Source organism: Paenibacillus sp. H1-7 (genome assembly GCF_022354825.1).
Lineage (GTDB): Bacteria > Bacillota > Bacilli > Paenibacillales > NBRC-103111 > Paenibacillus_S.
Map to the genome: position 1 here is coordinate 4,494,196 of NZ_CP031168.1, position 57,671 is coordinate 4,551,866.

General features: G+C 44.9%; 53 protein-coding genes (1 of these 53 running past the window's edge). 11 read left to right on the forward strand and 42 right to left on the reverse strand.

Going from position 1 to position 57,671, the window contains the following annotated elements:
• Positions 1-555: 555 nt before the first annotated feature.
• From DVH26_RS19935 to DVH26_RS19955, 5 genes are all read right to left on the reverse strand, one after another.
• Entirely contained in the window at positions 556-948 is a 393-nt protein-coding gene (locus tag DVH26_RS19935; protein WP_239624487.1) for a DUF7674 family protein, read from the reverse strand.
• Between the two features lie 832 nt (positions 949-1,780).
• Positions 1,781-2,173: a hypothetical protein gene (locus DVH26_RS19940; RefSeq protein WP_239624500.1), complete on the reverse strand. Its 393-nt coding sequence runs from the start codon at positions 2,171-2,173 to the stop codon at positions 1,781-1,783.
• A gap of 183 nt (positions 2,174-2,356) precedes the next feature.
• The gene (locus DVH26_RS19945) at positions 2,357-2,605 is read right to left on the reverse strand and encodes a hypothetical protein (protein WP_239624502.1); all 249 of its coding nucleotides are present in this window, start codon (positions 2,603-2,605) and stop codon (positions 2,357-2,359) included.
• Between the two features lie 76 nt (positions 2,606-2,681).
• Positions 2,682-3,221, reverse strand: a complete 540-nt coding sequence (locus tag DVH26_RS19950) for an SMI1/KNR4 family protein (protein ID WP_239624505.1) — start codon at positions 3,219-3,221, stop codon at positions 2,682-2,684.
• Between the two features lie 591 nt (positions 3,222-3,812).
• Positions 3,813-4,142: a hypothetical protein gene (locus DVH26_RS19955; protein ID WP_239624508.1), complete on the reverse strand. Its 330-nt coding sequence runs from the start codon at positions 4,140-4,142 to the stop codon at positions 3,813-3,815.
• A gap of 1,056 nt (positions 4,143-5,198) precedes the next feature.
• Between DVH26_RS19955 and DVH26_RS19960 the strand changes: the two genes are divergently transcribed.
• Positions 5,199-5,600 (forward strand): VOC family protein, encoded by a 402-nt coding sequence (locus DVH26_RS19960; RefSeq protein ID WP_239624510.1) that lies wholly within the window; start codon positions 5,199-5,201, stop codon positions 5,598-5,600.
• A 479-nt stretch (positions 5,601-6,079) separates the two neighbouring features.
• On the opposite strand, the gene DVH26_RS19965 is transcribed toward DVH26_RS19960, so the two are convergent.
• The 3 genes from DVH26_RS19965 to DVH26_RS37345 form a co-directional block, all read right to left on the reverse strand.
• Complete coding sequence (locus tag DVH26_RS19965) at positions 6,080-6,664, reverse strand: YdeI/OmpD-associated family protein (RefSeq protein ID WP_239624513.1); 585 nt, start codon at positions 6,662-6,664, stop codon at positions 6,080-6,082.
• 464 nt (positions 6,665-7,128) lie between these two features.
• Positions 7,129-8,007, reverse strand: a complete 879-nt coding sequence (locus DVH26_RS19970) for an SDR family NAD(P)-dependent oxidoreductase (protein WP_239624516.1) — start codon at positions 8,005-8,007, stop codon at positions 7,129-7,131.
• A 282-nt stretch (positions 8,008-8,289) separates the two neighbouring features.
• A complete protein-coding gene (locus DVH26_RS37345) occupies positions 8,290-8,853 on the reverse strand; it encodes a hypothetical protein (protein WP_481857525.1) in 564 nt (187 codons plus the stop codon).
• A 133-nt stretch (positions 8,854-8,986) separates the two neighbouring features.
• Here DVH26_RS37345 and DVH26_RS19985 point away from each other — a divergent pair, with 133 nt between their 5' ends.
• The 3 genes from DVH26_RS19985 (at position 8,987) to DVH26_RS19995 (ending at position 11,002) form a co-directional block, all read left to right on the forward strand.
• A complete protein-coding gene (locus DVH26_RS19985; protein ID WP_239624521.1) occupies positions 8,987-9,535 on the forward strand; it encodes a TetR/AcrR family transcriptional regulator in 549 nt (182 codons plus the stop codon).
• 211 nt (positions 9,536-9,746) lie between these two features.
• Positions 9,747-10,031, forward strand: a complete 285-nt coding sequence (locus DVH26_RS19990) for a helix-turn-helix transcriptional regulator (RefSeq protein WP_239624523.1) — start codon at positions 9,747-9,749, stop codon at positions 10,029-10,031.
• 566 nt (positions 10,032-10,597) lie between these two features.
• On the forward strand, positions 10,598-11,002 hold the full coding sequence (locus tag DVH26_RS19995; protein ID WP_239624526.1) for a VOC family protein: 405 nt from the start codon (positions 10,598-10,600) through the stop codon (positions 11,000-11,002).
• Between the two features lie 508 nt (positions 11,003-11,510).
• Here the strand turns inward: DVH26_RS19995 and DVH26_RS20000 are convergent.
• From DVH26_RS20000 to DVH26_RS20020, 5 genes are all read right to left on the reverse strand, one after another.
• Positions 11,511-12,074 (reverse strand): SF0329 family protein, encoded by a 564-nt coding sequence (locus DVH26_RS20000; protein ID WP_239624528.1) that lies wholly within the window; start codon positions 12,072-12,074, stop codon positions 11,511-11,513.
• An 828-nt stretch (positions 12,075-12,902) separates the two neighbouring features.
• Entirely contained in the window at positions 12,903-13,259 is a 357-nt protein-coding gene (locus DVH26_RS20005) for a nucleotide excision repair endonuclease (RefSeq protein WP_239624530.1), read from the reverse strand.
• 159 nt (positions 13,260-13,418) lie between these two features.
• Entirely contained in the window at positions 13,419-14,987 is a 1,569-nt protein-coding gene (locus DVH26_RS20010) for a tetratricopeptide repeat protein (protein ID WP_239624532.1), read from the reverse strand.
• Positions 14,988-15,616: 629 nt separating this feature from the next.
• Entirely contained in the window at positions 15,617-15,805 is a 189-nt protein-coding gene (locus DVH26_RS20015; protein WP_239624534.1) for a hypothetical protein, read from the reverse strand.
• A 582-nt stretch (positions 15,806-16,387) separates the two neighbouring features.
• Positions 16,388-16,990, reverse strand: a complete 603-nt coding sequence (locus DVH26_RS20020; protein ID WP_239624536.1) for a TetR/AcrR family transcriptional regulator — start codon at positions 16,988-16,990, stop codon at positions 16,388-16,390.
• A 202-nt stretch (positions 16,991-17,192) separates the two neighbouring features.
• Between DVH26_RS20020 and DVH26_RS20025 the strand changes: the two genes are divergently transcribed.
• Complete coding sequence (locus DVH26_RS20025; RefSeq protein WP_239624538.1) at positions 17,193-17,645, forward strand: hypothetical protein; 453 nt, start codon at positions 17,193-17,195, stop codon at positions 17,643-17,645.
• 187 nt (positions 17,646-17,832) lie between these two features.
• Complete coding sequence (locus tag DVH26_RS20030) at positions 17,833-18,204, forward strand: DUF3574 domain-containing protein (RefSeq protein WP_239624540.1); 372 nt, start codon at positions 17,833-17,835, stop codon at positions 18,202-18,204.
• 283 nt (positions 18,205-18,487) lie between these two features.
• On the opposite strand, the gene DVH26_RS20035 is transcribed toward DVH26_RS20030, so the two are convergent.
• Positions 18,488-19,000 (reverse strand): SRPBCC family protein, encoded by a 513-nt coding sequence (locus DVH26_RS20035; RefSeq protein WP_239624542.1) that lies wholly within the window; start codon positions 18,998-19,000, stop codon positions 18,488-18,490.
• A gap of 96 nt (positions 19,001-19,096) precedes the next feature.
• Between DVH26_RS20035 and DVH26_RS20040 the strand changes: the two genes are divergently transcribed.
• Positions 19,097-19,282, forward strand: a complete 186-nt coding sequence (locus DVH26_RS20040) for a hypothetical protein (RefSeq protein WP_239624544.1) — start codon at positions 19,097-19,099, stop codon at positions 19,280-19,282.
• A gap of 313 nt (positions 19,283-19,595) precedes the next feature.
• Here the strand turns inward: DVH26_RS20040 and DVH26_RS20045 are convergent, their stop codons facing one another.
• On the reverse strand, positions 19,596-19,940 hold the full coding sequence (locus DVH26_RS20045) for a winged helix-turn-helix transcriptional regulator (protein WP_239624546.1): 345 nt from the start codon (positions 19,938-19,940) through the stop codon (positions 19,596-19,598).
• Between the two features lie 120 nt (positions 19,941-20,060).
• On the opposite strand from DVH26_RS20045, the gene DVH26_RS20050 reads away from it, so the two are divergent.
• A complete protein-coding gene (locus DVH26_RS20050; protein WP_239624548.1) occupies positions 20,061-20,483 on the forward strand; it encodes a YybH family protein in 423 nt (140 codons plus the stop codon).
• Between the two features lie 182 nt (positions 20,484-20,665).
• On the opposite strand, the gene DVH26_RS20055 is transcribed toward DVH26_RS20050, so the two are convergent.
• The 4 genes from DVH26_RS20055 to DVH26_RS20070 all read right to left on the reverse strand — a co-directional run bounded on the left by DVH26_RS20055 (position 20,666) and on the right by DVH26_RS20070 (position 23,763).
• On the reverse strand, positions 20,666-21,334 hold the full coding sequence (locus DVH26_RS20055) for a Type 1 glutamine amidotransferase-like domain-containing protein (RefSeq protein WP_239624551.1): 669 nt from the start codon (positions 21,332-21,334) through the stop codon (positions 20,666-20,668).
• A gap of 318 nt (positions 21,335-21,652) precedes the next feature.
• A complete protein-coding gene (locus DVH26_RS20060) occupies positions 21,653-22,021 on the reverse strand; it encodes a VOC family protein (protein WP_239624553.1) in 369 nt (122 codons plus the stop codon).
• A 336-nt stretch (positions 22,022-22,357) separates the two neighbouring features.
• Positions 22,358-22,807, reverse strand: a complete 450-nt coding sequence (locus DVH26_RS20065; protein WP_239624555.1) for a MarR family winged helix-turn-helix transcriptional regulator — start codon at positions 22,805-22,807, stop codon at positions 22,358-22,360.
• Between the two features lie 590 nt (positions 22,808-23,397).
• Positions 23,398-23,763: an HsmA family protein gene (locus DVH26_RS20070; protein ID WP_239624557.1), complete on the reverse strand. Its 366-nt coding sequence runs from the start codon at positions 23,761-23,763 to the stop codon at positions 23,398-23,400.
• Between the two features lie 621 nt (positions 23,764-24,384).
• Here DVH26_RS20070 and DVH26_RS20075 point away from each other — a divergent pair.
• Complete coding sequence (locus DVH26_RS20075) at positions 24,385-24,903, forward strand: DUF3231 family protein (RefSeq protein WP_239624559.1); 519 nt, start codon at positions 24,385-24,387, stop codon at positions 24,901-24,903.
• Between the two features lie 332 nt (positions 24,904-25,235).
• Here the strand turns inward: DVH26_RS20075 and DVH26_RS20080 are convergent, their stop codons facing one another.
• The 4 genes from DVH26_RS20080 to DVH26_RS20095 all read right to left on the reverse strand — a co-directional run bounded on the left by DVH26_RS20080 (position 25,236) and on the right by DVH26_RS20095 (position 29,159).
• Positions 25,236-26,084: an alpha/beta fold hydrolase gene (locus tag DVH26_RS20080; RefSeq protein WP_239624561.1), complete on the reverse strand. Its 849-nt coding sequence runs from the start codon at positions 26,082-26,084 to the stop codon at positions 25,236-25,238.
• Positions 26,085-26,108: 24 nt separating this feature from the next.
• Positions 26,109-26,351: a hypothetical protein gene (locus DVH26_RS20085; RefSeq protein WP_239624563.1), complete on the reverse strand. Its 243-nt coding sequence runs from the start codon at positions 26,349-26,351 to the stop codon at positions 26,109-26,111.
• A 490-nt stretch (positions 26,352-26,841) separates the two neighbouring features.
• A complete protein-coding gene (locus tag DVH26_RS20090) occupies positions 26,842-27,414 on the reverse strand; it encodes an NAD(P)H-dependent oxidoreductase (RefSeq protein WP_239624565.1) in 573 nt (190 codons plus the stop codon).
• Between the two features lie 59 nt (positions 27,415-27,473).
• Positions 27,474-29,159, reverse strand: coding sequence for a DHA2 family efflux MFS transporter permease subunit (locus DVH26_RS20095; protein ID WP_481857612.1), 1,686 nt, complete (start codon positions 29,157-29,159; stop codon positions 27,474-27,476).
• Between the two features lie 281 nt (positions 29,160-29,440).
• Between DVH26_RS20095 and DVH26_RS20100 the strand changes: the two genes are divergently transcribed.
• The gene (locus tag DVH26_RS20100; protein ID WP_239624568.1) at positions 29,441-30,022 is read left to right on the forward strand and encodes a TetR/AcrR family transcriptional regulator; all 582 of its coding nucleotides are present in this window, start codon (positions 29,441-29,443) and stop codon (positions 30,020-30,022) included.
• 193 nt (positions 30,023-30,215) lie between these two features.
• Positions 30,216-30,914 carry a DUF4386 domain-containing protein gene (locus DVH26_RS20105; protein WP_239624571.1) on the forward strand — a complete coding sequence of 233 codons (699 nt, stop codon included), beginning with the start codon at positions 30,216-30,218 and terminating at the stop codon, positions 30,912-30,914.
• Positions 30,915-30,987: 73 nt separating this feature from the next.
• On the opposite strand, the gene DVH26_RS20110 is transcribed toward DVH26_RS20105, so the two are convergent.
• From DVH26_RS20110 to DVH26_RS20200, 19 genes are all read right to left on the reverse strand, one after another.
• The gene (locus tag DVH26_RS20110) at positions 30,988-32,298 is read right to left on the reverse strand and encodes an ABC transporter substrate-binding protein (RefSeq protein WP_239624574.1); all 1,311 of its coding nucleotides are present in this window, start codon (positions 32,296-32,298) and stop codon (positions 30,988-30,990) included.
• A 230-nt stretch (positions 32,299-32,528) separates the two neighbouring features.
• Entirely contained in the window at positions 32,529-33,929 is a 1,401-nt protein-coding gene (locus tag DVH26_RS20115; protein ID WP_239624577.1) for a sulfatase family protein, read from the reverse strand.
• A gap of 223 nt (positions 33,930-34,152) precedes the next feature.
• Entirely contained in the window at positions 34,153-35,442 is a 1,290-nt protein-coding gene (locus DVH26_RS20120) for an ABC transporter substrate-binding protein (RefSeq protein WP_239624579.1), read from the reverse strand.
• Positions 35,443-35,548: 106 nt separating this feature from the next.
• The gene (locus tag DVH26_RS20125) at positions 35,549-37,021 is read right to left on the reverse strand and encodes a sulfatase family protein (RefSeq protein WP_239624582.1); all 1,473 of its coding nucleotides are present in this window, start codon (positions 37,019-37,021) and stop codon (positions 35,549-35,551) included.
• 31 nt (positions 37,022-37,052) lie between these two features.
• Positions 37,053-38,516, reverse strand: coding sequence for a sulfatase family protein (locus DVH26_RS20130; RefSeq protein ID WP_239624584.1), 1,464 nt, complete (start codon positions 38,514-38,516; stop codon positions 37,053-37,055).
• Positions 38,517-38,529: 13 nt separating this feature from the next.
• Positions 38,530-39,924, reverse strand: a complete 1,395-nt coding sequence (locus DVH26_RS20135; protein ID WP_239624587.1) for a sulfatase family protein — start codon at positions 39,922-39,924, stop codon at positions 38,530-38,532.
• A 13-nt stretch (positions 39,925-39,937) separates the two neighbouring features.
• Positions 39,938-41,335, reverse strand: a complete 1,398-nt coding sequence (locus DVH26_RS20140; RefSeq protein WP_275590418.1) for a sulfatase family protein — start codon at positions 41,333-41,335, stop codon at positions 39,938-39,940.
• Between the two features lie 58 nt (positions 41,336-41,393).
• On the reverse strand, positions 41,394-42,869 hold the full coding sequence (locus DVH26_RS20145) for an arylsulfatase (RefSeq protein ID WP_239624590.1): 1,476 nt from the start codon (positions 42,867-42,869) through the stop codon (positions 41,394-41,396).
• Between the two features lie 81 nt (positions 42,870-42,950).
• Positions 42,951-43,127: a hypothetical protein gene (locus tag DVH26_RS20150; RefSeq protein ID WP_239624593.1), complete on the reverse strand. Its 177-nt coding sequence runs from the start codon at positions 43,125-43,127 to the stop codon at positions 42,951-42,953.
• The gene (locus DVH26_RS20155) at positions 43,114-44,484 is read right to left on the reverse strand and encodes a sulfatase family protein (RefSeq protein ID WP_239624595.1); all 1,371 of its coding nucleotides are present in this window, start codon (positions 44,482-44,484) and stop codon (positions 43,114-43,116) included. Before DVH26_RS20155 ends, DVH26_RS20150 begins: the two co-directional genes overlap by 14 nt.
• Positions 44,481-45,842: a sulfatase family protein gene (locus DVH26_RS20160; protein WP_239624598.1), complete on the reverse strand. Its 1,362-nt coding sequence runs from the start codon at positions 45,840-45,842 to the stop codon at positions 44,481-44,483. Before DVH26_RS20160 ends, DVH26_RS20155 begins: the two co-directional genes overlap by 4 nt.
• Before the next feature lie 50 nt (positions 45,843-45,892).
• Positions 45,893-47,191 (reverse strand): ABC transporter substrate-binding protein, encoded by a 1,299-nt coding sequence (locus DVH26_RS20165; RefSeq protein ID WP_239624600.1) that lies wholly within the window; start codon positions 47,189-47,191, stop codon positions 45,893-45,895.
• Complete coding sequence (locus DVH26_RS20170) at positions 47,188-48,480, reverse strand: sulfatase family protein (RefSeq protein ID WP_239624603.1); 1,293 nt, start codon at positions 48,478-48,480, stop codon at positions 47,188-47,190. Before DVH26_RS20170 ends, DVH26_RS20165 begins: the two co-directional genes overlap by 4 nt.
• Before the next feature lie 451 nt (positions 48,481-48,931).
• Entirely contained in the window at positions 48,932-50,245 is a 1,314-nt protein-coding gene (locus tag DVH26_RS20175) for a sulfatase family protein (RefSeq protein WP_239624606.1), read from the reverse strand.
• Positions 50,242-51,744: a sulfatase family protein gene (locus DVH26_RS20180; protein WP_239624608.1), complete on the reverse strand. Its 1,503-nt coding sequence runs from the start codon at positions 51,742-51,744 to the stop codon at positions 50,242-50,244. Before DVH26_RS20180 ends, DVH26_RS20175 begins: the two co-directional genes overlap by 4 nt.
• Before the next feature lie 83 nt (positions 51,745-51,827).
• A complete protein-coding gene (locus DVH26_RS20185; protein ID WP_239624610.1) occupies positions 51,828-53,165 on the reverse strand; it encodes an ABC transporter substrate-binding protein in 1,338 nt (445 codons plus the stop codon).
• A gap of 306 nt (positions 53,166-53,471) precedes the next feature.
• Positions 53,472-54,395 carry an AraC family transcriptional regulator gene (locus DVH26_RS20190; protein ID WP_239624612.1) on the reverse strand — a complete coding sequence of 308 codons (924 nt, stop codon included), beginning with the start codon at positions 54,393-54,395 and terminating at the stop codon, positions 53,472-53,474.
• Positions 54,396-54,791: 396 nt separating this feature from the next.
• Complete coding sequence (locus tag DVH26_RS20195) at positions 54,792-56,399, reverse strand: arylsulfatase (protein WP_239624614.1); 1,608 nt, start codon at positions 56,397-56,399, stop codon at positions 54,792-54,794.
• A gap of 394 nt (positions 56,400-56,793) precedes the next feature.
• A protein-coding gene (locus DVH26_RS20200; protein ID WP_239624615.1) for a sulfatase family protein crosses the window boundary here: on the reverse strand, positions 56,794-57,671 show its 3' portion. Its footprint extends 499 nt past the window's final position; only the last 878 of its 1,377 coding nucleotides appear in the window; the start codon falls outside the window, past its right edge — the gene reads right to left on this strand; its stop codon occupies positions 56,794-56,796.

The following is a 57,671-nucleotide window of genomic DNA, read 5'->3' on the forward strand; positions in this document are numbered from 1 at the left end:
CCATCTTTAAGTTTCCGATCCTCATTAACTTGACAGCCATTAGATAGCCGATATTTAACTTTCAAGAAAGTGTCCCCTACTGCAATACCTTTAGCTATCTCAAAAACTCCCCCTAGTACATCGTCCTAAATGGGAGTGTTAAATTCATATATTGCTCAAGTTTATTACGGTATTGAAAGTAATATATGCCTAGCGCATATTCTCCTTCTTCTCCAAATTCAACTCTTTCAAAGCCATCAATTTTGAATTGTCTGTTTGTGTACGATAACATGAAACCACCACCAAGATAATATAATGGCCTATCTTTTAAATGCAGTCTTGGAAAGCTTAGTTGATCTAGTGGAGTAAATCTTTTTATGTCGTTCACTTGATTCCAGTTCACAATAATACACCTTTCTAAATAAAGGTACCGATTCATGTCGGCCGGCACTTATGTTTTTAATTTGGGTTTAGTAACTATACTCGATTAAATTTGAGCTATCGTTCACCTGTAGTAACGAATTTATCCCTTGAATATAACCAAAAGAATATTATTCCGCCACCCGCACCGTTAGCTTAATATTGGATACTTGTGCCATTGATAACATTAAATTTGTCGACTAAATCTCGATAGACTGTTTCATCTTTGATTCGCCACTTAAGAAGATCCTTAATTATTGAAAATATCGTTGGTTTTATCCATCGAAGAATTGCTTGGTAAGTAACTTCATCATCAACTAGATGTTCATAAAAGGATACACCTGCTGCATTCCGTAAATCATCAGCTCTTTGAGTTGAACACCACTCAGCGTACTCATATATCTTCTTTAGCTGGTCCTCATCACCACGATTATGAGCTTCCTTCACCAATCCTAGAAGAGTCCGAAATACATCATAAATTGTTTCGTGTTGAGTAGGTCCGAAGCGAATATTAAACAACTCGGTGGCTTTTCTTCTCCATACGCTCACAATTTCACCTCAGTGCCCGTTAACATTACATTTTCCTCATTTTACCACAGTATCCTGCCCGCTAAGTGAAAAAAGGCAGCCTATCTTTCTGGTCGGCTGCCCCCGTGTCTTTATCGTATCCGTTAGCGGAATGACTTAATAAGAGGTAATTATTCATGGTGTTGGAATTAATCCAATATTTCAATAATTTTTTTAGCAGTTATTAAACATTCACTTTTACTTAATTTTCGTGAAGGATCCAAATGTCGAAGCATAGATTCAGTATACCCTACTATTTGCTCAGGGTCCCTTGACCCGCTAGAACGAATGCATTTTAGTATTTCATAACTTTCGATACCATAGACTTTTAAACCAAATGGATCCCATTCGGCAATGATTTTATGTATTTTGTCCCTTTGAGAATTAATAAAAAATCCTCCTCAACCCTTATATCGCAAAATAATCGCAAAATAATCCACATATTACTCTGCTATCCTGCCCGTTACTTCAATCTCAGAACTGGAAAGTCGCCGCGGCGCCTGCTCCAGTTCTGATGATTGTACTATCGTACCCATTAGTTTAAGCTAGCCTTTAGTGTAAATCCCCAAAACACAGTTTGAAAATTCTCCCGCTGCAAAGGTAATTACTTCGTCGTTATCGTTTTGAACTGACCAAACGGTAAAGTATTTTTTAACATTGTATATAGGGTCTATCACGGCAGCCTTCCCACCCGTATCATTCCATTTTTTCTTAAAGATATCTATCCCGTTCAGCAAAAATGAGTCATCTCAGTACTTCCGATAAACACCCAATCCATTCTTGCCCTCCTCCCGTTACCTTAATAAAGCTTAACTTAAGAAGCTATGAGATGTTTACCTCGGTAATAATAAACCTTGCTTTTAATAATTTCTTCAACAGCATTTGCGTATTTGGGAATTAGTTTATTTACGACATAATAATCATTATACTTTTGAGGGTCGTAATAAAAGTTGTTATCTATACTCATTAGAGATATGCCGAAGTTACAGCCTTGAGGGACGGATGAGTCCCATTCCTGTAGTTTCCCTTCCTCAAATGGCTTCGATATGTTTATTGATATGTGGTCATCATCGTATGTCCATGCCCAATTGTTTTCATTCTCGTAATCAAATTCGAATTCATTAAGATATAAGGCATTTCTTAGTAATTCAACAAAGTGATCTAATGTTAGTAACGATTTAAAAGCCAAATGTTCATGTATTACCATTGCACTACACTTCCTTATTTTAGAAGTAGTCACAACAAGTTCTTCATAACAAATATAATTATATAAGCACACAATGATATATCCTGCCCAATAACTTAACGAGGCTTCAGTCTAGTACCTGCAGCAGCCTCGTGGTGTAAGCATTGCTCTAACGTACCCGTTAGTTGAATAATTGTTACTCTTTTATTTAGATTCTTTTATCTTCTTGAATAAAACCTCAATATCCAAATCTTCATCTAACAATTTAATAGGGATTGGTTCTGCCCCACAAATCTTACAAACCAGAGGGTACGAATCTGTCAGTATAAGGCATAGTGTATCTTTATCAACTTCAATTACCTCTGCATAGTAACATTCTGCTGAAATATCCCTTGAATAAGTTTCGTTCATGAAACATTCAAATAATACCTTGAACTTGTATTTTGATTCCATTTACTCAATCCCTTTTAGAATCAGCTACTGTTTCTCTTGTATTTATTCCGCTATAGTACCCATTAGTTGAACCCAGCTAATGAACATTAAAAGAAAAAAACTCAGTTTTTTTGTTTGGAAAAGGAAAATCATCAGGAAAGGAATCACAAACTATTTCTTTCATTATTATCTGATATAAGAACTCAGTCATGATAATGGGGTAATGGAAGTACTCAGATGATCTCGAGGTATATACGACTATTGTCCACTCGTCAGGGTTCCCAAATGTTAGCCAATATAACTCGTCTCCATTATCAGTGTATCCCCAAGGCAGAATTCCCCCAGTTGAAGGGAAAACCTCATGTTCGAAGTATTGTGGGAAGGCTAGCTTAGATTGTAGATATGCAGTACATATTTCTTCTTTTCTCTTCAAAAAATTAACGTTTTCATCTTTTACAAAGGGATTTAATATCCATAGGAATTTATCAATCCCGCCTGTCCCATAGGTATTAATAAATTGTCTGTAATCTGAGGGAACTTTTGTTCCAAGTCTATTTATAAAATATTCCCATTGCAATTGATCCCCGCAGTTAAATGGTGTGGTAGGAGGAGGAAGTATATCAATTAACTTTTTCAACTTAGAGCAACCCCTTGTTAACATTCTTTAACCATTTGTGGTTGGTTCTACAATACCGTTATGGATCCTCTTTAATCCCATTATTCTGCCTGTTACTTTAATGAACGAAGAGGAGCTTACAGCGTTACAAGCTCTCCACTATCGTACCCGTTAGTTTAGCCGATAGCCAAAACGCGTACCGTTACCGAATTAATTCATCCAATCCGAGCCGATCTACCATAATGTCTCCATCTTGGAGTTAGAGCACAGCTCGTTCAGATTTATAGTCCCAGCCACTGCTAATGGCGTAATGAATTAACTTAGCACAAACCAATGGTTGGCAAAGATTAGTTGCCCAATTGATTTTCCAAGAAAAGAAAATCAAGAAATATGATGTTTTCGTATTGGACGGATAAATCTTAAAACTAATGTGCTCGTTTTCAGACCATTAGTCGATTACACAAAGAAATGGATAATCGTCGACTACAATTTTCTTGAATTCCTTTGTAAAAAGCTTCAATAGTATTAATTCTCCTCATTAAAAGTTACATATCCAAGGACTAAGCTGACTGGCGGGCTGCCGTTATCTCGTTTTGGAACCATCCTCTCCCATTATTTCAACGATAACAGCTTGTTTTCTGAATGTTTGAAACTTAATAACGCACCTTTCTCCCTAGGTTTCCAACCTTGTATGATTGCCTCCGAAATAATTAAAGCTATTTCAGCAGGCATCACGATTTTATTATTGAGTAATTCAACATTCGGAAACTCCACCCAAAATTCGTTGATGTCTGACTCTATCGCAACTCGGAGCAATTGCCCTTTCACTTCATCATGCTGAACGGTTAACGTAATAATACCTCTTGCTGATGGAGTGATTAGCCATCTGAATGGCTCTTGCCCGACAATAATCTTTCTTGACCCTTTTTTGCTAATTGTCATTACTTCAACTCCAAGTTTTAGTCCCACTCATTTTAACACATATTGGAACTAGACTCCCGTTAGCGTAACGCGGCTGCCGATCATGTCCGGCAGCCACATCTTGGTTATTCATCGAACTAACGTACCCGTTAGCTTAATGTGTAACCATCGTTTTAGTAGTTCTAGAACTCATCGATCAACGAAATCCCTTTAGTAATCTTCTGGATATAGGTTTATACAGCTTGCTCAGTTCATGAAGGAGACCTGTTATGCGTCCACATTGTTCATAAAGTATTGAATTGCCTAGGCATTCCGGATATCCGATTTTTCTGCCAGGTGCGTGGTTGAAGGAAGTTACGTAAAAACCAATTGTACTCCCATGGATAAGTTCAATATACTTTCTATCAACCGAAGAAACTGGGTCAGAAATCGACAATCCATTCTCCGAAAGATAACGAATCCATTCTATTTCAGCTGCGAGTCCTTCCAACGTCCGAAGAGTGCGATTCATCCCGGTTATAGGAATAAATAAAGTTTTGGAAGCCCCCGATGAAAGTCAGATCTTTGGGGCTGATCCCAAACCGCTCAGCACCCTCAGTGATATATTCGTCCAGGAACATATATTTTATTTTTGGATCCATGTTTTCTCCTTGGTAATTGAATCAAGATTGAATACAATAATTCCCAACTCAGTACTATTACCCAATTTTAATAAAAGCAAAGCCTGGTGACATATAAGAGCCCCACTTTCAAGATATTTCTATTACATATCAATCATACCTAATCCAGCTTTTTACAGTCAATGAAAATGCCTGAGTCGTTGCAATAAACTGCCCGCGAGCGTAACGCGGCTGCCGATCTATGCCGGCAGCCGCGTATTGATTGTTGATTAAACTAACGTACCCGTTAGCTTAATAATAACTCATCATCAGTTGGTAAACCTCCCAGTCGACTTCTTTGATGATGAGTAAATGGTCCTTGTATCATTTATGTTGCGGTTTCTTTTATAAGATTCGCTTCTGCTGCCAGAAGTAGAGTATAGTAGGAGTTGAAAATATATTTTAGGAGGCTACAGTCATGTCACAGGAGATTTGGATTAACCTGCCGGTCAAAGATGTTGAGAGGTCAACTGCTTTTTTCAATGAGATTGGATTCCATGCGGTGAGCGTTGGTAACGAGAGAGCCAAACTTACCATAGGCCAAACAACGATTCTGCTGTTCCCGGATGCGGCCTTTGAGAAATTTACAGGTTCAAAAACCGCAGATACTTCACATAGTGCAGAGGTAATATTTTCCATCGGCGCTGAAAGCAGAGAAGAAGTAGATGCATTTATTCAAAAAGTAGAGTTTGCCGGAGGAAGCATCTTTGGCAAGCCGAGTGAGATTGACGGCTGGATGTACGGCGCAGGATTTGCCGACCTGGACGGTCACCGCTGGAATCTGCTGTATATGGATAAGAGCAAAATGCCGAAACGCTAATATGAAAGCGCCGGTCACCTGCTTAAGGTTACCGGCGTTTTTTACACCCCATATAACCTCATATCTGTCATTCAACTCAAAACGTTGCTTAGAAGAGTGAAACTATTACAAATCACCTGGGTTAGCCTATGTTAATTTATTGGTCTTACATAAAATAGATAAACACATATTGGAACTAAACTGCCCGTTACTTTAATGAAAAAGCAGCCGATCATGCTGAACGGCTGCGTCGTAACATTTATTATTGGAACTATCGTACCCTTTAACTGAATACACAAGCCCTTTTCGCAATGGATACTGCCAAATTTGCTCCTGGCGGCTGATTTACTTTCCGTGAAACACTGAAAAAAAAAGCTCGAACCGGGTGGAGCGAGCTTTTTTTTCTTTGATTTGCTTAGTTTTCTATATCGTTGATTTTTGGATCCACCAACTGTAGTTGAACTATCGTTCCCAGTTAGTTCAAAATCGATAGGGACTGATTAGGGATATATTTTTTCACCTTTTTCAAGCATCGCTACAAACTGTTGAATTCGTTTCGCCCGGGTTTCTTGCTTCTTGGCATTATGGATTCTGAACAGGATTGCATATTTATTCTGGCTATTCAACGTATCATAAAATGCCTTCGCTTTGACATTTCGCTCAAGTTCAATTGCGAAATCCTCAGGCATAGAAGCGATACTTTGCGATTCGTAGGCCTTATCCCATTGTCCATTCTTTTTGGCAACTTCAATCGCTTTGAACCCAGAGGGCTGCATTCTTCCATTTGTTATGAGAAGCTCTGCTTTGTCTTTATTTACTTTCGACCAGATGCTCTTAGCCCTACGCGGAGTAAATCGTTGAACCCACATTTTTTCATTAAACTTTTCCTTCTGGCTGTCAACCCATCCGTAACACAATGCACTTTCAAGTGCTTCATCGTAGGATACGGTAACCACACCGGAATTTTTTTTCGAGATTTGCAACCGGATTCCCGGTGAAGTGTCATGATTGTTCTCAAGCCAATTCTCGAGAGATTGCTGTTCGCCAAAAAACATAACCGGTAATTCATTGGACTTATTGATCACTTGAATCGCCTCCTACTTGTAGTGTACTTCAATATAGTTGACAGATACAGTCAGTGATAGTCTAGCCTTGCTTGAGCTATTGCTAATATCTCAATTCCAGAAACAAGCCACCGAGGTGCGAGTAAAACTGTTGAACAATACTGCCCGTTAGTTCAATAAAAAGAACGCTCCCGCACCTTCACTTGGGCTACCACTAAAAAAATAGCTTTGAAGCAACTACAAAAATCATTTGCTCACGTTGCTTGTCATTAACCTGAAAATAAACCTCCCCCAAAAAGTAGCAGCACAGGTTCTCCTTGAAATAACAAAATTTCTGCTTGTATTTTTCCTTGATCTTTTCTAAACGGTCCATAAAAAATTTACCTCCATAATGTAATAATAACTATGTAGATATTAGCCCTAGAATATACGGACCAAGAGTCCATATTTTCAAAAAAGCTTTTTCATGGATTACAGTTCTTTGATCAAAAAAATGGAAATAACAACCTTGTCTGGACTATTCTAGTGTATCGTCTTACCATTTTACGAATTCTTGCGAAAAAACTCATTAACTTCCGTCCAGGATAGGCATTTACCCCTTGCTGAAGTTCGTCTTCCTTCTGTTCTGCACCAGCGATGGCATCAGTATTTGCAATCCAACGGAACGGTGGTTCCCTAAGGTTTGAGATGGTGACTAGCGCCGTTACAAGCTTGGCCGGAGCGCATTCGTGTCCTTCATTCTTTTCTTTAATGAAAGCCCGGAATTGTGGATTACGCTCGGCGTAGTCATCTATAGATAGCTCAGCCCAGAATGTGAAGCAGCTTGGTTCGACAATAGTCGTTTTGATGCTGTATGGAGCTAGTGCAAAATGTAACGCCTCCATCCAACCCTCTAAACCTAACCTCGAAGAAGCGTACGCAACGTTGTATTCAAATCCGACCAGCCCAACAAGTGAAGAGATTGAAATAACATGCCCTGAACGTTGCTTACGCATCACAGGTAACACGGCACGGGTTACGTTCATCGGACCGAAAAGAGTGATTGAGAATTGACGTTCGATCTGTTCTAAGGTCTGTTCCTCGAAGGAGCCATCATAAAAGCTACCAGCGTTGTTGACTAATACGTCTATTCGTCCAAATCGGTCGACTGCCAACTTCACGGCGGCCTCTGCATTAGTTGGATCAGTAATATCAAGTTTCACTATCAATAGATTTTCGTGATCACCAAGGATTGTGGCTAACTTATCTGTATTACAACTAGTGGCAACGACCTGGTTGCCTTCGGCAAGGTTTGCTTTTGTGAGCTCGACGCCCTTTCCACGTGCAGCATCTGGGATGAACCAAACTTTCTTATTACCCGACATGGTATCTCCCTCATTTCGCCTTTAATCCTCTTTCATAGAATTAACTGGCAGATTACAGCAGACTTATCCGCACAAAGTTCCAATTCGTTAAGCTAGCTACTACTTGAGGTAGCATTCTACTGACCCATCGTTGAACAATTCCTTTGCCTGCCGCTACGATCAGCGTCTGACCCAGGGATGAGTATGCCATGCTGTCCGTGTGCCTGGCTCGAAAGTGACGCTGGCTCCAGCAACGCGTGCAGGATCAATAGTGGATCAATGCGAACCACGCCGGTAAAATATTCAGACGGTCCTTTCCCGATGGTTGGGATCCAACTCTTCGAATTTCCACTTTCTAGGTCCCTCCGTTAGAATCACGTATTTGTTTCTGCGTTGTTGCTCCCGCCGCTTACCGTCTCCACCTTCCTGATGAAGATAATGTTCGATAAGATGGCCAGTAAACTGGTTGTAAAAATAACGATTCCAAAAGGGATGGCTGAATTCTCGCCCGCGAAGTCCCACAAGCGGAGAAGTAACTGCACCCAATGCAAATTGAAGGGTGCCCAGTACAGCAGACGCACTCCCCGCAATATGTCCATGCGATTCCATCCCTAAAGTAACGGAAACTGGACCAATGATCCCAATGGATACAGCAAATAAGAAGGTTGAAATAAATATCGCCGGTAAAGATCCCATAGAAAGTACTGCTGCCAGGATCGCAGAAGCAGAAATAAAGGATAGCAATAATCCAATACGAATTATAGTGCGTTCGTCAGCCGACCAGCCGATTGTTTGACAACCTGCGATCCAATCATAATAGCAAGACCATTCATTGCAAAGAGGATCGAAAATATTAATCAAATTCATTTGATTAATCAACTTGTGTCTATTATTATATAATTTAGAACGCAAATTCAATGGTTAAAAAACTGTGATTTGTTGATATATCAACGAAACAACCGAAATTGTTAAGTAACTTAGAAAGTTTGGTGGGAGTACGATGGCTAAAGTGGATCGTAGAATTGTGAAAACACAGGAAGCTTTGAAGAAAGCTGTTATTGAACTAATGACTGAAAAAAATTTCGACGATATAACCATTCAGGATATCGCAGACCGGGCCAACCTAAACCGCGGGACCATTTACCTTCATTATCAGGACAAATTTGATTTATTGGATAAACTCATAGAAACACACCTTAATGAATTAGGAGAGATGGATGAATGGGCATGTGAGATGGATTGGAACGAGGCTCTTGTACCTTATTTTGAATATTTTGAGAAAAATTATTTATTTTTTTCGACCATGTTAGCAAGCAAAGGGGTGCCGTCAGCTTTTAGAACGAGGCTTCTTGCTTCTTTTATTGAAGGATTCAAAGGTGAGATTGACCGAGATAGCGGAAGAAATGCAGATTTACAAGAAGATGTGATGCTACAATATGCCGGTACCGCTTATGTAGGTGTAATAGAATGGTGGATCAGAAACGGGATGCCCTATCCGCCTCAAGTAATGGCTAAACAAGTCGGAGCTTTGTTGGGGAGAAGTCTCTAGTCCATAACTAACAATCCTTCTGGGCTTGCGACTTAGGTAGCGGTGATTTGCCCGTTTACTAAACGCCTAAACGGAATCGGCCCAAAGGGCTGCATGTTAGCTCCTGCGCATGTTTGTGATCACTAGATATTTTTAGTATTTATTACATTTCGTCATCACACCATAGTTCAGAAATTAAAAAGACCATCAAGAATATTCTCGATGGCCTTTGATGTTAAAACCGATCGGCCCGACCATGGATTTTGCGGAAGGGATCACCATCAAGGAAATATCCAATTACGCCGGGGGAGACCGCACTCACTTCGGCAAATCGTTCCGCAAAGCATACGGCATGTCGCCGGTCCAATATTTGCAGCAGTTGAAAATGAATGCGGCCAAGACGCTGCTCAAGGAAACGGAGCACAAGCTGTCTGAAATTGCTCACTCCATTGGCTATCCGGATCTATTCACATACTCGAAAGCGTTCAAATATGCCGCCAAATCAGTACAGGCATAAAAACTAAGACCGCCCGGAACAGATTCTTGGCACAGATCGGCCATCGGAACAACACAGAATTGACAAGAATTCTGTTCCGATTAAACAAAAAATCCGTCACATCAGAGGATCATTATCTGACTATAGTTTCTTGATTACGCTCTTTTCTTCAATGATAAAACAATAAGTAATAAAAAACCTTTAACCATCTTGGCATCGCATTCAAATACACCTCAACATCTATTTAGACGTTATTCACTGCTAATGTTATTTCCATAAAATCCCTTTGCCGATTTATCAATCCACATATCCCTCCCACCATCCGTCGGGAATGAGATAATGTTCTTGTCACCCGACAGTCGTGAATGATCTTGTATAAATCGTCCATATTACACCCCAATGTTTTATTTTGTGTACTGACGCATTCCGAAAACAAATTCAGTAGGAAGCAAAAAAATTTAAAACGCTACTGACATACTGTTGTCAGTAGCGTTTATTTATAATCGGAGTAAGTAACCGTAAAGTATTTAGGCTCTAATTGATATGATATGGTATTGTATCCTTTATTAAAGGAAGGATGATATTTCGTGAATTTTGCTTCTGTACGCATCATTACCGACGACGTGGATCGTCTCGTCGAGTTTTATGAGAAAGTCATGGGTGTTTCCGCGGAACGCCCCGCACCCGTCTTTGCTGAACTCGTTGTGCCATCGTGTACCCTGGCGATCGGCCACTCCCAGACGGCGCAACTGTTCGGAGCTGGTTCCGCTGTGGCGGCCGACAATCACTCTGTCATCATCGAGTTCCGCGTCCACGATGTCGATGCCGAATACGAGCGCCTGAAGCCGTTTGTCGACGAGTGGGTAAAGGAACCAACCACGATGCCGTGGGGGAACCGTGCTGTGATGTTTCGCGATCCCGACGGCAACCTGGTTAACCTCTTCGCCCCGGTTACCGAGGAAGCGATCAAACGGTTCAGCGGTAGACGTTGACGCACAGTTGAAGTGTGTGAGGCGAATTTCGTAGTTAGTAATTTGCTGATCGCTTCATAGAAAGAGACAGACCATAGCAACGAGCTATGGTCTCTTCATTTTATCTAGGTTCTTCATTATTTATCGATTCCGACCGCCAATAGAGAATTGGTTGCTTTTCGAAATAACTTTTCTTGAATCTTACTTAAATGAGAGCCTTCCCCACACCCTGCATCTAATATGCTTGTCAGTTCATTGGTTCGGAGTTGATTGATTATTTTATATCACAGTAGTTAAGGGATCAAAAAATCCGCTTTTGCTGAGTCAAATAAACCCAAAATATTTGTTAAAAAGATAGATGGGTTAAGTGATCTGTACCTCTCCTAGTTCATTCTTGCATGACGAAATAAACTGCCAGTTAGCTTAATACGGCTGCCGATAAATGCCGGCAGCCGCGTAGTAGTTGACTATTAAGCTATCGTACCCGTTAGCGTAATCGCTAGTTCGACTCTTTTTTTGTTTATTTTTTTCATAATGTACTAAGCCGTAGTTCAAAAAAATACTGTACAATTGGATGCTTTAACTTCATCTTCTCGGTCAAGTTTAAAATTCGCTTTTTTCCAACTCGTCTGTCAACCAAAGCTAGAATATTCAATAAGATATCGTTGCTCTCTATGCTTTCCTCTATAGAAATGGATAAAAACTTATTAGCTACAACGATAAAATTTGATTTACTTAATGATGACTGTGCTGACAAAAGCTCCTTTGCATGTTCTGATATTTTTCTACTTCTTGCGATTACTATTAAACGATCCTCCGGAACACTCCCTTTGGTATCTTTTCTAACCGCTTCAATTTCTTCATTGTTGATAGGAAGCTGGATATCTGAATCATTCTTAATTTCCAACTCCGTCTGATACCATTTGATTAAGGTATCACTCATATTGAGTACGTTCTTTTTATCTACCGCAATATAACAAAGTCCTGCTTTATCTGGTAAATAGCGGTAGCTTGTTGAAAGATATTCGACCCTTCCATATAACGCAGGACTGAGAAAGCTCTCCAGATGTTGCTTCAATTTGCTCCAGGCCATTTCATCCTCCTATTTTTTATAAAATACCCATTAAGGCACTCGTTCTATTATCCATAATACAATAACCAACACATCGATCAAAGCAACCTTAAACCCAATCCTCCCTCCTCTATGTTCGAGAATGTATTCGAATTCGTTTCCCCGACTAAGAAGCAGTTCCGATATTCAAACCTAACTCGGACCCTTAACTCGGATGCTGACCGTTGCCGGTTTCTTGACATCCGAATCATGGTACCGATTTAGTTGTAATACACGAAAGATAAGTAGTTACATATTAAGGTACATACTCAACGTTTTGTTGGCTGTATCTGCCCGTTATTGTAACAACAAGGACATATGATCGTCTGGCCGGCTGCTGCATGACTTTTTTAGAAATCCAACCCACTAAAACAACAAAGCTGCCGTTCTAAAACGGCAGCAGCCTTCTCACGGTGCTATTACGCTATCGTACCTGTCCCTCAGTATTAAGGGGTTATCTCAAGTAAACTCACTCATTCGCGGGTTTTCATCACTTTGGAATGCAGTGGTCCGTAGGAAGTAGATTTATTCGCCAGTAATACACAGACCCTTTTACTTGTCTTCCTTAAGTTGGTAAAGGGTCTGTTTTTCATGACAATCTTCCTGAGTGTATGGACAATCACTTTATGAAGCGGGATCTTAATCGGCCTATATTCTTGACACTCAACATGAAAAATTTGAAAAAGCATGAGAACGGTGCAAATACCGAACTCATGCTATATGGAGTTTAACTATATTACTGTCTAACTCAAGCTTCAAACCTACTGCTGACTATAAAGCTTCCCATTATGCATTAGAACATCCATACCTTTAGTTGTATAACACTTTGTCTATATTGTATTTAGCCCTGTACTTATTAATGATATAGGTTTCGTAAATTTCTCTATCGACCGGGTCCTCAACTATACAAACCGCTATTTTAGTAATTTCGTTTCTATGATTTTTGATTGGTGATACAGTATCCTCAAAATGTTTTTTTATCCTTGGCCGTAACTTCCTCGCTTTACCGACAAATAACATCTCCTCTTTGTCGTTGTAAAACATAAAGATGCCACCCTTTTCCCTGGTAATTAAGTGGAAATCAGTAAACCCGTAAATATTGCTTAGCTCGGGACTATTCTGTTTGGTAATGGTAACATCCGGTGTGGGAATGGTAATGTTTATCACGATCGTTCACATCCTCTTCAATATAGGTCTATATACTAACACAAATTCCACGGTAAAACCATTTTTCTACTTTGAAGGAGTTAACTGATTTGTCTCCCCAAAAGACAACAGCTTTGGAAGAGAATACAACGTCTAGTTCGCCTTTTTGATTGAACTTTATCAACGCAACTCAAATTGTTCATCAAAATGGCTTATCAACGCCAATGCCTCCTCATGATCAGGCTCAAGATCTAATAATTTTCGTATGTACCTCCATGCATCTTCGACTAAGTCTAACTCGAAACAACAAATGGCTAGACAGTAATATACGGTTGAAATGACCTCATTCGGTTCTTGATGTACCGATATTTCCAAATACCGTTTGGAGTGTTCGTACATGTCCATCTCAAACAGTACCAATCCTGCATCAAGGGCTAGATCATAACGCTGCTCCATGACGTAGTATGAAGACCACATCAGTTGTATGCCTCTTAAGATATCCTGCTTTTCTTCATCGTTTGCCTCCGGCAACAATCTGGAGATCTGCTTCGTGCTTTGAATGAAAAATTCCGCGTCATATCCACCCAAACGCCAAAAACTTAATATTTGCTCTAGTTCCATGCTATCTAGATTGCGATCTACCCAACCTTTCATAACAAAAAATTCATCTGGACCAAAGCGTTCAACACAGCGACGATAAGCTAATCTCATATTTGGATATTCCATTGGTTTTTCTAAATTGAGGATACAGCCAACATTTATATTTTTATAATGATGTGGGGGGAATAACGCCGCGGCTCCTCTTTTTTCAAAGACATGCTGAATCGCATGGTAGTTTGCCGTTAAAGAAAAACTTCCATGTAAGACCAATACCGGCGGTTCTGCGAATTTCCAGTTATCTAGTAAGTGATCTCCTTTGTCTGCTGTTATTAATAGGAATCCCGCTTGAGACAACAGGTTTAAATGCTCTAAACAAGTTATTCCAGCGGCTGGAAATAAAATATGCGAGTCTTCTAGTTGTTCCTGATAAAGGGAAATGACATTACGGTAAGGATAGGTCTCTTGTTCGTACTCAGGCGCTCGTCGGTGCTCATAGTGTAAAGTTATTTGATCTAACCATTCTGATGGTTTAAGTGAATCACTATGTTCGGGATATTCGATATAAACATCTGTTTCATAAATTTGCCCATCACCAACATAAATCAACTCTTGTGGAATGCTATCAAAAAAGTAGTTGGCAACAATGATTAATGGTTGTTTTAAATCTCCTTCACTAACGGTTGTACCTGATACAATGAGGTTCAGTACTTTATCATGGACAGCATCAAATCGCGCAAAATCAAGTACTCCCTCAGTGATAAAAGATTGTAGAGCGGGATGTTCCTTCCAAGCCATAACATTGTTCATCGCCAAATCCGTCATGATATAGCGGAACCGAGGCAGTGATATCCCAGCGTAGTCTCTTAGTTGACACAACTCATGCAAAACATGGTACGCAAGGCGTCCTGCTCCTGCTCCAAGCTCCACAATTAAAACAGGATCTAAAGAATATTCCTTATTCGCGCGATCTTGAAGAAACCCAAAGATCATTTCTGCATATGCATTAGCGATCATCGGATTACTCGTTATATATTGAGGAACTTGGTCATTGTTCCAGGCCTTCGTTCCTTCCTCTTCATAATATTGTCGCTGGACATTCCATATAGGCGCTTCACTGAAGCGGTAACGTTGTTTGTTAGTACCTGTCATTTATACGATCCTGCTCTCTTGAAATATTACCTATAACTTACCTTACTAAGTACCTTTTTTATACGACAATGATTTCTACACACTTTAAAAATCCATCTGGTTCCGACAATCCAAGCGCTACCTCTAACTTCCGCCGTGATACTCGTAATAAAAAACTTCACCGAGATCACATCATAACGGGTCGATCAGGGTTTGTCTAGTTCTTTCTTCCAAAAGCTTACTACTGTATAATTTTTAAATGCATAGAAGCCCATTGCTTTTTTCGTTCGAAGCCAATTTCGTCCATCATTTTTATGGTTTCTTTTACATTAGAGTTTTCGACTCTCAATTCCATAGATCGACTTAAATAAATTGCTCCCTACTACTAATATTCCTAACTATATTACTAATTTTCCCAATTATCGAAGAGTTAATTCATTAGTAAATCCTATGCCTACGTACCAAGAACCAGCCAATAAAAAATCAACGGTTAACATCCTCCTAATCACAACATCATATGAGGAACCAATTCCGACGAATTAAAATATAAAGAAGGCAGCCTAGTCGGAGACTGCCATAGTAGCCATCATTAGATATTTTTATTTGTTACATTGCTTCTTATTTCCGTCACATTTCTGACATCCCTTTTATTAGTTTAAAAGCTTAGCTTTAACTCGTGCCTTTTCGGCTTCTTCTTCTGTAAAGCCTTCTTTAATCAACTGCTTTTTAATTCGTACAGCAAATAGATCTGCACCCAATTCTAGCTCTGGTGTATCAGCAGCTTTATAACGTCCAGACATAAGTTGAATAGCATTATTTAATTTCTTTTTCTTCTCCACACCCTCACCTACTTTCAACTGTTCACATTATCTTTCCTAAATCTCAATCATGACACAAATCCACCTACATTAATGATACTAATTTCCCTACAATAACTATCAATATCACAACAGTAGGTATCACAACATTATTTTACAATTGAAAAAACGTTTAATCCAGCAAGATATTTTTCAGCTGCTTTTTCTCATTATTAAAACATATTTTTTTCAGACAATTTATTTTAGTCTTCTCCTCTTTATTTTGATACACCCTGGCCATCGGAATGTGCATGGAACCATCCATTGAAGCATTTCTGGAGAAGTAGTCCCGCGTAGTTTTTTGTTTGAGTGACTTGTTCAGACAGACTTCACGTTGGCCGCATTTTCAAATTGCGCTTCCGCTCAGGCAGACCCCTTCCTGTGTTGAAAAAAAGGACCCGCAAACTAACGGGTCTCCTTCTCTTTTTCATAAAGTATTCTTGACCATGCAGGTCATTACACCTGACTCGTGAAGCGCTTTAACCAATCCTCGTAGAAATACCATCTCCTGCTTTGTTAACGTAGTACCGGCATCTAAAACTAATTTTATGAGTTAATTCATTTTTATTGATTGATACAGAACATTTCGGTGAGTTTTAATTGTTCATAAACATCAATTTCTGGATCAACCATTGATCGAAGTTCGTACCCTTCTAATAAACTGATTAGCATATTGACCATTACAAGAACATCTATATCAGTACGGATTTGTCCAAGCTCTTGTCCTCTAATAATAATCTTTGACATAAAATCAACCCAAGCACGATATTGTTTTATCATCCATTCACGAACAATTTGATTTTTCCTTGAAAGAACGACCATTTGATAATAGGCAGCAGTCCATAACTCCCGATCTACTCCCCCCGTACCTACATGTACTAGATGCATTAATCGTTTTAATATCAATTGAACATTGCATGTTTCATCCGATAATTCTTTTAAAGTCTCTTCTACGATGTGATCAAAATCTCGATCTAATCGATTTTGTATAACTTCATACAACAAATCTTCTTTATTCTTAAAATGGACATAGAATGAACCCTTTGTTTTTCCCGTTCCTTTCATAATGTCATCAATGCTCATTGCATCATACCCCTTATCTGCAAGAAGTTGAAATGCAGAATCGATAACTTTCTTTTTAGTTTCTTCACCAGTTGAGTACTTCATATAAAAATTAGCTCTCCTTTACCAATCCTGTAGTTAATAGTACGAACAAGGGTTCAAGAATTAGCCTAATAATGAACCCTTTTTCCTAAATCAAAATATTTGTAAATTTGGGTATTGACTGGATGGATAATTCTGTATATCATGAAAACATTCTAACCGGTTAGTATGATTTTGTCTATAATCTAATTAAGGAGTTGGTTTAATGACATTATCTCAAAATAATGCAAAGAAGTGGATGTTATTATTTGTTTTATGCTTTTCAATGATTTTTGCATTTTTTCCACAGTCCAAAGCAGAAGCTTCTGGAACTCGGACTTTTACTACTGAGGATGGTTTATGGGACAATACTGCTTATCTTACTTACTGGCCAGGAACGAATATTGTAGAAAAGAATGTACAAGTTGATGTTTGGAATTTAACGAGAATATCAGATAACTACAACCCATTTGCAGTTCGTCCTACTCAATTATCCGTTCGCTTATGTAATGCTAGTTCTAAACAATGTACAGAATATAAAACATTCAACACAATTAAATCAGGTTATGGACGGGTACAATTTTATAACGTGTTACCTGGAGTCTATAATGTAGACATTAAGGATCATATCTATTGGACTAAAGTAAGTGGCAAAAACCTTGTAATTGAATGGAGATAACGATCCCTTTTGGCAAATCCCGTTTGCAAAACCCTTGATTTCATCCTCACTCAATGGCCCATTAAGACTGAGGTAGCTTTAACAAAATCCCCCTTTTTTAATTCGGAATTCCCATTGAATCACAACTTCAACCACATGTATAATATCACAGGTATTTGAATATCACACAAGCAAAGGAGATCGGCTAATGAAGAAGAGATTCTGGACCATTGGACTATCATTTGCATTTTTATTGGCTTTATTGATCGTACCCGTACAGCAATCATTCAGTGCACCCGAAACCTCTGCCAATGCGGGCAGCATCTCCAGCAGCGCATTGAATGGGCAATATCATCTGGATAATGTCGTAAAAATTTATGTTCCTTCCACGATCAAAGGAGATATACCCATCAGTAAGGAAGCGCATGAAAAGCTCGTAGATCAGGCGCTTACGCAATTTTCAGATTGGTTCGGAGGCGCTACGGCTGTCGAGGGAACAGGCGCTTGGATGGACAAAGATAAAAAATTGATCAAAGAAAAAGTGACGATTGTATATGCATTCGCTGATAAGCTGGATTAAGAGGATGTGAATCGAGTCGTTACCTATGCGAAGCAAATGAAAGAGGATCTTTTGCAATCTTCCGTATCCATCGAAGTTGACGGCAAGATGTTTTTTATTGAATAATTCCAATTGTCAGATGAAAATAAAGAATTAGATTGACGCGATAAACGAAACAGCAGCAGCCATGGACGAGAAAATAAAGTCCTAGACTGCTGCTGTTTTATTGAACAAATATTCCCAACTGAAACGTAATGTTCAAAGTGATTAAAGTTTTTTTGACTGATTAAATTTTTATCGCATTCTAATTCAGGGAGACAAGATAGTCGGCAAGTTTATCGAAGGTACCCTCAAGATCTTGTTGAAGCTTTGGAGCCATACCTTTATAGGTTTCTTGTTCCTCAGCTGAAGCGTTCATAGGGTAACCTTTCAGTTTTAAAACAGTTTTACCTTCGTCATCTTCTAGCGTTATGATATTCATAATTTCAAGAGGCCAGCTCACGCTAAAAGGCGCCCGGACCGTATTGCCTTGCTCATCGGAAAAAGATCGGATATAAGCCACTTTCTCAGGTTCGACAACCTCTTGGTATGCAAATTTCCCCCACATAACCTGATTTCCGTCAGTAGACGTCTGAATACCTAAAAACTCGCCACCTGATCGAGCGTCCATTTTAACTATTTCAAGGGTGACCCCTTTTGGTCCCCACCATTTCGCGAAATGCCCGAGTTCTGTCCATGCTTTAAATACGAGTTCGCGAGGGGCATCGAATACACGCGTAATTGCAGTTTCGAACGATCGATTCAGATTGTTATCCATGAAAATCCTCCTTGTTTTTCATGCAGCGTAAACTGGCCCCTTCAACAAGAAGAGTTCTGCCACGATACATGATCCAGCTTCTGCGAGAAGACGTACTTGGGTTTCAATCGTCGACGCTGCTGGCAATGGCTGGCCAAGCCTTTCCATCAGCTGGTAGATTTTACGTCCAACAAGCAGACCATCGGACTGGTCCATCAGGTGCACCTGGTGGAGCTCCTCATCCGGAATCACCTGCGTGTGGTCACAGTAACCGCCGAGTATCACATTCATCATAAGGATTAAACGTCCTCATATGCAGCTTCCTTAAGTCTACATTTTATCATCCAAAAGCAGGCCCGGTTTCTCATGGATTGCTAATGTGCACAGTACGGGCCATGCCTAAATTGATGGTAAATATTCTGTTCACCTTCTTGGATCAATTTATTACAATTAAACTTATTTATTTCAAGGCGGTCACCAGGTTAGCCTGCCCGTTACTTCAAAGAAAAAAGGAACAGATGCCAGCTGCGGCGATCTGTTCCTGGTCTTTGTACTGTCGTTAGCTCAATGACCTATCCCTGATAATTGATACCTGCGATCGATATAACCCCAAGTTTCAACTCTCTGTAACTTCTTTTTTTTGAAGTGAAATGTAATGCTCCCCCACCTTTATCATTTGCTCCAGAATGGGTTCCAGGCTTTTCCCAAAATCGGTTAAGCTATATTCAACCTTCGGTGGGACGGTCAAAAAAGCGGTGCGTTTAACGATATTGCATTCCTCCAGCTCCCGCAGTTGTGTAGTAAGAACATGCCTGGATATGCCGGATATTAACCGTTGAAGTTCACCAAAACGTCGGGTCTGCTGAAGCAGTTCAAATATGATCCTGGGTTTCCACTTCCCACTAATCATTTGTAGCCCCACTTCTACAGGGCAACCAAAGGTTTCGTTCTGATAAGGCATCTTTTACCTCCACATAGGTCAGTTTTTTATGACTATGTCATCTTATTCTGCGTACTTAATTTAATGCTGGTATTCAGATAAGCTAGCATATATAAACATCATATAGAAAGAGGCGATTCTATGAAACCCCCCATTCGTGATATAACCGTCATGAATCCAGAAGATATGAATGCTGCGTTTGCAGAAGCTTACAACTCAGGTGACATCGATAAATTGCTTGCTCTATACGAACCGGACGGTATTCTGGTTAATCCGAACGGCGGCTATGATCAAGGAATCGAACAAATCCGAAAAACTCTAGAGGAACTATTGCGACTACAAGGCAGCATGATATCCAAGAATATATACTGTATCCCTTTTGAAAATATCGCTTTGCTCCGGGCACATTTTATCCTTCAAACTGTAGGTAAGGATGGGAATCCAATACAAATCCTAGGCCACACTTCTGAGATACTGAGAAAACAGCAGGACGGCAGATGGCTCTATATCGTTGATCACCCATATGGGGCAGAACTATTAAGAGGAGTAGATTCGGCCGGTTAATATAAAAAAACAAAACTTGGCGATATTTATGCTACTGTTCAGTGCATATGGTAATAACTAACCTCCCCATTAGCACAACGCGGCTCCCGATATCCAAGCCGGCAGCCGCGTCAGTTGTTTATTCAGCTATCGTACCCCCACCATTCAAGCAAGTTACCTTATATGTTAACAGCGGAGTAATATCAGGGCGAAAAAAGTTTCCAATGCCCTTCAGAAACAACTTCGACTGTTCCGTCGATCACTTTGATGGCGGTCTGATCATCAATCGCATACGCCGGCCCCTGCATCCCGGCCGCCCATCTCTCTGCAGCAGCCATTGTGTTATGCGGCAGCATCTCGTGATCCAGATGCGGAAACATTGCAAAATCAACCAGTCCCAGTGCTTCATCGCCACCGTTGGGTGGAGTCCAGCCAACGAAGAATTCCCCGATGTTAGGTGCCATCACCATACTCCCGGCGCTCATTCCCACATAGACTGCCTGCAGCGACGGCAAGAGATCTGCCAGCCCGGATTGCCGCATCCAGTAGCACAGGTAGAGGGCGTCGCCGCCCGCCACCAGCAGGACGTCCGTCTCCCGGACCAGCGGCATCCAGCGGTCTTCGCCGATGCTTGGCAATGCTGTGAGCTCCAGCACACCGATGGACTTCCAGCCCAGGTCGACCATGGGATTCTCTTCTTTCCCGCTGATGAATTCCCAGGCTTTGACGCCGGGGCTGACCCAGGGGTGTCCATACATCGCGGTGGGGATGCACAGGGCGTTAGAGTGGGCGATCGGCTTGCCCAGCATGCCAACCAGCGCGTCTTTTATGCTTTTGTTATTGATGCCACCAGATGTAAGCAGAAATTTCATAACTTCACTCCTTTTCTTTGTGTGCGTCTGAGGTTTATTCCATTAGACTTTTCAAACGAGGGTGCGGACGTCTAATCAAACATTCATTTGCGTTTGTAAACTTCGTAATTTCCCTAATGCCTAGGTGTTCGACAAACGATTGAACTATCCTGCCCGTTACTTTAATGAAAAAGCAGCCGATTTTGCTGAACGGCTGCTTCGTATCATTATTAAACTATCGTACCCGTTAGCGCAATGAGAGCTGTGGATTTTGTTCCAAATACAAAAGAGTCTACGAGTCGCCCAAATAGGACGACTCCGCATCTGGACTTCTCAGCATTAAGTTCGATAATAGGACAGCACCCAGCACACGCCGTTTCGGTCGGTAACGATGGCCAGCAGTCCGTTAAACGGAGCTTCATACGCTTCCGAATTAATAATCCCTCCGGCCGCAAATTCTTCGTAGATCCTTTGGAACGCTTCCTCCGTCTCGATTCTCAAGAAAATTCTCACGTAATCGCCTTTCATTACCGGCTTTGCCGCTTGAGTATCAGCAAACTTAAGGGTTGCCCCCTCTACATGCAGGTCCGCGTTAAGCACCTCTTCCCCTTGCTTACGGAGAATGGCAATCTCGCGACCAAACACGCTTTGATAATACTTGATTTCGTCTTTGCAATTCTCCACTACGATAAACGGATTTGCTATCATCAATTACATCCCCCTAAATTTTATTTGATCCTATTTGGAACGCGCGATTTCAATGGCATGAGCGACTTCTTGCTCGATATTTAAATAATAAACGGATACCCAGCCCAATCGGGATACATACGATACGACCTTGCGTTCCCTTCTTCAATCCATCGATCACGTTCCGTTTTCGGGATGAGCAGGTCAAACAAGCGGTTGCCTTGAAGATGCTTTCATTACCGTTCAACTGAAATTCTAACCCTCCGAGCCAATGAGGGTGCATAGTAACGCCAGCCCCAGTCAACAGCTCTTCGGTCAAACCTGCCCCTCTGTTCCCGCTCATCTCTTCATCTCCTCCTACTCGCTCAGATTGCGAAGCACGGTTTTAAGCAGGTCTACCAATAAGTCATACTTCTCATCGGTAATGCCCTTCCGAGTTTTGTTCTTAACGCGGTCCAGCGCTTCCTGTACCTTCGGAACCACCTCACGTCCCGATTCTGTCAAATAGAGCAGCTGATAACGGTTATCGGTGGGATCGACTTCCCTCCGAACGTATCCTTCTGCTTCCAGCTTGGTAATTGCCTTGGCGGTAGTCGTCTTGTCAATGAGCAACTTCTCGCTTAACGCCTTCTGCGTAATTGGCTGCTGAAAAGCAATCGCCATCAGAAATATATACTGCCCGCTTCCGATTCGATATGGCGCCAGCTCGGCTGAGATCAATATCTGCATGTGGCGATAGATGGCTGAGATGTATTGGCCATGCGATTCCGTTGCGCCCTTATCAGGTTGTCTCCAATGCTCGCTCAATTTACTCTCTCCTTAAATAGGATGTTATTGCAACTAATTTCATGATACGCCATATAGGATGCTATTGCAACTATTTTTATGTAAAATCCCACCATATTAGTCACCGCAAAACCTCGCTCTATTTTTATTTTGCCTCCGTCGCGTCGCCTGCCGCTGATGAGGAAATATAAAGTTCTTTAATGAGATCGTCGGAGATACTTTGACTACCGGTTATATGGATTTACCGAAATATGGAATAGAGTTTATTTCGCTAATCTGCCCTTTAGGTTAATGAAAATGGAGCAGTCGCCTCTCGGCAAACTGCTCCATTGAACATAGAACTAACGTACCCATTAGCATAACGACTTACTTTGAAGATCAATACTAAAGCCTTATTGTATGTAACCTCTACGCAATCAGGATCGTAACGTGAAGCTAATACAAATTCCTGTAACGCCTTATTTTCATTGGGCATATAAGTCATTACCAATATCGTTCTCAAAAGGGGTATTCAACAAATAATTTCAACTCGGCTTACTATCGTTGAATCTTCACGAATTTTCAATTTGCGATACTACAGAAGCATGGCAACTCTCCACATCTCATAAGCCTTATTTAAAAATGCTTAAAGCGACACCGATCAAATAAGGAATCAACCACAAACCCCAAACCACCAAGCTGAACTTATGAAACTGCTGGATTTGTTTTTCTTTTTTTCTCCATAATACAATTGTTGCCCATATCGCATGAATAAACATCAAAATCAGGGCAATCGCTCCAGTAATACCGTGCAAATTGATTTCTCTGCTTGTATTCAGCTGTTGCATAAAGCTAGTACCTATTCCGTCAAACAATAACCCGGCAAAAAAGAAAACTAAATGATTCGGTTTTAATCGACCAGAAAGTTTTTCGCCCCAAACACCGATTGTATAAGCAACTAGTGCTAAGTTAATAAAAATAACTGCTAATGCTAACATGGTATAGTTCCTCCTCAGATACATTTTGCTTCCCAGCTCTTTATGATTTAAGTATAGGAAGCGAGAATGAACGGAGAATGAACAACATGTTACAGATGAGGAAGCGTTACAGTAAAGAGAGGTCCCTTATTCGAACTGGCCACGCAGAACACATAATTTGACACTTCTGACTCCTCAGGCTTAATAATAACCATATTATTTACAAAAAACTTACTTACAACATTGGAGCATTCAATGCCGTTTCGATATTGGCAAGTCCAGCCGCAGTTGCTCATTATCGTTCGATGGGTGTTACCAACCTTGCTCCATCGTATAATATATGTACGGTGGCTTTCTTGTGCTATCTACCCTTAATTGCAAAATAAACTGGAAAGGTAAAAGCTGCTAATGTACCTACAATACCGGCGATAATTTGAGGGGTTATAAATGATTTAGACACATCTTCACCTCCGTTATTTAGTTTCATTTATTATTTCATAATTAAATACTTTTTATGAAACTGATACGTACGAAAAGCAAGTGAACTAGAATGAAAACTGTAATTCTATAGGAATAAAAGGAACACCCCTTAGACAAAATAAATTTCGTTTCAATTAACAACTACAACGAGGAGCTGTTACAGTGGGTATTTTAAGTGGAAATCCGAAAGATGAACCGTTGCATTATGGCGAAATCTCTAGTGTATGGCAATTCTCTACGAAAGCGAAAGGGTGTATCTCTGCGTATCGGGCATATCAATACCATGCTGGAGACAAAGAACTTAAAAAAACATTAGAAGAGCTAATTGATCAAGCAGAATTGGAAGTGAGCGAATGTGATACAATACTCTCGCAAAATGGAATCACTCCTTCCCCTTCACTTCCCGATAGACCGGAAGCTAAGCTTGCGGATATCCCGGTTGGAGCACGTTTTACAGATCAAGAAATTGCCGCAATGATTGGAGCCGATACATCTATGGGATTGGTGGCATGTTCACAAATAATGGGTATGTCCATTCGTGAGGATATTGGGGCTCTGTTTGCAAAGTATCATGTTACAAAGACTGCTCTAGGTTTGAAAATTTTAAGAATGAGCAAAGAAAAAGGTTGGCTTATACCACCCCCACTTCAAATAAAAAGACCTGAGCTAGTAGAAGCCTAGCCTTTGATATTTGATGCTTTACACGCTGGACATTCACCAAAAAACCACCGGACACTGGTGGTTTTTGTCATATAACCATCCATATATGGATGGCACTCTCCTAGCGGCAAGAATACGTTAGCCTGATTTGAGTTCTTTCTTAATCGTCTCGTGAATATGCATAGGCTGCTTACCATCGAATGACGACACAAATTTGATCCGATAAAAACACCAAATAATGCAAATTTTATGGGACAAGCTTGCTAGACGTTCAGTTGGCTCTGAACAGGCCGCGCAAGCATACAAACACACTTACTATGACTCATAGTCTGAGGAGAACCAGACTTCGAAGATTAAGTTAGTCGAGTGGATAACCAATGAAACATTTGGTTCAATAATTCTCCGTTTTGCAGAAGGCTATGATTTCCTTCCGTAAAGACAGCGCATGTTTTATCTTCGGAAACAATCATCTGAATAAATTGCTCAATAAGATCTGAATTCACGATGGGGTCAAACCGGTCATAAAGGCATAGAGTCGGATAATGAAATCTATTTGCTTCTGATAAAGCTTTTGTTCCATTACGCGATAGCTCGGCGAACCATCGGGGGGTATACTGAATCGTAGCTGAGGGATCATCCAACAAATCGGAAGTCCAACCAGGCAGACGCGATTGCAACCATTTCCACTTTTTCAGCGATTCATTCCATTTTATTAGTTCAAGCGGCAATGCCGGGGTTAACAAGGAAACAAGATCAAAGCATTTTCGAATCGTAGTTGGAAGGCGGGTGCCCAGCGCAGGTGAAGACAAAATGACACCGGCCGGTTTGCTTTCTAACTGTTGAGCAAACCGGATTGCGATCAAGCCGCCCAAACTATGACCGCATAAAAATAATGGCAATCCCTGATATCGGATTTGCAGTTGAGTGACCAAGTCATCCAAGTCATCTAAGTACTCTTTGAACCGATCAACGTGTCCCCTTTGTCCTCCTGATTTTCCAAATCCGCGCAAATCCGGTGCCATGAATCCAATCTTCCGGTTTACACATTCCTTACCTATATGGGTGTAAAATCCTGAATGTTCTCCTGCTCCGTGAATGAGAAGGACTAGTCCTATGGGGTTTACAGGGATCCAAGAGCGATAAAACAGGTTGATCTCCTGTACAGGTTTCGAATTAGCAAATATACGGGGAGCTCTATACATGGATACCTCTCGGATTTATAGGTTTTACTGAATTAAAACATTGGAATTATCTTTATGCAGCTTGTCCACATGATCGATGATTTCGTTAATATTAGCACTTTCTAACTGGAAGCGATCATTTAAAGTAATAATCCATTTATCATCAATGTATGATACTAAAATCACTCCATTGACAGCTTTAATGGCAACGTTTCGCATCTTTACATCTTTCAAACTCATAAGCTCATCATACAAAGGATGAGGTTCCCCATCTCTGAACAGTTCCATAAAAAACCTCCGTTTTAGAGTTAAGGTAACCCAAACGTAACCCATTCATTCCTTAGGAATTAAAGTTTCTAAGAACCTTATAACATAAAAAAATATGCCGCGTTTTTAGCGGCTTGTAATGTAATCAAGTTCTAATCATCCGACATCTGCTGTCGGACTATGAGGATTACCTCGGTCAGCGCTCGACTGTTTCCTCACAAAACCCGTCCAACTACGTTCACTCCGGCGGCGCCTGGTATCAGCTGCGGGAATACGATCCGGGTAGCAATGCGATGTGGATGAAATCGTGACCGGTTAAGACGGTGATAACAAGAAGGCATAATTTTACGTGTACGAAAGCTTCAGCGGATCCGGTTCCGTGAAGGATTGGGATTAAACCTGTTTCAGTTTCGTTAGGATCAAAAAGGGGCGTACCGCTGGCGGTACGCCCTTCTTGCATTTACAAACTCAAGCGTTTCATTCCAATAATGATTCGAGCTATGGAACAGGTTTAGCTGTAAGCTTGAGTGCTCTGAAATTTCCTTCCATTCACAAATGTGTTTGTCATATAGGCCACGCGTTTCCCTAGAGCCTCGCCTAGTGCAAGACCCTTCTCAAAAAGTGAATGACTTAGCACATCATCAGTATCTTCATCAGGAGATGTAACCCCTATTCCATAATAACTGCCGTATAGCGCATTATCCGGAATATTAGCCGGCAACCCGACGATCATCATCCCTTGATGCAACATTGGAGTGATCAAGTTAAGCAAGGTTGCTTCGATACCGCCATGAACGGTTGCTGTCGTGCAGAATACGGCACCGATTTTATCAACTAATTTCCCATTTGCCCATAAATAACCGAGCTTATCAATCCATGCTTTTAACCCGGAACTAATAGAGCCGAAGTGTCCGGGACATCCCCAGATAATAGCATCCATCTGTTCGAGATCCTTAATATTTGCATGATTGACGTGATTGATAAATACCTCTATCCCTTCTACGCTTTTAGCCCCTTTAGCGATAGAACGGGCTAGCTGTTCCGTATGACCCGCTTCACTATCATAAACGATGTAAATTTTCATCGTATGATCTCCTCCCTTTTCGGTATTAAATCTATTAATCTTGCTTATCATTTTTAATCTTAATGGTCCGGTCTTTGCTGGAGTTTCTTCAGAGCCTTTCGATAACCTTTATCGTTCATTTCTTCCTCAGAGCTATCATCGATAAAGTCTCCCTTTATCCTCTGAAGTGCCATCCTGTATTCTCTATCACTAAAACTCTCATGCTCTTTAGCGGATCGAGGTTTCTTTATAAAGTCCCTAAGTGCACTCCGAAACTCATCGTCTGCACTTTGCTGATCCATGCGCTCGATTGTCTCAGCCTGTTCTTTTTTTATATGCCCGTGAACTACGTCCATCTCATGTTGAGGTTGTACTTCTTCAGAAATTTGTTTGACACGCTTGATAAAGAATGTGAGCACCAGCCCAATAATACCAATTGCAACAATAACGAGATAGGCGTCGTTGATCCCCTGTATGGTAGCTTCTGTGGCCATCTGAGCCTGTGTTGCGCCCTTTGTTCCGCCAGAAGCCAGCATATCCTTCATATGAGTTTTGGTTCGATCGGCCATAATGGTAACGAGCAATGAAGTTCCCAACGCACCGGAAACTTGTCGAATGGTATTAGAGATTGCTGTACCATGGGCATTTAATCGGTTAGGCAGTTGATTCAAGCCTGCGGTTTGAATCGGCATCAACAGCAACGCCATCCCAATTCGACGCGCAGTAGACATAAGAAGGAGATAAGTGTAGCTAGTCGAGTCAGTTAAGTTTATAAAACCAAGCGTTGTCGCAATCGTAATAACCATCCCAATGACAGACAACCATTTGGCACCGAATCGATCGAAAAGCTTACCGGTAACCGGCATGAGAAAGCCCATCACAAGAGCGCCAGGAAGCATTAGCAGCCCGGATTCTAAGGCTGTATACCCGCGGGCATTTTGTAAATAGAGCGGCAGCAGCATCATATCCGCATACATGATCATCGTTACCGCGATACTGATAATCGTCGTCAAGGAAAACATATTATATTTGAATGCCCGCAAATCTAGCAATGGTTCTCTGGAAATCAGCTGACGCCATGTAAATAGCGCGAGGGCTACTATACCTACAGCGATAGATAGAAGAACCTCTGAGCTTGACCACCCTTCGCTCCCCGCACGGCTGAATCCATATAACAGTGTCCCGAAGCCAATGGTAGAAGCTACGACACTGAGGATATCCAGTTTTGTTTTAACCCTTTCGGATACGTTCCCCAAAAATATGAATCCGCAGGCAATGACAATAAGGGCAAGCGGGATCATGCCATAAAACATCGTCTGCCATGCATAGTTTTCCAAAATATATCCGGCAAGCGTCGGGCCAATCGCAGGGGCAAAAATAATGGCCAGTCCCATCATCCCCATCGCGGCTCCTCGTTTATTCGGCGGGAACAGCGCTAAAATGACATTTGTAAGAAGCGGCATAATAATACCCGCACCAGCTGCTTGAATCATACGACCGGATAGCAGAACCGGAAAGCTCGTCGCCATCGCGGAGACAACTGTGCCGATTAGGAAAAGAATCATGGAAGCCTGGAAAAGCTGCCTTGTACTAAACCGCTGCATGAGGTAGGCCGTAATAGGAATCAGTACGCCGTTAACTAACATGTAGCCGGTGGTTAGCCACTGAGCTGTTGTTGCAGAAATATTAAAGTCTGTCATTAATTCCGGGGTCGCAACACTCATTATGGTTTGATTCAGTGTCGCAAGAAATGCACCCAAAATCATAACAAACAAAATGGGACCTTTTTTTACTAAACTATTGCTTGTCTTTTCACTATTCCCCAATGTCCTCCATCCTCTCCATATTTCTCTATACTTAATTTACAAAGTGTTTTATAATTAACACATTGAAGTTTATATTATAGTCATTAAGAGGATTGTTACAAGCAACGATTACAGGACAAAGTGTAATTTAGTTATCGTTTATTGCAATTGTGTCGCTTAAGTCTTACTTATAATACAATACTGATTAAAGTGTAAATTAAATATGGAAAGGAGTTATCCGCATGAATCAAGACAAGCCTCGTATCGACCCAAGGATCCTTCGAACACGCCAACTGCTGAAAGATGCCCTAATCGATTTATTGCATGAAATGGAGATTGAGAAAATTACGGTTAATCGGATTGCAGAGCGGGCAACCATAAATCGAGTAACCTTTTATCTGCATTATCGCGATATCCCGGATATGCTGGAGAAGATGGCCGATGATATGATTGAGGACATACAAAATGCTTTAAACCGCAAGCCATTTCAACCAGGTTTAGAAGAAGAGAAAGCTTTCTTTGTGATGGTTAGTTTGCTTGAACACATTGCTGAACATGCAAAATTTTATAAAGTTGTGCTAGGCTCGAAACGTACGCCCATTTTTACGGAGCGTTTGCTAAGGATGTTGTCGCAGACCGTTACACAAATTGTGGAGAATGAAAGAAATTCCTTCATCTCCGAAGCCGGTATTCAAAAAGACATTGCCATATGGTATGGTTCAGCTGCGTTAATCGGTACGATCGTGGCTTGGGTGAGAAATGACATGCCTTATACGCCGCAATTTTTAGCTCAACAGTTTTCATTGCTAAATCATCTTGTTTAATATTGAAATCGATGATTCGTAAATAATCAAATCGATATGCCCTAAAAAGCCTACAGCTTATTTTCGCAGCAGGCTTTTTTTGCTTATGCTGTCAAGCCTTTACAAACCGGAATAACTTCCATACTAAAGTATCTGTTTTTTCTTATAATTTCCAGTCATATTATAAAAAGCAGCTATTTGGGGGAGGTTAATTATGTTGAGGAGTAGTACAAATTCAGGTAGAAGTTCTGCTGTAATTACTGGAGTGTTATTCATTGCCGGGATAGTTGCAGGGATATTTAGCGTTGTTCCTGTTATAGATGGAGCAGACTACATTGTAAAAGCTTTTACAAATGAAAACCAGGTACTAATGGGAGCCTTTTTCCAGTTGTTAATGGTTGTTTCATATGTCGGGATTCCAATTTTGATGTATCCGATTTTAAGTAAGCATAATAAATATTTAGCTCTTGGATCTGTTTCTTTCGGCATTATTGCGGGTGTGTTCATTATTATCGGTGTAATCATTCTTCTCTTGCTATTGACATTAAGCCACGAATTTGCAAAAGTTGGAATTCTGGATGTATCGTATTTTCAGACCTTAGGTGGCTTGTTAAAGGTAGGACGTGATTTGGTGAACCATGTGGCAATAACACTGGCATTTGTATTGGCGATGCTCTTGTTTAACTGCATATTTTACCAAGCAAAACTAGTTCCACGTTGGTTGTCAGGTTGGGGTCTTATTGGTTCTATATTGTCCATATCGGCAAGCTTATTATTTATGATTCGCTTCATCGGTCTGGATGCAACCTACATGATGTTGAACATCCCAATAGCTTTTCAACAATTGGTTTTGGCTATATGGCTAATCGTTAAAAAATTCAACACAACCGTACGGGATTGTGTTTCAAATTAATATGAAGGCTCTCCAACACACGGCTTGCTGCTCCGTTGTCTCCAATTTGATTGGTTTACCTATTATTATGAATTCATTTGTTGGCATTTTTTACTTCCGTAATGATGCTATTAGCTTGCTCATCTGCAGTTCGAAGTGCCGTGTTAACATCCATGCCGTTTTGTCCAATATTTTTTTGCGCATCACTGAGTACCGCGTAAATTCTGTTGTCATACACCGTATTAACCGGCGGCAGCGCTGGTTTCACCTTAAATAGCCCTTCTAGGTTTTTCCCTTCGAATATGCCGAGTTCCTCGGTATACGACTTTTTGATTTCCGGATTTTTCAGAACCGTTAGCCGCGTACTGCTACGGTTCATTGCGCGTTGGGCCTCATCCGAAACCAACAATTCGAGCACCCGGTAGGCTGCCTCTTTGTTTTTACTTGTCGGAGGAACAAGAAACAGATGAATGTCTACCTGTTTGCTCAAGCCGGGACGGTCGTCATAGGCAGGATACGATACAACGTCCCAGTTAAACGCGCTTCCTGACTTCTCCATTTCAATCAACGGCTTGGATGTCCCATCGATCCAGCCTGGCAGCATCGCCAATCTTCGATCCTTGAAAAACGTGTCGGCACCGTATTTGAATTCCTTTTTCGGACCGATATAGCCGGGTATATCGTATAATTGCTTAATGATCGAAAATACATTCTTATACCCTTCCGACTGCAATACAGCTTTCTCTTGATTGGCGTCAACAACTGGAAGCGAGTATTGACGAATCATCGATTGTGCCGTACCGGGATCCGTGCCGATATACTGAACGCCGTTGTCTGAACGCGTCGTTTTTCTCGCTAATTCAATCACTTCGTTCCACGTCATGTTATCCTTTGGATACGGAACGGCGAATTTATCGAATATATCTTTGTTATACAGCATTAGGCCGACATTCGCGTCAAAAGGAATTCCGTAGATTTCGCCATTTTTTCCGATTTGTTTCAGGCTGCTGACCACTTCGGGCTCAAAACGGTTCAAGTCAATGTTGTATTGCTTCAGCATTGGGGACAAATCTTCACCGAGTCCAAGGTCCAAAGAAAGATTGATTTGGGCGTTACTTGTAAATACAAGGTCGGGGACCGTTCCTGCAGCAATTAACTCTTCCGCTTTGGCTGCCTTTTCAAAAGAAATATTCGGGTATTTTTTTTGCACAGGTTGAACAACTAATTTGTCAAAATCATCATCACTCATACCGACCGCCGTATTGACGATCAACTTGACTGGTTGATCAATTCCTTCTTTTTTATTTGACTGCGAGGAATTCACGGTTTCTGCATGATTACTGCATCCCAAAGGGATTAGCAGCAAACTTGCCAAACCGGAGTATAACAACAATTTTTTAGTCATAAAGCGATGCCCCCATTTTTAAATTATTATATAACCAATAATTCCTATTGTTTATATGGGATTTATTTCATTTTAAAAGACTCTCCGCCCATTTGGAATATCAAAATGTTTTCAAATGTTTATCATTAAGTTGTATCACCATGCGAAAACACCTTGCCTGCCTACGAACATGGAATGCAAAAAAGACGCGGATCCACAATGGGAGAGCGTCTCTAGATTTAAGATGGCTATTATATCTCTACAACTCCTATGTCTTGTACTTCATGCTGCAATCGGTGAAGCTCATCCTTCAGATCCTTAACGATCGCTGCATAAGCCGGATCGGCATATATATTGTTCAGCTCGTGCGGATCTCTCCGCAGATCGAACAGCTCCCATTCCGGCGGCTTGGGATCGTCAATCGCGCCGGTTGATCCGAGGGCTTCCGCGTAGTAATAAATAAGCTTATACCTGTCTGTACGCACTCCGTAATGCGCATATACGCCATGATGCGCCAAATGCATCCAATAGCGGTAATACATAGAGGTTCTCCAGCCTTCAGGCACATTTCCCCGGTTTAACGGACGCAGGCTCGTTCCCTGGAGCGATTCGGGAATCGGTACATCGGCGTAATCCAGGAATGTGGCGGCAAAATCAACATTCAGCACCATTGCGGACTGGACGGATCCCGGCTTGATCTCTTGCGGATAACGAACAACGAAAGGCATGCGCAGCGATTCCTCATACATAAAACGTTTATCGTACCATCCATGATCACCTAGGAAAAAGCCTTGATCGGACGTGTACACGACGATCGTATCGTCAGCTATGCCTTCCTGATCCAAATAGTCCAACAGACGTCCTACATTATCATCAATCGAAGCGATACATCGCAAGTAGTCCTTAATATACCGCTGATAGTTCCAGCTTTTTAGCTGCGCAGGCGTCAGTCCTTCGGGAGGTATTCCTTTGACGTCTTCTTCCTTCAAGTCGCGATCGACTCTCATTGTGGCTGCAGCGGCCGCACTGGCACGATTCGCATAATCGTCATGAAACGTTTTCGGTTCTGGAATATCGATATCATCATATAAATGGGCATGCTTCTCGTCGGGGACCCATGGACGGTGCGGCGCCTTATGATGGCACATCAGCATGAAAGGCTGTTCCTTGTCCCTTCTGCACAACCAATCCAGGGACAAGTCTGTAATCAGGTCCGTTACATAGCCTTCATACGTCTTTTTCTCGCCATTTTCAATGAAATTAGGATCAAAGTATTTCCCTTGTCCCGGCAGTACATTCCAATAATCAAACCCAGTCGGGTCGTTGTCCCCGCCTTGCCCAAGATGCCATTTCCCGACGATGGCCGTTTGATAGCCGCTGGCTTGAAGCAGCTTAGGGAAGTTAGGCTGTCTGCCGTCAAGCTTGTCCCCCAGTGTCCGGACACCGTTAAGGTGATTGTAAATTCCGGTTAAGATCGTAGCTCTGCTGGGCGCACAAATGGAATTGGTGCAAAAGCAATTGTCGTAGCGAATCCCCTCATTCGCAATGCGGTCAATATTAGGCGTCTGATTGATTCTGCTGCCATAACAGCTCATGGCGTGGGCTGCATGATCGTCGCTCATAATAAACAGAATGTTCGGTTGTTTCGTCAAATCCGCTTCCCTCCTCATGTACTCGAAATAAGTGTAAATTTAAAAGACGCAGCTTCCCTACAGGGAAAGAACGTTTTGTCTCCGGCTGTCCGGTCAAATGGTGCAATCTAAAATACCAAACAATACATACCATTTTACTTGGACTTTTACTTTTAACAATATCATTATGTCATTTGCGGTTTGGCATTTTGTCGGACAGCACAGCATACTTTGGAGTCGCCGGTCATTTACTGTTCGCCAGCTCTTTTTCTATTTCCTTGTTGGCCAATTCCTCCGCCTCACGGAGCGCCGTTATAATATCCACATTATTGGCCAGCACCTTTTGGTTCATGGCCGGGCCGATTTGCGTACTTGCGATCTGTGAATATTTGTCTATTCCTCTCCTGACTCCGTTTTTATTGTAGAAAATCGCATCAATATTCCTCCCTTTCAAAGATTTCAGATTAACGCCAAAATCCTGTTTCGCCTTGGGATCGGTCAAGCTCGTCAGCCTGCCCCTTTTATTCATTTCATGCTGATTGGTCACATCCGTTACTACCTGCAGCACCTTGAAGGCGGTATCCTTATTTTTCCCCGTTGTCGTAAGCATCAAGACGTGGACGTCGAGCTCCGCGCCGATCCTTGGCGCTTCCGGAAAGGTCGGGTGCGATACCATATCCCAATTCATCGGATTCCCCTGGTTATGCAGCTCTTCAAATTCACCCAGCCGTGCTCCCATGGCTGCCATCATCGCCAGCGTACGATCGACCTCGAACGTTTTAATATTGTTCCCGGGTTTATTGCCCGGAATATCCCAAATGGCTTTATGCTCTTTGAAAATATGAATCCACTCGTCTCCGGTCAAGGTTGCTTTTTTCGTAGTCGGATTATATGTACTCAGTGAAAGCTGTCCAGCCATTCGATCGACCCCGGCAGGATGTAAGCCGTAGTATTGCTGCCCGTTCTCCATTCGCGTCATCTTCTTCGCAAGCTCCGTCGTTTCTTCCCACGTCATGCCGTCTTTGGGATAGGGCACACCGAATTTATCAAACAAATCTTTGTTATAGAACAGCGCGGGAAAGTTGATGGAGAACGGGATGGCATACAATTGTCCTTGATCTCCGTAAGCCCGGATCGTTTCAACCGCCGTCGGTTCAAAAGCGTTTAGATCGACATTGTTAAGCTTCACTAAAGACGTCAAATCCTCCAGGGCATTAAGCTCCTTGAACTGACGGATCACATCGGGACTTCCGAATACAATGTCAGGCAAATTATCGTTGGCGACAAGGGTTTGCGGCGTATTGGTCGTGTCCGTTCGCACTAGCGTGATCGATATATTCGGATATTTCTTTTTGACCGGTTCGACAATCAGAGCCTGAACCTCCTCATCGGAGATGTTGGCTCCCCGTTGATACAGAACCAATTGTACAGGCTCATCATTACTTGTAACGGGTATATCAGAGCTTTTTGTGCTGCATCCGGTACCGGTCATGGCTGCGATAGTCAATAACATGGCGATTTGCTTTTTGTTCATTTGTCTCACTCCCCTCACAAGATTAATGGTTGAAAACAAAAAGAAACGCAGTCTCCCCTAGGGAAATAGCGTTTCCGGAGTGTCCAGTCAACGGTTATCTTTGTCGTTATCTCCTTAATAACCTCTCATTCCAATTGCTTGCGATCCAGTCCGCTAAATTCGTCCCCACCGACCGATCCGGCGGAACATTGTCACCCTTGATTGTTTCGGCCAACGGATCGACATAGACCGGTGCAGGCGCATCGAACAGCAGCGTTTGGAACAGATGCTCGCGGCAAGCTCGGATCTCTTGATCATAGGCAGAGTCGTTGATGAGATTGTTCAGCTCGTACGAATCGGCATCCAGATCGAAAAATGCGGATTTGCCAGGGTCGCTCGTCAAAATCAGCTTGTAACGCTCCGTTCTCACCATATACTGCTTCCCTCGCCCGTTCTCGCCAATGACGAAGGCCCTCGGGTTCCCGGCTAAGCTGCTAATGCTTTTACCGGCCATGAACTTCGCTTTGTCCACCTGCGCATGCTCAAGCAGCGTAGCGGAAACATCGATATTATTCACCAGTAAAGCGGATCGTTCCCCCGCCTGCTCGTTGTTCGGATATTTGATGATTAGCGGGACTTTGATGAGCGGCTCGTACATGTAATTCGATTTCAGCAGCATGTGGTGGTACCCCATATATTCACCGTGATCGCTGGTGTACAGGATCAGCGTATTCTCGTAGAGCCCTTTTCTTTTGAGCGTCTCGATCATTTGCCCGACCTTATGGTCGATCTGACTGATCGAACCATAATAATACGCCATCGCTTGGCGCAATACCGGCTCCGTCAGCTTCGCATGCGGGAAGAAGCCCTCGTTCATACGCAAATCCGCCGGCAAATTTTGCTCGGTCCAGCCCGGCAGCAGTTGAAGCTTTTCGGGATCGTACATGGCATCCCACGGCTTGGGCGGATCGAAAGGATGGTGCGGCTTGATGAAGCTTACCATCAGCAGCTCGCTATGCTCTCCCCATGACTCCAGTGCTGCCAGCGCCTGGTTACCGATCCATGTCGTCGAATGGTGCTCCTCCGGCAAGTCGGACGTTAATGCGCCATACGAGTCCCAATACGGCTGCGTCGCTTTTTCCCTGTACACTTTCACTTGATCCATCAGGTCGATCCGGTCCATTAGATCGCGTTCTCGCAAGTAACGGTGGTAATCGTCCTCGTATCGGCCGTCACCATTCTGTTCTGCCAGCTGCATCGAATCAAACCCAAGATCCAGATAGGTAGGGGTAAAATGCATCTTTCCCACCGCTTGGGTACGGTAGCCCGCTTGCCGCAGCAATCGGGGGAACGTATCGATTTCCTTCGGAATCGTGCTCCGATTGCTCCACCCCAAATGCTGGTGAGGATATAATCCGGTAAGAAACGAATAGCGCGAAGGGGTGCAGAACGGCGCGCTGCAAAAGCTGTTGTCATACGTAACGCCATCTTGACTCAAGTCATCCAGATTCGGTGTCCGGATGTCCCGGTTCCCGTAGGCGCCTATGCAATCGTATCGATGCTGGTCGGCCATAATGATCAGAATATTCGGTTTGCTCATAACCCCTCCGTTTCTGCGGCGTCCGCGTCGTTTAATAATCCGAGTAATCCGACGGCCACAAATCCTTATTGTCCAAGCCGATCTGTTTTCCCCACTGGGTCAAATACTGCAAGTCGGCCTTTTTGCTTGCGACTGTTTCTTTGATCCGTTCCGGATTCCAATTTTCCAGCAATAGCTTGAGCAGCTGATCGCGGATACCAGTGTATTCTTCCAGCGGGTACAGATCACGCTTCTCGTGCGGGTCGCTCTCCAGATCAAACAGCTGCGCCGCGTGGTTGCTGTAATAGTTCAGCTTGTATTGTTTAAAACGGATCATACGGGAAGGCCCCAGCAGCAGTTCGCAATAAACCGGACGCTCCGTCCAAAAGGCCTCTTTGTCCGCGCTGGCGCCCGCCTCCAGCAGCGGCCGCAGATCATTGCCGTCGAGTCCCGGCATTGCGGGGGCACCGGATAGCCCGACCAGTGTCGGCGCCAGATCGATCAGACTGACCGGCACATCGACCGTACGGCCCCTGGCGAGCTGAAATTCGGCGGTGTCCTGGGACAGCGGGTGCCAGATCATCGGAACGGCCGCCGAGCCCTCGTAGAAGCTTTGCTTCCAGAACATGCCGTGGTCACCTGCCATTTCGCCATGGTCGCTCACATATACGACGATGGTGTCGCCGGGCAGCGAACGCGCCGCCTCCACCACTCGGCCGATGTGGCGGTCCAATTGCTGAACAAGTCCCGCGTAGCTGGCTCGTACTCTTCGGACATCCTCGGCGGTCGCTTGATCTATCTTTAACCGGTTGAACCAATCCGCGACCCAAGGGTGTAAAGGTTCTTCATCTCGTGAAATCGGCTCGATGCCTTGCAATGCCTCAGAAGTGGCTGCATATATGTCCGGCGGGCATATAAATGTCGGGTGCGGACCGTAGTAGCCTACCGTAAGAAACAAGCTCCGGCTCTCGCCGCTGCGGAGGCGGGTGTCAAGAAAATCTACGCAAGCATCCGTCACCGCTTGATCGTACCTTAGCACCGGGCTGTCTCCCGGACCGGAATGCTCCAGCGACAACATGCCTTGCGCCGCGGTTCCTTTTAGTCTGCCGTAGGGAGCGGATGGTCCTCCGCTGTAGGTTGGCGTAATGTCTCCGACGAGCCGCTGCTGGTAGCCGTGTCTCTGATCCGGCCCCTTAAAATGCATCCGCCCGCACAGTACGGTCTCATAGCCCGCCAACCCCAATGCATGCGCAAAGGTCGGAACATCGGAGGCGAGCTCATGCTCGTTGCCCCACACTTCGGTGCGGTAAGGGTATCGTCCGCTGATCATGGACATGCGGGAAGGCACGCAAAGCGGCGCATTGCAGTAAGCATTCGTGAAACGGACGCCGCCTTCCGCGAGCCGATCAAGGTTCGCTGTGTTCAGGTACGATGCTCCCGTGCAGCCCATCCAATCGGCGCGGTGCTGGTCGGATACGATCATGATGATATTAGGCGCTTGACCTGCTTGACTCATTGTTAACACCTCGCTACTCATAATCTTTCACTTGCTCGCGCAGCCGGTTCAGCTCCGCTTTCAAGCGTTCTACAACATCGGCATACTCCGGAAGATCGTAAACATTGTTCAACTCGTGCGGGTCGTTTTCCAGGTCGAACAATTCCCATTCCTTCGGCGTGGGAATGTCGTTGGTGCCTTTGCAACCGAGCGCCTCGCCATAATAATAAATCAGCTTGTGCTTCTCGGTACGGACGCCGTAATGGCTGGTGACGGCATGTATTTTATCCATATGCATCCAATACCGATAATAAACGGACGTCTGCCAGTGGTCCGGTACAACGCCTTGCACGACCTGGCGGATACTGCATCCCTGCATGTCGGACGGGATGTCCAATCCGGCATAGTCCAGGAAGGTCGGAGCAAAATCGACGTTCAGTGCAAAGGCATCCGTATCGCTGCCGGCGGTGATCTCCCTTGGATATCGCATTATAAACGGCATGCGCAGCGACTCCTCGTACATGAACCGCTTATCGTACCATCCGTGATCGCCCAGGTAGAAGCCTTGATCCGACGTGTACACGACAATCGTATCCTCCGTTAACCCTTCGGCATCCAAATAATCGAGCAGACGGCCGACATTCTCGTCAATCGATGCGACGCAGCGCAAGTAATCTTTAATGAAATGCTGATACAACCATTTCTTCGCCTCCGTCGCTGTCAACCCCTCCGGTGCAGCGTACTTTGGCACATTCCTCGGCAAATCCCGGTCAATTCTCATTAAGGCGGCTCCGGCGGCGCTTCCCCGATTACGGTAATCGTCGTAGAACGTGACCGGCTCCGGAATCTCCAAGTCCTCATACAGCTGCGCATGCTTCTCATCCGGCTGCCATGGTCCGTGCGGCGCCTTGAAGTGGCACATCAGCAGAAACGGTTTGTCTTTATCCCGCTCTTCAAGCCATGTAAGGCTCTGATCGGTCGTCACGGTCGTCACATACCCTTCGATGGTCCGTTGTTCACCCATTTCGATAAATTCGGGATCATAGTAGCGGCCTTGTCCGGGCACGACGTTCCAATAGTCAAAGCCCGTCGGATCATGTTCGCCGCCGTGCCCGAGATGCCACTTGCCGATGAGCGCCGTTTGGTAGCCGGATGCTTGCAGCAGCTTCGGAAATGTCATCTGTCTTCCGTCAAATTTGTCCGCTAACGTCTTTACCCCATTGTGGTGGCTGTATTTACCGGACAGAATCACCGCTCTGCTCGGCGCGCATATCGAGTTGGTGCAGAAGCAGTTGTTCAAGCGGATGCCTTCATTCGCGATCCGGTCCAGATTCGGCGTTTCATTGATTCGGCTTCCATAGGAGCCGATCGCTTGATAGCCATGATCGTCGCTCATGATGTAGACAATGTTCGGTCTTCTTTGGGTCATTAAGCGAGCCTCCTTAGGATGAGAAAGTCGATTGCTGCACATCGTCAACGGTAACTTCGGCGAACCGCTGCTCCAGCTTCGCGTGCAGGCTGCATACAAGCTCGGGCTGATCGCTCGCGATGCTGCGAAGCTCGAGAGGATCCGACTCCATATCATACAATTCTATCGTTTCGTCGTGATGAGCTATCAGCTTATATTTCTCGTTGCGAAGGCATCGGAAATGTTTGCCGGAGCTTATAATTTCGCTGCGGTGATGGCTTCCGGGGCTTTCGAGCAGCAGCTCCGCGAGCGAAAGCGCGTCGATTCCGCTTTGCGGCGGAAGGCCCGCCAGCTCGCCCACCGTTGGATTCAGATCGATCAATTCTACCATCGCCGCAGAAACCTGCCCCGCTTCAATCCCTGGACCGGCCACGATCAACGGCACGTGGATGGACGGCTCGTAAGGCAATGTTTTGCCGTACAAGCGGTGATCGCCCAGCATTTCCCCGTGATCGCTCGTAAACACGATGTACGTATTGTCCATCATTCCCCGTCGCTCCAGCGCATCGAGAATCAACCCGATCTGATCGTCGATCACCTCAATGGCGGCACAGTATTGCCTGCGGGATAGGGTGATTTCGTCCGGTTGAATCGGCTCTCCCTTTTTCCGGACCCATGCCGGCTTCCCGTCAATCCCATCAGCGGCTTCAGGCACCTGTGTGTGACGGTACTTATCGGCGTATGCGGTCGGCGGATCGAACGGGGAGTGCGGCCCAACGAAGCTGACGAAGGAGAACCATGGGAAGTCGTCCGGTACCGTATCGATCCAATGTGCCGCTCTGCGGCCGATGTAGCAGTCTTCGAACGCTTCCGTCGGCAGCGCCGAATCACGGAACGATTGGGAGTAGCCGTTTTTCTTACCCCGGCTTCGATAATCGTCATAGAAGGTTTGCAACAGTCCGTGCTGCTCAAGATAATGGGTATACGGACCAATCGGCGTCGGCGAAGAGCCGGCATGCGCCTTGCCTTCACATTCCTCCGGGTGGGTGAAGCCCCATTGATAGGTATTCGGTCTGTCGCCGAACCTGCCGTTGTAACGATCCGGCTTGTTCAAATCGAGCTTCCCGACGCAATGAACGCGATAGCCGTTATCGCGAAATCGCTGATACATCGTCTCATGCTGCTTGCTGAGCACATGTGAGTTATCGACCAGACCGAGACGCGCCGGGTCTAGTCCCGTAGCCAGCGAGATGCGGGCGGGCACGCAGAGCGGGGAGTTGGTGTAACAGTGGGTGAAGCGAATCCCGCGCCGGGCTAGACGGTCGATATTCGGTGTACGGACGTACTCCGCACCCATGCAGCCTAAATAATCGAATCGGTGTTGATCGTCCATGATAAACAATATGTTAGGTTTGCTTGCTGCCTGGTTCATCGATATGTGCCTCCTGTAGTTGTCTGCTTGACCTATTGCGATTCCTGATTTCTGCAAGTTATACATCATCTTCCCGCTCCGCCCTCTCGAGACGCTCACGGTAACGGGGTGACACGATCGGCGGCTTTCCGGCCTGATTAATCAATCGGTCTCCCTCTGTCAGTCCCACATCACGGGGCGCAAGCTCTGCAATAAGGCGCCTTCTCCAGCGGAGCAGCGTGTCGGAGTAATTCGGATCAGTGGATCGATCGATAAGCTCGTAGCGGTCCTGCCGCAGATCGAACAGCTGCTCCGTTCCGAGACGCGGAAACCATATGTATTTGATGCGTCCGTCCGTCACATACTGCATTTCCTGTTCCTCGGAATAACAGGTACTGTGCTCCCCGTGAATATAATCGCGCCACAGCGGCTTCTCCTCCATCATAAGCGGCAGAACGCTTTTCCCGTCGACCGTATCCGGAATTTGCAGCCCGACCGCGTCCAGAATCGTAGGCATGATGTCCTGCAGCACCACCGGAGCATCTACTCTTTCCGTGACCGCTACTCCCGCTTGTTGCGGCAATTTGACGATCATTGGCACATGGGCCGATCCTTCATAAGCGTAAGTCTTTCGCCAAAGGTTATGGTCACCCATCATATCCCCGTGATCCGATGTGAAAATAATCAACGTATTTTGCCACAGCTTCTGCTTCTTCAAGTAATGGAACAGTCGTCCGATCTGATGGTCGATATGGTTGATGGAGCCGTAATATCCCGCGCGGGCTTGATGGATGTCCTCACCTGGTCGCTTGCCCCGCCAAGCATCCGGGTTGAAGGCTGTCCTTTTATCGTCGTGAATCGATGCCCATTCGCCGACAACGGCGGACGGAAGGTTCTTTTTCATGTACAAATCGAAATAATAGGGCAACGCATCATACGGCGAATGCGGCCTTGCAAACGACATTTTCAGAAAAAACGGTTTCCGGGGATCCCGCTCCTTTAAGAATTGAATCGATTCGTTCACCGTCCAATTCGTCGGATGCAAGTATTCCGGTGCATGGTTTGGCCTGGCCATCCATGAATTCCAACTAATCCCGTGATCGGTATAATCGTAATCGCCGGTTTTATTCTGTTCGAACCATCGGCGGTAATTCGAGACAAAGCCCGGATCCTCTGCGCGGCCTGATTCGTCCAATACCGTTCTGTGAAAGCCGTTTAACACCCGCTGCGGCGAAAAATGCATTTTACCGACGCCTTGCGTATGATAACCCGCTTGAGCAAGCTCACCGGGAAGCGTATGCTCGAATCCTGTTCCCATTGGCCCTTGCCCTCGTCCCATTCCCAGGATGCCGGTATTCCAGGGATTCATCCCCGTAAGTAAGGAGGCTCTGGCCGGTATACAGGAAGGCGTACAGCTATACGCATTATCGAACAATGTTCCCTCGGAAGCCAAGTAATCTAGGTTCGGTGTTTGAATCACCGGATTTCCGGCACACGATAATGTATCCCATCGCTGTTGATCGGTCATGATCAATATCACATTCGGCTTCGCCAATCAGATCGCCTCTTATTATGAAATTTGTATGCTTCTTTCACATCATACGATCCTGCTGATCGAAATAGAAAACAATTCGGATTAAACAATCGTAGCTGCGGATTCGTCCGTATGAACCGGGGGCGGCTCCTCGAACAGAATCCAGCGAGACAGCGCCTCGACGTACTCCTTAACTTCCTCTTGATACCCGGGATCGTCGATCCGGTTGCAGCTTAATGATTCTCCTTTCGTATTTTCTGTGTAGTCAATGGATTCCAAATTTCGGCGTCTGGTCCGCTAAGAAGGCCCGGAAGGAATCCGCAACGGGATCGTATGTCGAGCTCATGGTGTAAAGCAGCTCTTGTCTCATATCGTTCACGATATGCCCGTATTGAGGATCATCGATCAAATTAATCAATGCATCGGGGTCCTTTTCGAAATCATATAGCTCTTCTTTTACCCGATACTGAAATAGACGGACCCGCGTGGATATAGCTGCATCCATCTCCGCAGCACGCTGCATCGCTTTAAAGGTTAAGCCGTTTTGCGATTCGTTCACGAACACATTTTCCTGATCGGACCAGTCGTTATAGATGTAGCCATATTTTTTATTCTGCACACAGCGCATCGGATAATTGCGTTTCCCCGAGGTCTGATTGAATACAGTGAACACCTTGTTGCGAAACGGCTGCGTATTGCCAAGCAACAGATCTCTGAAGGAACGGCCGTCTCCCCCCCTCTCCTTAGGCAGGCCGGCTGCCTGCAGAATCGTCGGCATAAAATCGATCCCGGAAATAAAGTGCTGATCATCCACCGTTCCCGGTTTGATTTTGCCCGGCCATCGAACGATCCATGGCGTACGAGTGCTTGTCAAATAGCAATTCGTTTTGGCAAAAGGAAAGGCCATGCCGTTATCGCTTAAAAACATGACCAGCGTGTTATCCTCCTGTCCCGATTCCTTGAGCGCTCTTAAAATTTCACCGACCGTCTGGTCGCACCGATGAACGGATGTAAAATATTGAGCGAGCTCTTTGCGAACCTCCGGAAGATCCGGCAAAAATCCCGGAACTTCTATCTCTTCCGGAGTAAAGTGACGGGTTGCTTCCGTATGCCGGCCAAAGGCTTTGATCTCCTGTTCGCTTCCTGCAAAAGGTCGATGGGGATCGTGAGAGTTGGCCATGAGAAAGAAAGGTACGTCCTCCCGAACGGCCTCCTCGATAAACTGCTTCGAGTGCCGGTAATACACTTGCGGATTGCGGCCATAACCGCCCGTCTCATCTACAGTGCGAATCGATGCGTCCCAATAAAATTTTTCGGCCGGTGCCAGATGTGTCTCTTTCCCGATAATTCCGTTGCGGTAGCCTGCACGCTTGAGCAGCTCCGGCAGCGTGACGACGTCCGAATCAATGGGCCCGAAGCCTATCGCCCCGTTACGATGCGGGTATTTACCCGTCATGAGCACTGAACGGGAAGGCTGACAAACAGCGATGTTCACATGGGCATGGACGAACCGGATGCCCTCCTGAGCCAAGCGATCGATGTTTGGCGTAACACCGGGTATTCCGCATCCTGCAACGCCAGGTGAGTTGTAGTTCAGGTCGTCCGCTGTAATCAACAATATATTAGGTCTGGTCATGATCGATCAATCGCTCCTTTCAACGATCTTACGCAGGATTGTGTGATGCTGTTCGTTTCCTCCACCCGATTTCCTTCCCGGTCCGTCCGGACATATTGGGTGAACGGGTCTTGATGAAGCTCCATCCAACGTGAAATTTCATGTGCGAATCGATTTTTGATATCTCTGTACTCTGGATGATTAGCCAAATTATCTACTTCGGCGACATCGGTTGACAGATCGTAGAGCTCCTCTTCACCACTGCGGTATCTATTGAATTTGTACCTTCCATCTGTCACGCTACGAATGGGATTGATCCATTTTTGTTTCGAATAATATTGCATGACAACATATTCACGGCTTGGAGCTTCCCTGTTAAACAAGCTTGCCTTCAAGGAGATTCCGTCCAGCTGTGCGGGAACTTCAAAACCCAACAGATCGATGATCGTCGGCAGATGATCGGCATTCACCGTCAGTTGATCCCGGCTCGCACCCTCGGGAAGAACACCCGGCCAGCTGTAAATCAGCGGAATTCTTACCAACTCCTCATACATCATAGGACCCTTATATGGCGTACGATGAGCTGCCATCAAGTCACCATGATCGGACGTAAATACGATCAACGTACTTTCGTACAGTCCTGTTTGTTTCAATTTCGTTACGATCCGGCCGAATTGACGATCGATCTCCTCGACAAGCCGGTAGTAATAGGCCAAATAATATTTCCAATCTTTATCCGCATATGATTTAAGCGGTTTCCCTTGATCCTCATCCCGAAACAACCGCTGTGCGGCAGGCTTTGTCGACAAATCGTCCGTAAAGTTATCCGGCAGGCGAATAAGGGAAGTGTCCAATGGTTTCCCGTCCAGCTTATTTCGAACGACGTGATAAATATCATGAGGATTGTTATAAGAAACCATGCAGAGCCATGGACGATCTTTAGCATCGGTTTGTTGTTCCAAAAAGCTCAGCGCATGGTCGGTCGTTTCTTCATCATTGCTATGGAAATCGGCGGTCACATCGAAGCCATATTCCGTTATAGGTGTACGTCCCAGATGCCATTTGCCGAAATATGCCGTCCGGTAGCCATGCGCTTTCAGCAGATTCCCAAGATTCGGAAGCTGCGGGTCCAACGGTTCCGTATGCATCGTGCCCATATTTCCGATCACCTGGGTCTTATGCGGATACAGACCCGTCAATAGGGCAGACCGGGAAGGAGAGCACTGCGGCGTTACGCAATAGCTTTTTTTAAACCGTACGCCTTTCTGCGCCAACTGATCAATATGCGGCGTATATACCCGATTATGGGCGCCATAAATATTCAATGCCAGCATACTTAATTGATCGGCAAAGACATAAAGCACATTGGCTTTTTTCATTGATCATCTGTCCTCCAAATTCGTTTTTTCATGTAACCTCCCCACTGTGATTACTGTTTTTTTAGTTCCGTTTCAATTTGCTTATTCGCCAACTCTTCCGCTTCGCGCAGCGCCGTATTGATGTCTGCTTCCCCTTTTATGACCCTGTTGATGGCCGTCGTTATTTGACCTTTAGCAAGATCCGTAAATTTGTCATTATAGCGGTTCACCGCCGGTGTATTATAGAAAATGCCTTTCACATTTTTTCCCTTCAACGAATGGAGATTTGCACCGAAGTTCTCTTTAATTTTAGGATCCTTCAAGCTCGTTAGGCGGCCACGTTTATTCATTTCCGACTGGTTCGCCTCCTCCGTTACAACCTCCATCACTTTGAATGCCGCTTCCTTATGGTTACTGGTAGAAGTCATCATCAGCATGTGCGTTGCCGCCTCTGCATCGATTCTGGGAGCTTCCCGGAACGTCGGAAACGATACCAAATCCCAATTGAGCGCTTTCCCTTGATTATACAAGTCCTCAAGCTCTCCAATCCTTGCACCCTTCGCTGCAGACATGGCCAATGTTTGATCTATCTGAAATGCTGCGAGATTGTTCGGCGGCTGGTTGCCGGGAATATCCGTAACGGCTTTGTGTGCTTGAAATATCCGCACCCATCCGTCACCGCTAAGCGTTGCTTTTTTCGTATTCGGATCGAAGGAGACAAGAGAAAGCTGCTCGGATTTAAGCTCGACCCCGCCCGGGTGAAGGCCATAATATTGCTGCCCGTTATCGAGCCGGGTCAATTGCTTGGCTAAATCGATCACTTCTTCCCAGGTCATCCCGTCCTTCGGATATGGAATGGCAAACTTGTCAAATAGATCTTTGTTGTAAAAAAGTGCGGTGAAATTAATGGAGAACGGAACCGCATAGAATTGTCCTTGCGCTCCAAGCGATTTGATCGTTTCGATAACGTTGGGCTCAAAACGGTTTAAATCAAAGCCGTTCGCTTTGATCAACGTGGACAAATCCTCCGTTGCATTCAATTCGTTGAACGTTCGAACCCCTAATGCGTTCGTGAAGACAAGATCCGGCATAACTCCGCTGGAAACTAAGCTTTCCGGCGTTTTGTCTTTGTCCGCGTGAACGAGTTCAATGTCGATATACGGATATTTCTTTTTCACCGGTTCGGCGATCAAGACGCGGAATTCTTCATCGCTGATATTGGCGCCGCGCTGGTACATCGTTAATTTGACCGGCTCATTATCGGCAACGACGGAACCACCGGAGCCGCCGGACGGTTCCACGCGACCGCTGCATCCGGAACTGGCCAGGATAAGGACAGATAATACTGCGATCAAAGATGTGTGTTTCATGAAGAGGTCTCCTCTATGCGCTCGGTGACGAGCTTATCTTTTGTTTCAGAGGCAAATTGAAAAAGAAGATTACGTAATTGCCGTTCTAATTCCTCATTGTCAGGATGACCGGCTTTATTGCTTCGTTCAAAAGGATCTTCTGTAGTATCGTACAGATGCGTGGTTTGCAAACCGGACAATTTAACCGCGAGCAGATGATGCTTCGAACGGACCGCGCGGAATTCTTCCGCCTTGCCCATTTTCCCTTGTATATATACCGCCTCCGGTCCGAGCGTCGGATCGTTGTGTATAAGGGCTTGTGAGAGGTCATTGCCTTGAACCGCATCGGGCCACTTAAGACCGGATAGAGCAAGCAGCGTCGGCATGAAATCAACGGTATGGAACAACACGTCATTCTCCAATCCCCGTCCGAGTTTGTCCGGATATTTGAGAATAAACGGGATATGTATCGCTTCCTCGAGCGGCTGTCCTTTACGGTACAATGCTTGGGAACCGAGCATATCTCCATGATCGGAGGAGAATACCAGAATGGTATTCTCGCTCAAGCCAAGAATGTCCAATTTATCGATGACTTTCCCCAAATTATCGTCCAAGGCGGTAATATGCGTATTGTAGCCTGCCAGCTCCTCCCTTGCCTTCTCCGCTTCCGTATCGGGTACATTGGGCCGCAAATGAATGCTCTCCGGCCGCAGATCTTCCCAGCGGGCGTCTCTCCCTTGCACCGGATAAAAAGGAGTGTGAGGCGGACCCCAAGACATAAATAAGCAGAAAGGCCGATCCTTGTTATTTTCAATGAAGCTGACCGCCAGATCGGTTTGATAATCCGGTTCATAACCGTTTTCGTGAATCGGCTCGGCCTCATTCCGGTAATAGACCGAATTCCAATAGTTGTGCCCGCGGTTAAATGCAGCCCAGTAATCGAAGCCCTGCCTTCTCGGGCCCGGTGGTACAAAGCCCGGCTTCTCCTCCCCGTCCAAATGCCATTTGCCAATATAGCCGGTCTGGTATCCATGATTGCGGTATATATGCGCAATTGAAGTTATATCGGTGCGCAAACGCAGGTTGTTTGTAATGAGACCGTGAGTATGAGCATAGAGACCGGAAATGATCGAAGCCCGGGCAGGCGTACAAACAGGATTGGACGTATAGGTTCGAGTCAAAGAGACCCCTTCGTCAATCAGTCGTTGCAAATTGGGCGCAATGACATCCGGATCCCGGGTAGGTAAAGACTCCTCTCGAAATTGATCCGCGAAAATAAAAACAAGATTCGGCAATGACTTGATTGACATTTCATCTTTCACTCCTTTATAGAAACAAATTGAAAAGTAAAGAGACCAAAACGTTGATCTTCACATGTTAAGGCCTCGGAAATTCGGTGTATTTCCATCAGGCCGCTGCTCCATCCGCTTCCGTTTTGAGCTTTACCTCCAATTTAATTAATCCTATAATAATTATCGGAATTAATGAAATCATAAATCATTTCATGCAATGATGAAAATATCATTATGTTGGATTGCGTTTTTCATTTTGTTGACTCCGTGTGCCGAAGTTGAAAACTTCGAGTACGTCTATCTGCTTTGTGGATCGCTCGACGGTTTCCAGTTGGTTGTTTTTTGACAAACAAAAAAACACCAAAGCGGTGTTTTTTTTTAATATATTTAATTTTATATTGTTAACCTGGAAATCATTGAAATTTGCAAGCGACAACGGTACGCGAAACGCTGCATCTCCGCCAAGGCTTCATTCGTATTCATGCAGCCTCGGACTTATACTGCTTAGCCTGTTTACTCTCGCCCCTGCTGGAGCGGGTACTTTCCCGAGCAGCAGCGGGTCGTCCGTACGCTCCATCCAGGTACGAAGACGTTCCGACAAGTCGCGATAAACGGATCCGTATTCGGCATTGCCGATAAGATTCACACGTTCAACCGGATCCAAATTTAGATCGAACAGCATCTCGTGCTCCTTCTTTTCCTTCAGCATCCCATTGTCCAGCATAAACGTTTTGCCCGGGCCGTCGTCGATGTTCGCAGGTACGTGGCGGTTGTGGTCGTCGAATAGCTTGATGTATTTGAATCGATTCGTCCGTATGCACCGCATCGGTTCATAGGCGGCATGATAAGTGACCTCCGAAAAAATCTCGTCCCGTATGCTTTCTGATTCTCCCTTTAACAGCGGGAGGAGTGAATGTCCTTGCAGCCACGAAGGCTTTTTGACTGACAGCAAATCGCAAATCGTCGGGAAGAGATCGAGCTGTGAAACGAGCGCGTCAATCGCACGGCCACCTTCATCGGTTATCCCTGGAACTTTGAGGATCAGTGATACGCCGATTCCCGTATCGTACAAATTGCATTTCATCCGCGGGAACGCAATTCCATGATCCGTAGTAAAAATGATTAACGTATCTCGTTCCAGCCCGGCTTCCCGAAGTGCATCGAGGACGATGCCTACACACCGGTCTACCGTCATGGCGGAGCTTATAAAGGCAGCCATATCCTCCCGGTTTTGCTTTGTGTCTGTGAGTGGAAAAGGCGGAAGCACATAGTTCGGATTAATAGCTCCGTCGATTTCAGAAAACTCCCGATGTGTGCTGAACATGCCGTACGATAGGAAAAACGGTGTTTCCGGCTTTCGAGTCTTCAAATATTCAGCTACTTTATGCGCGTTCTCCATATCCCATTGTCCTTCTCTTTTGCTGCTTCCTCCTGGAGTTGTCAATATACGCTCATATCCGAGCTGTTCGGGCTGCCGGGCTTCATGCTGAACGCCGCACAGAGCCGTTTCGAATCCATGGTTTTTTAGAAACGAGGCTAGATGCCGGTTTGGATCGCTTAGCTCAAATCCTCGGTGGGCAAGGCCAAGCATTCCCGACGAATGGGGAGCCATGCCTGTCAGCAAAGCGGATCTACTTGGCGAACAGGTTGGGCCCGCATTGTAAGCTTGCCGGAACAGAATCCCTTCTTCGGCAAAAGCTTGCAGCCGTGGCGTCGGTACCTTATGTCCGTATGGCTCGATATAGCGGCCGGTATCGTGAGTATGGATATAAACGATATTCATAAGGATCTGCTCCTTTCGCGACTTGCTTTCGGAAAACCGCGGGGATCTTCGTCCATCGGCACCACATCGGCCGTATGGATGAACCAGTCCAGCAGCCGTGATTCCAGCTCCGCCTGTATCGTCCTATAAGATGTGTGGCCATACACATTATTCAGTTCGCGGGGGTCTCTGCGCAAATCGTATAATTCACTCAAATCTGCCGTGCGCCGTACCAGCTTGTAGTCTTGCGTACGGATCATCGAAGCACGGCATACGGACTCCGGATAATCTTGCTGCAGCTTTCCTTTCGGATAATAAATATGCTTCTCGTCACGAAAAAAGCCGTCAAACGTTCGATCGGGCCGACCCTCGAAGCAGTGCTCCTCCCGCAAATCGTACCCGCCCTCGGCAAACACCGCCCGGCTCGGATCGCCAGGTTCCCCGTGAAGTTGAGGAACGAGAGAATGCGCAAAATGGTTGTGCTTTGCTTCAATTCCAGCCATATCAAGCACGGTTGCCATAATATCGAACAGCTCAACCTGTTCCTTCACGATATGACTCGCCTTGCAACCCGGACTGCGGACCAGCAGCGGAACTCTTGTCAGGGTATCGTCTAGGCCGCTCGGCCATTTTTCGACAAGACCGTAATCGCCAGCCCAATCCCCATGATCGGAAGAAACGATAATCGTCGTCGAATCGGCCAGGCCGCTCTCTTCAAGTGCGTTCATCAGCTCGCCGAGCCAAAAGTCCACATGACTGATCATACCTAAATAGACCGCCTGAATTTTTTTCAGTACGTCCCCCGGTAATTGATCCAGTCGTCTATATGCTCGAATTTTCTCATAAAAACCTGGCTTACCCGCAACCGGCGGACGCAGCTCCGGAAGCTCATCCGGATCGTACATATTATGATACGGCTCAGGTGCCGCATATGGCGGATGCGGCATCGCCGTCGGCAAGTAGAGAAAAAACGGCTGTTCTTTTGCATCTTGCGAACGGAGGAATTGAGTTGCTTTTTGAACCTTCACGGCCGTTTCCGTTCCGCTGCCTCCCTTCGGCTCGAACAAAAAGCTGTAGTACGCCGGATCTTCCGGATCGAACGTATTTTCTCTCACGAAGCTATCGGATGGGTTTGAATCGGTTAGGGTACTTTTCCCGGTTGTACTGAAGTCGCATCCCAATTCCCGAAAGTATTCCGTTGAATACAGGTCGTTTTTACCAAACCACTCGATCCGATAACCTGCTTGCTTCAAATACCTGAATAAACTGGGTTCATGAGGTCGCAGTAAATGCCACAATGTCCGATGGCCTGCCGTATGAGGATACCAGCCGGTCATCAGGCTGCAGCGGGACGGAGAACATACCGTATGCTGAACGTGGCACTGCTCGAAACGGACTCCCTCACGGGCCAGTCTGTCAAAATTGGGCGTTTTCACGAGAGGATGACCGTAACAAGACAAACTTTCGGCACGCATCTCGTCAGGAAAGAAAAAGATAAAGTTTCGGTTTTCGGCAGCCAAGAACATTCCTCCTTGTTATGAACCCTGCCTAAGTCAGCGTCGGCGCATTACCTTCGGTTTGGAGGGTTGGTTAAGTTATTTGCTTATGGTTTCTTTTCCTCCGCCGGAACGGATATAGTGCGATCGGTTGCCTTCAGCGATTGAATCTCTTTATCAATCGCGGACTGTACATTTCGCAGCGCGGAATTGACATCCGCCTTACCGGTCGCGACTTCTTTGGCGGCATCTTCCAGCTTTTTGGTAGCCACGTCCTTGTCGAATTCACTCGGAATATGAAGCTTTCTGGGTAGCGCTTTGAACACATTCTCGATTTGCTTGCCTTTCAGGCTTTCCAGTTCAGTCCCGAATTCCTTCTCTAGCTGCGGATTATCGAGAACGGACATCCGTCCCGAGTTGGCGATGATCTTTTGAACCTCCTCCGACAGCATATAAGTCATCACCTGGAACGCCTGCTCCTTATGCGGACTCAGTTTGGAAAGCATCATTGAGTGGATGTCGATCTCTCTGCCCGTTCCGAGAGCTTCCGGAAAATTCGGAAGAGGTGCCACATCCCAATTTAGCCTGGTTCCTTGCTGGCTCAGCTCCTGCAAAGGTCCGATTAAGCCACCGAGCCAGTTCGGCAGCATCGCCAAATTCCGTTCCTGCAAGAAAGCTTTATTACCATAAGTATGACGGCCATTTTCTCCGATATACCCCGGAATTTCGTAAGATTCCTTCAGCAACTGAAACACCCTCACCCAAGGCTCGCTTTGCACAGCCGCATTTCCGGTTTGCGGATCAATCAAAGGCAACGACAGACCGCGTGCAATATTCGTCGGTCCTGTCAAATCGATACCGACATAATTTATCCCGCCTTCAGTTCGGGTCAGCTGTCTGGCCAGTCTTAACGTCTCCTCCCAGGTCATGACTTTGTTCGGATATTCCACGCCGAACTTATCGAAGATGTCCTTGTTGTAAAAAAGAGCGGCCACATTAAGGGAAAACGGTAGTGCAATCAGTTCGTTATTGCTTGAATACAATTTGATCGAATCGGTAATTACCGGTTTAATCCGATTTAGGTCGAATTGGTTTTTTTTCACCAAATCGTCGAGCCCGTTTACGACGTTCAAGCCTTGCAGCCGAAAATACGACGGATTGCTCGTGAAAATGATGTCGGGAAACGAATTCGCAGCTAAAAGCTCCTCCGGTGTCGCGCCTTTCTCATCCACAATCAGTTTCAACGTAATGTTAGGATATTTTTTCTTGACCGGTTCTATAAAAAAGGTTTGGAATTCCGTCTCGGTTAAATTGAGCCCGGTCTTGTATACAGAGATTGTAATGGGCTCTTCACCCTTGCCTTGGACCGTCTCCTCGTTTCCGCAGCCGAGCAACGAAAGGATAATCCCAGTAATAATAAGCAGTATACCAATTCGTTTGACCATGACTATGAAAAACACCTCCTTAATAATTGCGCCAGTATAGGCACAAGCACTCTACTTCTATGAAACAGATGGATCCTCTCCCTTCATTCCAATTCGAAACGTATTCTCCCTCTTGTGTTTCTGGTGGGTCCAGTCAACACATCTATTCCGCTAAATCATATTTGTATAGTAGGAATTAATTGACAAAACTATCATACATGAGCTATGGCAAAAAGGGTAATATCACTTTGTATTATTGGATTTGGCATTTTGTCTGCTGCATATAGCAATCCCATGTTATTAGTCGGATACATAAACAGTCCGACATCATAAGAAAATGACATTTTGTTTATTTCGTTTTTTTGTTGTACTTCTGACGTCTATCGGATTAACCTTAACGGGTACGCCAGCCCTATACTCGGATGGGGACAGACCATAATAATTATAAAAAGCTCGGGAAAACGAATACAGATCGAGGTACCCGCAAGAGAGCGATATTTCCGTAACGCTCAACCTTGTATTCTTGAGCATCCCGCTGGCTCTTTCCATACGAAGCTTCATCAAATATTGCATAGGGCTCATACCGAGCAGACGATTAAACTCATTGTAAAAATGCGAACGGTGCACGCCCGCTACCCTAACAGCCTCTGCTACCGTAATTCCTTCCGTAAAATGCGTGTTGATAAAATCAACGCTTTTTTTTAGCCATTCATTGGCATGCGCCTTCTCAGGTGAATTCACAGTGAGTGGAGTTAACATGTTGAAAATATTGTATAAAGTGACTTGCAGTCTAATCACCGCGTTATTTTCCTTATCCGCAATGAGCTGAAACAATGTTTTGACCCACGTCAACAGTTCCGGTGTCATGCGGTTCCGAAGATAGGGTCGTTCTTCTGAGACGTCGATATACTTCAACATGGGAGAAGCTTGGGTTCCGTTAAATGCCATCCAAAACATTCTCAATGGCGTATCGGGGTCATCTTCAACAATAGAATAGCTGTACTTTATATGGGGATGGAGACAAAAGATATCATTTTGTGTCAATTTGACGTATTCATTTCCGTGCGAAAGGAAAAGTGAGCCGCTGATAATAAAGTGGAGGGAATAACAATCAATTACCCGCGGTCCCACGATATAGTTCGATTTCGCCTTGTTTTGTCCTACCCGAAGCGGCCAAATCCCTCCCAGCTTTTCGAAATCCGATGGTGTGTAGCGATAGCTCTCCCTAAATTCTTGTAAGTACTCTTTCATACGCTCACCTCTCGCATTAATTCGTGCCCAAATATCTAGAGGGTAGTAAGAAACTAAAAAAGACGTAGCTCTCCTCAAAAAAGAAAGGAAAGCTGCGTCTCCGGAGTTCCGGTTGAACACAATATATGCTGTATGTATAAAAATGGTATCATGCTCTGTCGGAAGTGTCAATGCGTTCCACACGCTTCCTACGCTGTACCTCGTTCGATAAAGCTCATCGTCTGTTCGGCGACGCTTCGATCTTATTTTCTTTGTAGCTGCCACGCCACAGTCATAGCACCGAATAGAAATATAACTCCTATTCGGGCTTTCCTTTTATTCATCAAAGGTAAATCCCCCACTTTCATAATCCACTTTAGGAAACGTATTAAATGTCTGCTTCAGATCACAGAGCGATCAGGAATTTACTTTTCGATCCGATGGTCTGCCCCTTTTCAAAGCTAATATTTTATCTCTTGGAATGACACCGCAACGGTCAGCCCATTTGTCATATTCTTTGCTTAGCTCCGCTACTTTCCCGGGATGCACGCCGGCAAGATCATTCGTTTCCGTACGGTCTGTTTCCATATCATAAAGCTCCCATGCACCTGGATACTTTTTTACCAGCTTCCACTGGCCTAAGCGGACGGCGGCATTTCCTTCATGCTCCCAGAAGAGCGGACGGCTTGGCCACGTGTTCCCCTCTATGATGTTAATGAGGCTTTTCCCCTCCAAGGGTAAAATGGGTCTGCCTTTATATGTCGCCGGATAACTGGCGCCCGAAATTTCAAGTATCGTCGCCATAATATCCGTTAGCTGGCCCGGAGTATGCCTGATAGCGCCTGGATCGGTAATCGACTCAGGCCAATGCACAATCAGTGGAGTTGCGATCCCGCCTTCATGTACCCAATGCTTATACAGGCGGAACGGCGTATTCGACAAGTTCGCCCAGGCTACCCCATAGCTTTGATACGTATTTTCGGCTCCCGGCAGGATGTCGTTACGATTTCCAAAGGCTACAAGCTCGTTATTTTTGGTCCGTTCCCGGCCGATCCCTCTCCGGATTCGAGCCTCGCCCGCCCCTGGTGCCAGTTCTTCCGCACAACCACCATTATCGGCAAGAAAGAAGATGATCGTATTCTCCCACTGGCCGGTCTCCTTTAATGTTTGCAAAATCGTGCCTATACCTTGATCCATCCGGTCGATTTGCGCAGCATAAACCTCCATTCGCCGAAGCTGCCATGCCTTATCCTCCACATCATCCCATTTGGGCTGTCCCGGATCTCGATCCGTCAGCTTCCACGATGAATCGATAAGGCCTTTTTCGATCATTCTCTCCAATCGCTCCTCCCGCAGCCGATCCCAGCCTTTCTCGAATCTTCCAGCATATTTCGCAATATCCTCCTCCCGCGCGTGAAGAGGCCAATGCGGCGCAGTATACGCTACGTATTGGAAAAAAGGCTGATCCGGATGCTCTTTTACATGCTCCTTAATGAACTGTGCCGCATGCCCGCTGATGGCATCTGTAATATAGTATTGATCGTCGCGCTCCGCCTCGTGTTCAATATTTTCATTATTTCGGGTAAGCGTGCCCGGATAAAAATAACTTGCTGCGCCGCCAAGTATCCCGTAAAAACGGTCGAATCCCCGCTGAATCGGCCATGTGTCGTTCACGGTTTTCGTATTTGTAGCAACGTGCCATTTGCCGCTCATATAAGTCCGATAGTTATTTTCTCTAAGAACCTCCGCAATCGTTACGCATTTTCCATTCAAATTGCCGGCGTAGCCTTCAGGTCCGTCATCGTTTACCAATATTCCGATCCCGGTCTGGTGGGAATGCAGGCCGGTGAGCAAAGAAGCTCGCGTCGGACTGCATCGGGCTGTATTATAAAATTGGGCAAACCGGATGCCGTTCTCCGCCAACGAGTTCAAATTCGGCGTATCGATTTCACCGCCATAGCATCCGATGTCCGAATACCCCATATCGTCATTTAAAATTACAATTATATTCGGTTTAGTACTCATTCCTGTTTCCCTCCGATTTCAATGAATGGTATTTATGCCGCACGGACTGCTCATGAGATGGAAATAACATTATGTTGGGATTTGCTTATCATTATGTTGTATTTATTTCTGATAAGAGTGGTTATTTTGCGAGGTCAGCACCTCATAACTGACATCCAGCCCGCGATATTGCGTTCCGACTTTTCTGGCCTGTGTAAAACACCGGCATATCGTATGATAAGCTTGAATAAAAAAGAGACGCCTCGCATGAGCAATACATCCCATGGAATGACGTCTCCGGCTGACTAGAAGATAATTCCTGTAAATTATTTAGTGTATGGAGACAGCTAATTAGAAATCTTGCTAAAAAAGGAAAGCACAACATGCCTCATTGCTTGCACTCCTTGACTTATCATCAAGCACCTGCCGGGGTTTCATTTTCGAATGCTTTGTCCCGCAGCAGACGCAGCTGCTCCTGTTGAAACCGATGCGCCCTCTCATCTTCCAGCTCCGGGGAACAAATGCGGCGAAGTTCGGTCTCGAGCTCAACCGCTTTTTCCGGATAATCCGCAAACACGTTATTCAACTCATCCGGATCTTCACGCAAATGGTACAGCTGATGCGGCGCCTCGGCATTATAGATCAGCTTCCAGTCCCCTTTGCGAATCAAGAAAGCGCCGGATCTTGTACCGTGCCCATGGTATTCAGAGAACACCACGCGCTCAGGATCGCACTCCTTCACCGTCTGAAGCGGCTCGCCCGCCCAATGCGACGGCCGCTGAGCGCCTGCAGCGTGGAACAGGGACGCCTGGATATCATGCGAGTCAACCGGCGTTTCCACCCGTTTGCCTTTAGCAAAATCCGGCCCGGCCGCGATGCACGGAATGCGAACGGAATCTTCGTAAAGCGAGCATTTCCACCACATACCGAATTTTCCGAGCATGTCCCCGTGATCCGACGTGTAAATGACATTCGTGCTTTCCTTGAGTCCGCTCTCCTGCAGCGCGTCAAGCAGTCGGCCGAGCTGGTCGTCGATAAAGGCGACATTACCCAAATATCCTCTTCTCAGCCCCCGCACCTGTTCTTCCGTAAATAAATCTGTCTGGAAGTGCATTCGCAAATCGCGTGCATACGGATGGTTCGCACTTTCCTCCTCTTTGCCGTAACGGGGAAGATCTCCGCCCTGCGGGTACAAATTCCAATACTCCTGCGTGTTCCATTGCGGAAAGTGCGGATTCAGCAGGTTGATTGTCATCGTCCATGGCTGGTTTAAGGTCGGAGCCACCTCCCGCA

Bases quoted from the DNA above. Each gene is read 5' to 3' on its own strand.
- DVH26_RS19940 (WP_239624500.1), bottom strand. From the start codon at position 2,173: ATGGTAATACATGAACATTTGGCTTTTAAATCGTTACTAACATTAGAT.
- DVH26_RS19945 (WP_239624502.1), bottom strand. From the start codon at position 2,605: ATGGAATCAAAATACAAGTTCAAGGTATTATTTGAATGTTTCATGAAC.
- DVH26_RS19955 (WP_239624508.1), bottom strand. From the start codon at position 4,142: ATGACAATTAGCAAAAAAGGGTCAAGAAAGATTATTGTCGGGCAAGAG.
- DVH26_RS19960 (WP_239624510.1), top strand. From the start codon at position 5,199: ATGTCACAGGAGATTTGGATTAACCTGCCGGTCAAAGATGTTGAGAGG.
- DVH26_RS19970 (WP_239624516.1), bottom strand. From the start codon at position 8,007: ATGTCGGGTAATAAGAAAGTTTGGTTCATCCCAGATGCTGCACGTGGA.
- DVH26_RS37345 (WP_481857525.1), bottom strand. From the start codon at position 8,853: ATGAATTTGATTAATATTTTCGATCCTCTTTGCAATGAATGGTCTTGC.
- DVH26_RS19985 (WP_239624521.1), top strand. From the start codon at position 8,987: ATGGCTAAAGTGGATCGTAGAATTGTGAAAACACAGGAAGCTTTGAAG.
- DVH26_RS19990 (WP_239624523.1), top strand. From the start codon at position 9,747: ATGTTAAAACCGATCGGCCCGACCATGGATTTTGCGGAAGGGATCACC.
- DVH26_RS20000 (WP_239624528.1), bottom strand. From the start codon at position 12,074: ATGGCCTGGAGCAAATTGAAGCAACATCTGGAGAGCTTTCTCAGTCCT.
- DVH26_RS20010 (WP_239624532.1), bottom strand. From the start codon at position 14,987: ATGACAGGTACTAACAAACAACGTTACCGCTTCAGTGAAGCGCCTATA.
- DVH26_RS20020 (WP_239624536.1), bottom strand. From the start codon at position 16,990: ATGAAGTACTCAACTGGTGAAGAAACTAAAAAGAAAGTTATCGATTCT.
- DVH26_RS20025 (WP_239624538.1), top strand. From the start codon at position 17,193: ATGACATTATCTCAAAATAATGCAAAGAAGTGGATGTTATTATTTGTT.
- DVH26_RS20030 (WP_239624540.1), top strand. From the start codon at position 17,833: ATGAAGAAGAGATTCTGGACCATTGGACTATCATTTGCATTTTTATTG.
- DVH26_RS20035 (WP_239624542.1), bottom strand. From the start codon at position 19,000: ATGGATAACAATCTGAATCGATCGTTCGAAACTGCAATTACGCGTGTA.
- DVH26_RS20045 (WP_239624546.1), bottom strand. From the start codon at position 19,940: ATGCCTTATCAGAACGAAACCTTTGGTTGCCCTGTAGAAGTGGGGCTA.
- DVH26_RS20050 (WP_239624548.1), top strand. From the start codon at position 20,061: ATGAAACCCCCCATTCGTGATATAACCGTCATGAATCCAGAAGATATG.
- DVH26_RS20055 (WP_239624551.1), bottom strand. From the start codon at position 21,334: ATGAAATTTCTGCTTACATCTGGTGGCATCAATAACAAAAGCATAAAA.
- DVH26_RS20060 (WP_239624553.1), bottom strand. From the start codon at position 22,021: ATGATAGCAAATCCGTTTATCGTAGTGGAGAATTGCAAAGACGAAATC.
- DVH26_RS20070 (WP_239624557.1), bottom strand. From the start codon at position 23,763: ATGTTAGCATTAGCAGTTATTTTTATTAACTTAGCACTAGTTGCTTAT.
- DVH26_RS20080 (WP_239624561.1), bottom strand. From the start codon at position 26,084: ATGTATAGAGCTCCCCGTATATTTGCTAATTCGAAACCTGTACAGGAG.
- DVH26_RS20085 (WP_239624563.1), bottom strand. From the start codon at position 26,351: ATGGAACTGTTCAGAGATGGGGAACCTCATCCTTTGTATGATGAGCTT.
- DVH26_RS20090 (WP_239624565.1), bottom strand. From the start codon at position 27,414: ATGAAAATTTACATCGTTTATGATAGTGAAGCGGGTCATACGGAACAG.
- DVH26_RS20095 (WP_481857612.1), bottom strand. From the start codon at position 29,159: ATGATTTTGGGTGCATTTCTTGCGACACTGAATCAAACCATAATGAGT.
- DVH26_RS20100 (WP_239624568.1), top strand. From the start codon at position 29,441: ATGAATCAAGACAAGCCTCGTATCGACCCAAGGATCCTTCGAACACGC.
- DVH26_RS20105 (WP_239624571.1), top strand. From the start codon at position 30,216: ATGTTGAGGAGTAGTACAAATTCAGGTAGAAGTTCTGCTGTAATTACT.
- DVH26_RS20110 (WP_239624574.1), bottom strand. From the start codon at position 32,298: ATGACTAAAAAATTGTTGTTATACTCCGGTTTGGCAAGTTTGCTGCTA.
- DVH26_RS20120 (WP_239624579.1), bottom strand. From the start codon at position 35,442: ATGAACAAAAAGCAAATCGCCATGTTATTGACTATCGCAGCCATGACC.
- DVH26_RS20125 (WP_239624582.1), bottom strand. From the start codon at position 37,021: ATGAGCAAACCGAATATTCTGATCATTATGGCCGACCAGCATCGATAC.
- DVH26_RS20130 (WP_239624584.1), bottom strand. From the start codon at position 38,516: ATGAGTCAAGCAGGTCAAGCGCCTAATATCATCATGATCGTATCCGAC.
- DVH26_RS20135 (WP_239624587.1), bottom strand. From the start codon at position 39,924: ATGACCCAAAGAAGACCGAACATTGTCTACATCATGAGCGACGATCAT.
- DVH26_RS20140 (WP_275590418.1), bottom strand. From the start codon at position 41,335: ATGAACCAGGCAGCAAGCAAACCTAACATATTGTTTATCATGGACGAT.
- DVH26_RS20155 (WP_239624595.1), bottom strand. From the start codon at position 44,484: ATGACCAGACCTAATATATTGTTGATTACAGCGGACGACCTGAACTAC.
- DVH26_RS20160 (WP_239624598.1), bottom strand. From the start codon at position 45,842: ATGAAAAAAGCCAATGTGCTTTATGTCTTTGCCGATCAATTAAGTATG.
- DVH26_RS20165 (WP_239624600.1), bottom strand. From the start codon at position 47,191: ATGAAACACACATCTTTGATCGCAGTATTATCTGTCCTTATCCTGGCC.
- DVH26_RS20170 (WP_239624603.1), bottom strand. From the start codon at position 48,480: ATGTCAATCAAGTCATTGCCGAATCTTGTTTTTATTTTCGCGGATCAA.
- DVH26_RS20175 (WP_239624606.1), bottom strand. From the start codon at position 50,245: ATGAATATCGTTTATATCCATACTCACGATACCGGCCGCTATATCGAG.
- DVH26_RS20185 (WP_239624610.1), bottom strand. From the start codon at position 53,165: ATGGTCAAACGAATTGGTATACTGCTTATTATTACTGGGATTATCCTT.
- DVH26_RS20190 (WP_239624612.1), bottom strand. From the start codon at position 54,395: ATGAAAGAGTACTTACAAGAATTTAGGGAGAGCTATCGCTACACACCA.
- DVH26_RS20195 (WP_239624614.1), bottom strand. From the start codon at position 56,399: ATGAGTACTAAACCGAATATAATTGTAATTTTAAATGACGATATGGGG.